The sequence below is a fragment of the Kribbella sp. NPDC050281 genome (assembly GCF_040655855.1).
Classification (GTDB): domain Bacteria; phylum Actinomycetota; class Actinomycetes; order Propionibacteriales; family Kribbellaceae; genus Kribbella.
This window is the reverse complement of the sequence record NZ_JBFAKS010000007.1, coordinates 170,060-226,226: the sequence shown is the minus strand read 5'-3', so window position 1 is coordinate 226,226 and position 56,167 is coordinate 170,060. Positions and strand designations below refer to the sequence as shown.

General features: G+C 68.5%; 55 protein-coding genes and 1 tRNA gene (2 of these 56 cut by a window edge). 23 read left to right on the top strand and 33 right to left on the bottom strand.

From position 1 onward, the window contains the following. From AB0I34_RS10630 to lipB, 6 genes are all read right to left on the bottom strand, one after another. Positions 1–11 carry the start of a CoA transferase subunit B gene (locus AB0I34_RS10630; protein ID WP_131361416.1) on the bottom strand. 619 nt of this gene lie to the left of the window's left edge, so the window shows 11 of its 630 coding nt (coding positions 1–11); its start codon is at positions 9–11; its stop codon lies off the left edge, out of view. A gap of 1 nt (position 12) precedes the next feature. Continuing rightward, positions 13–801 (bottom strand): CoA transferase subunit A, encoded by a 789-nt coding sequence (locus AB0I34_RS10625; protein ID WP_360442788.1) that lies wholly within the window; start codon positions 799–801, stop codon positions 13–15. A gap of 122 nt (positions 802–923) precedes the next feature. Beyond that, positions 924–1,856 (bottom strand): tetratricopeptide repeat protein, encoded by a 933-nt coding sequence (locus tag AB0I34_RS10620; protein ID WP_360442785.1) that lies wholly within the window; start codon positions 1,854–1,856, stop codon positions 924–926. A gap of 43 nt (positions 1,857–1,899) precedes the next feature. Then, on the bottom strand, positions 1,900–2,601 hold the full coding sequence (locus tag AB0I34_RS10615; RefSeq protein ID WP_360442782.1) for a carbohydrate-binding family 9-like protein: 702 nt from the start codon (positions 2,599–2,601) through the stop codon (positions 1,900–1,902). Further along, entirely contained in the window at positions 2,594–3,010 is a 417-nt protein-coding gene (locus AB0I34_RS10610) for a hypothetical protein (RefSeq protein ID WP_360442779.1), read from the bottom strand. Before AB0I34_RS10610 ends, AB0I34_RS10615 begins: the two co-directional genes overlap by 8 nt. An 18-nt stretch (positions 3,011–3,028) precedes the next feature. Beyond that, the gene (lipB, locus tag AB0I34_RS10605) at positions 3,029–3,658 is read right to left on the bottom strand and encodes a lipoyl(octanoyl) transferase LipB (RefSeq protein ID WP_360442776.1); all 630 of its coding nucleotides are present in this window, start codon (positions 3,656–3,658) and stop codon (positions 3,029–3,031) included. A 24-nt stretch (positions 3,659–3,682) separates the two neighbouring features. Here lipB and AB0I34_RS10600 point away from each other — a divergent pair, with 24 nt between their 5' ends. Then, a complete protein-coding gene (locus AB0I34_RS10600) occupies positions 3,683–4,039 on the top strand; it encodes a YciI family protein (RefSeq protein WP_360442773.1) in 357 nt (118 codons plus the stop codon). A 40-nt stretch (positions 4,040–4,079) separates the two neighbouring features. Here the strand turns inward: AB0I34_RS10600 and AB0I34_RS10595 are convergent. Both AB0I34_RS10595 and AB0I34_RS10590 read right to left on the bottom strand, forming a co-directional pair. Next, a tRNA-Pro gene (locus tag AB0I34_RS10595) sits at positions 4,080–4,156 on the bottom strand. Between the two features lie 9 nt (positions 4,157–4,165). Continuing rightward, on the bottom strand, positions 4,166–5,125 hold the full coding sequence (locus tag AB0I34_RS10590; RefSeq protein ID WP_360442770.1) for a metallophosphoesterase: 960 nt from the start codon (positions 5,123–5,125) through the stop codon (positions 4,166–4,168). Positions 5,126–5,151: 26 nt separating this feature from the next. Between AB0I34_RS10590 and AB0I34_RS10585 the strand changes: the two genes are divergently transcribed. Beyond that, positions 5,152–5,619, top strand: a complete 468-nt coding sequence (locus AB0I34_RS10585; protein ID WP_360442767.1) for a GatB/YqeY domain-containing protein — start codon at positions 5,152–5,154, stop codon at positions 5,617–5,619. A 7-nt stretch (positions 5,620–5,626) separates the two neighbouring features. Here AB0I34_RS10585 and AB0I34_RS10580 read toward each other — a convergent pair whose 3' ends face one another. The 3 genes from AB0I34_RS10580 to AB0I34_RS10570 form a co-directional block, all read right to left on the bottom strand. After that, complete coding sequence (locus AB0I34_RS10580) at positions 5,627–8,038, bottom strand: transglycosylase domain-containing protein (protein ID WP_360442764.1); 2,412 nt, start codon at positions 8,036–8,038, stop codon at positions 5,627–5,629. Positions 8,039–8,181: 143 nt separating this feature from the next. Next, entirely contained in the window at positions 8,182–10,533 is a 2,352-nt protein-coding gene (lon, locus tag AB0I34_RS10575) for an endopeptidase La (protein WP_360442761.1), read from the bottom strand. A 137-nt stretch (positions 10,534–10,670) separates the two neighbouring features. Then, complete coding sequence (locus AB0I34_RS10570) at positions 10,671–11,723, bottom strand: S8 family serine peptidase (RefSeq protein WP_360442758.1); 1,053 nt, start codon at positions 11,721–11,723, stop codon at positions 10,671–10,673. A 234-nt stretch (positions 11,724–11,957) separates the two neighbouring features. Here AB0I34_RS10570 and AB0I34_RS10565 point away from each other — a divergent pair, with 234 nt between their 5' ends. Beyond that, positions 11,958–12,080: a hypothetical protein gene (locus tag AB0I34_RS10565; protein WP_360442755.1), complete on the top strand. Its 123-nt coding sequence runs from the start codon at positions 11,958–11,960 to the stop codon at positions 12,078–12,080. Positions 12,081–12,288: 208 nt separating this feature from the next. Here the strand turns inward: AB0I34_RS10565 and AB0I34_RS10560 are convergent, their stop codons facing one another. Together AB0I34_RS10560 and AB0I34_RS10555 are read right to left on the bottom strand one after the other, a co-directional pair. Beyond that, positions 12,289–13,413 carry an ArsA family ATPase gene (locus AB0I34_RS10560; RefSeq protein ID WP_360442752.1) on the bottom strand — a complete coding sequence of 375 codons (1,125 nt, stop codon included), beginning with the start codon at positions 13,411–13,413 and terminating at the stop codon, positions 12,289–12,291. Beyond that, positions 13,410–14,360: an ArsA-related P-loop ATPase gene (locus AB0I34_RS10555; protein ID WP_360442750.1), complete on the bottom strand. Its 951-nt coding sequence runs from the start codon at positions 14,358–14,360 to the stop codon at positions 13,410–13,412. Before AB0I34_RS10555 ends, AB0I34_RS10560 begins: the two co-directional genes overlap by 4 nt. A gap of 62 nt (positions 14,361–14,422) precedes the next feature. Between AB0I34_RS10555 and AB0I34_RS10550 the strand changes: the two genes are divergently transcribed. Genes AB0I34_RS10550 through AB0I34_RS10535 form a run of 4 tightly spaced genes read left to right on the top strand, consistent with a single transcriptional unit; the run spans position 14,423 to position 16,655 of the window. Next, on the top strand, positions 14,423–14,584 hold the full coding sequence (locus tag AB0I34_RS10550; protein WP_165553378.1) for a hypothetical protein: 162 nt from the start codon (positions 14,423–14,425) through the stop codon (positions 14,582–14,584). Beyond that, positions 14,581–15,042, top strand: a complete 462-nt coding sequence (locus tag AB0I34_RS10545) for a RidA family protein (protein WP_360442747.1) — start codon at positions 14,581–14,583, stop codon at positions 15,040–15,042. Before AB0I34_RS10550 ends, AB0I34_RS10545 begins: the two co-directional genes overlap by 4 nt. Positions 15,043–15,051: 9 nt before the next feature. Continuing rightward, the gene (locus AB0I34_RS10540) at positions 15,052–15,882 is read left to right on the top strand and encodes an NUDIX hydrolase (protein WP_360442744.1); all 831 of its coding nucleotides are present in this window, start codon (positions 15,052–15,054) and stop codon (positions 15,880–15,882) included. After that, the gene (locus AB0I34_RS10535; protein WP_360442742.1) at positions 15,879–16,655 is read left to right on the top strand and encodes an MBL fold metallo-hydrolase; all 777 of its coding nucleotides are present in this window, start codon (positions 15,879–15,881) and stop codon (positions 16,653–16,655) included. Before AB0I34_RS10540 ends, AB0I34_RS10535 begins: the two co-directional genes overlap by 4 nt. Here the strand turns inward: AB0I34_RS10535 and AB0I34_RS10530 are convergent. Beyond that, positions 16,652–17,329 carry a Crp/Fnr family transcriptional regulator gene (locus AB0I34_RS10530; RefSeq protein ID WP_131361434.1) on the bottom strand — a complete coding sequence of 226 codons (678 nt, stop codon included), beginning with the start codon at positions 17,327–17,329 and terminating at the stop codon, positions 16,652–16,654. The genes AB0I34_RS10535 and AB0I34_RS10530 overlap by 4 nt on opposite strands. A gap of 134 nt (positions 17,330–17,463) precedes the next feature. Here AB0I34_RS10530 and nth point away from each other — a divergent pair, with 134 nt between their 5' ends. The 6 genes from nth to AB0I34_RS10500 are packed head-to-tail and all read left to right on the top strand — an operon-like array spanning position 17,464 to position 22,005. Continuing rightward, a complete protein-coding gene (gene nth, locus AB0I34_RS10525; RefSeq protein ID WP_360442738.1) occupies positions 17,464–18,240 on the top strand; it encodes an endonuclease III in 777 nt (258 codons plus the stop codon). After that, positions 18,237–18,827 (top strand): TlpA disulfide reductase family protein, encoded by a 591-nt coding sequence (locus AB0I34_RS10520; protein WP_360442735.1) that lies wholly within the window; start codon positions 18,237–18,239, stop codon positions 18,825–18,827. Before nth ends, AB0I34_RS10520 begins: the two co-directional genes overlap by 4 nt. Continuing rightward, entirely contained in the window at positions 18,824–19,594 is a 771-nt protein-coding gene (locus tag AB0I34_RS10515; protein WP_360442732.1) for a CoA pyrophosphatase, read from the top strand. The genes AB0I34_RS10520 and AB0I34_RS10515 overlap by 4 nt, the downstream gene beginning before the upstream one ends. Then, complete coding sequence (locus AB0I34_RS10510; RefSeq protein WP_360442729.1) at positions 19,591–20,763, top strand: MarP family serine protease; 1,173 nt, start codon at positions 19,591–19,593, stop codon at positions 20,761–20,763. Before AB0I34_RS10515 ends, AB0I34_RS10510 begins: the two co-directional genes overlap by 4 nt. 47 nt (positions 20,764–20,810) lie before the next feature. Then, entirely contained in the window at positions 20,811–21,320 is a 510-nt protein-coding gene (locus tag AB0I34_RS10505) for a SigE family RNA polymerase sigma factor (RefSeq protein ID WP_360442726.1), read from the top strand. Between the two features lies 1 nt (position 21,321). After that, positions 21,322–22,005, top strand: coding sequence for a hypothetical protein (locus AB0I34_RS10500; RefSeq protein ID WP_360442723.1), 684 nt, complete (start codon positions 21,322–21,324; stop codon positions 22,003–22,005). Here the strand turns inward: AB0I34_RS10500 and AB0I34_RS10495 are convergent. The 4 genes from AB0I34_RS10495 to AB0I34_RS10480 all read right to left on the bottom strand — a co-directional run bounded on the left by AB0I34_RS10495 (position 21,962) and on the right by AB0I34_RS10480 (position 25,675). Next, positions 21,962–22,813, bottom strand: coding sequence for an alpha/beta hydrolase (locus tag AB0I34_RS10495; protein ID WP_360442720.1), 852 nt, complete (start codon positions 22,811–22,813; stop codon positions 21,962–21,964). The genes AB0I34_RS10500 and AB0I34_RS10495 overlap by 44 nt on opposite strands. 53 nt (positions 22,814–22,866) lie before the next feature. Next, positions 22,867–23,328, bottom strand: coding sequence for a phage holin family protein (locus tag AB0I34_RS10490; RefSeq protein WP_360442717.1), 462 nt, complete (start codon positions 23,326–23,328; stop codon positions 22,867–22,869). 93 nt (positions 23,329–23,421) lie between these two features. Next, positions 23,422–24,636, bottom strand: a complete 1,215-nt coding sequence (gene nhaA, locus AB0I34_RS10485) for a Na+/H+ antiporter NhaA (protein ID WP_360442714.1) — start codon at positions 24,634–24,636, stop codon at positions 23,422–23,424. Positions 24,637–24,727: 91 nt separating this feature from the next. Beyond that, positions 24,728–25,675 carry a glutathione S-transferase C-terminal domain-containing protein gene (locus AB0I34_RS10480; protein ID WP_360442711.1) on the bottom strand — a complete coding sequence of 316 codons (948 nt, stop codon included), beginning with the start codon at positions 25,673–25,675 and terminating at the stop codon, positions 24,728–24,730. A 211-nt stretch (positions 25,676–25,886) separates the two neighbouring features. On the opposite strand from AB0I34_RS10480, the gene AB0I34_RS10475 reads away from it, so the two are divergent. Continuing rightward, the gene (locus AB0I34_RS10475; protein ID WP_360442708.1) at positions 25,887–26,645 is read left to right on the top strand and encodes a GntR family transcriptional regulator; all 759 of its coding nucleotides are present in this window, start codon (positions 25,887–25,889) and stop codon (positions 26,643–26,645) included. On the opposite strand, the gene AB0I34_RS10470 is transcribed toward AB0I34_RS10475, so the two are convergent. Further along, positions 26,630–27,205: an AAA family ATPase gene (locus AB0I34_RS10470; RefSeq protein ID WP_360442705.1), complete on the bottom strand. Its 576-nt coding sequence runs from the start codon at positions 27,203–27,205 to the stop codon at positions 26,630–26,632. The two genes, AB0I34_RS10475 and AB0I34_RS10470, sit on opposite strands and share 16 nt — an antisense overlap. 6 nt (positions 27,206–27,211) lie before the next feature. Next, on the bottom strand, positions 27,212–27,886 hold the full coding sequence (locus AB0I34_RS10465) for an SIS domain-containing protein (protein ID WP_360442702.1): 675 nt from the start codon (positions 27,884–27,886) through the stop codon (positions 27,212–27,214). A gap of 122 nt (positions 27,887–28,008) precedes the next feature. On the opposite strand from AB0I34_RS10465, the gene AB0I34_RS10460 reads away from it, so the two are divergent. From AB0I34_RS10460 to AB0I34_RS10435, 6 genes are all read left to right on the top strand, one after another. Beyond that, positions 28,009–28,446: a MarR family winged helix-turn-helix transcriptional regulator gene (locus AB0I34_RS10460; protein WP_360442699.1), complete on the top strand. Its 438-nt coding sequence runs from the start codon at positions 28,009–28,011 to the stop codon at positions 28,444–28,446. A gap of 232 nt (positions 28,447–28,678) precedes the next feature. Then, on the top strand, positions 28,679–30,613 hold the full coding sequence (gene acs, locus AB0I34_RS10455) for an acetate--CoA ligase (protein WP_360442816.1): 1,935 nt from the start codon (positions 28,679–28,681) through the stop codon (positions 30,611–30,613). Positions 30,614–30,840: 227 nt separating this feature from the next. Continuing rightward, positions 30,841–32,982 carry a DUF222 domain-containing protein gene (locus tag AB0I34_RS10450; RefSeq protein WP_360442697.1) on the top strand — a complete coding sequence of 714 codons (2,142 nt, stop codon included), beginning with the start codon at positions 30,841–30,843 and terminating at the stop codon, positions 32,980–32,982. 741 nt (positions 32,983–33,723) lie between these two features. Next, entirely contained in the window at positions 33,724–34,164 is a 441-nt protein-coding gene (locus AB0I34_RS10445; RefSeq protein WP_360442694.1) for a hypothetical protein, read from the top strand. Positions 34,165–34,218: 54 nt separating this feature from the next. Continuing rightward, positions 34,219–36,090 carry an asparagine synthase (glutamine-hydrolyzing) gene (gene asnB, locus AB0I34_RS10440; RefSeq protein WP_360442691.1) on the top strand — a complete coding sequence of 624 codons (1,872 nt, stop codon included), beginning with the start codon at positions 34,219–34,221 and terminating at the stop codon, positions 36,088–36,090. A 70-nt stretch (positions 36,091–36,160) separates the two neighbouring features. Further along, complete coding sequence (locus tag AB0I34_RS10435) at positions 36,161–36,577, top strand: MarR family transcriptional regulator (protein WP_360442688.1); 417 nt, start codon at positions 36,161–36,163, stop codon at positions 36,575–36,577. A 14-nt stretch (positions 36,578–36,591) separates the two neighbouring features. On the opposite strand, the gene AB0I34_RS10430 is transcribed toward AB0I34_RS10435, so the two are convergent. Both AB0I34_RS10430 and AB0I34_RS10425 read right to left on the bottom strand, forming a co-directional pair. Further along, positions 36,592–40,182, bottom strand: a complete 3,591-nt coding sequence (locus tag AB0I34_RS10430; RefSeq protein WP_360442685.1) for a discoidin domain-containing protein — start codon at positions 40,180–40,182, stop codon at positions 36,592–36,594. A 211-nt stretch (positions 40,183–40,393) separates the two neighbouring features. After that, entirely contained in the window at positions 40,394–40,831 is a 438-nt protein-coding gene (locus AB0I34_RS10425) for a pyridoxamine 5'-phosphate oxidase (RefSeq protein ID WP_360442682.1), read from the bottom strand. A 49-nt stretch (positions 40,832–40,880) separates the two neighbouring features. On the opposite strand from AB0I34_RS10425, the gene AB0I34_RS10420 reads away from it, so the two are divergent. Then, positions 40,881–41,537 carry a helix-turn-helix domain-containing protein gene (locus AB0I34_RS10420; protein ID WP_360442679.1) on the top strand — a complete coding sequence of 219 codons (657 nt, stop codon included), beginning with the start codon at positions 40,881–40,883 and terminating at the stop codon, positions 41,535–41,537. Positions 41,538–41,564: 27 nt separating this feature from the next. Here AB0I34_RS10420 and AB0I34_RS10415 read toward each other — a convergent pair whose 3' ends face one another. The 10 genes from AB0I34_RS10415 to pseB all read right to left on the bottom strand — a co-directional run bounded on the left by AB0I34_RS10415 (position 41,565) and on the right by pseB (position 52,997). Further along, the gene (locus AB0I34_RS10415; RefSeq protein ID WP_360442676.1) at positions 41,565–42,188 is read right to left on the bottom strand and encodes a class I SAM-dependent methyltransferase; all 624 of its coding nucleotides are present in this window, start codon (positions 42,186–42,188) and stop codon (positions 41,565–41,567) included. 63 nt (positions 42,189–42,251) lie between these two features. Beyond that, the gene (locus tag AB0I34_RS10410; RefSeq protein ID WP_360442673.1) at positions 42,252–44,564 is read right to left on the bottom strand and encodes a hypothetical protein; all 2,313 of its coding nucleotides are present in this window, start codon (positions 44,562–44,564) and stop codon (positions 42,252–42,254) included. 277 nt (positions 44,565–44,841) lie between these two features. After that, on the bottom strand, positions 44,842–46,479 hold the full coding sequence (locus AB0I34_RS10405; protein ID WP_360442813.1) for a cation acetate symporter: 1,638 nt from the start codon (positions 46,477–46,479) through the stop codon (positions 44,842–44,844). Between the two features lie 11 nt (positions 46,480–46,490). Continuing rightward, positions 46,491–46,832 carry a DUF485 domain-containing protein gene (locus AB0I34_RS10400; protein WP_360442670.1) on the bottom strand — a complete coding sequence of 114 codons (342 nt, stop codon included), beginning with the start codon at positions 46,830–46,832 and terminating at the stop codon, positions 46,491–46,493. Positions 46,833–46,936: 104 nt separating this feature from the next. Then, entirely contained in the window at positions 46,937–47,776 is an 840-nt protein-coding gene (locus AB0I34_RS10395; protein ID WP_360442668.1) for a class I SAM-dependent methyltransferase, read from the bottom strand. 38 nt (positions 47,777–47,814) lie between these two features. Beyond that, positions 47,815–48,549, bottom strand: a complete 735-nt coding sequence (locus AB0I34_RS10390; protein ID WP_360442665.1) for a glycosyltransferase family protein — start codon at positions 48,547–48,549, stop codon at positions 47,815–47,817. Then, positions 48,540–49,352: a hypothetical protein gene (locus tag AB0I34_RS10385; RefSeq protein WP_360442662.1), complete on the bottom strand. Its 813-nt coding sequence runs from the start codon at positions 49,350–49,352 to the stop codon at positions 48,540–48,542. Before AB0I34_RS10385 ends, AB0I34_RS10390 begins: the two co-directional genes overlap by 10 nt. Continuing rightward, positions 49,352–50,854, bottom strand: coding sequence for a hypothetical protein (locus tag AB0I34_RS10380; RefSeq protein ID WP_360442659.1), 1,503 nt, complete (start codon positions 50,852–50,854; stop codon positions 49,352–49,354). The genes AB0I34_RS10385 and AB0I34_RS10380 overlap by 1 nt, the downstream gene beginning before the upstream one ends. Before the next feature lie 25 nt (positions 50,855–50,879). Then, positions 50,880–52,004 (bottom strand): aminotransferase class V-fold PLP-dependent enzyme, encoded by a 1,125-nt coding sequence (locus tag AB0I34_RS10375; RefSeq protein WP_360442656.1) that lies wholly within the window; start codon positions 52,002–52,004, stop codon positions 50,880–50,882. A 12-nt stretch (positions 52,005–52,016) separates the two neighbouring features. Next, the gene (pseB, locus tag AB0I34_RS10370; RefSeq protein WP_360442653.1) at positions 52,017–52,997 is read right to left on the bottom strand and encodes a UDP-N-acetylglucosamine 4,6-dehydratase (inverting); all 981 of its coding nucleotides are present in this window, start codon (positions 52,995–52,997) and stop codon (positions 52,017–52,019) included. 186 nt (positions 52,998–53,183) lie between these two features. On the opposite strand from pseB, the gene AB0I34_RS10365 reads away from it, so the two are divergent. Beyond that, positions 53,184–54,212, top strand: coding sequence for a spore coat protein (locus AB0I34_RS10365; protein WP_360442650.1), 1,029 nt, complete (start codon positions 53,184–53,186; stop codon positions 54,210–54,212). 71 nt (positions 54,213–54,283) lie between these two features. Here the strand turns inward: AB0I34_RS10365 and AB0I34_RS10360 are convergent, their stop codons facing one another. Beyond that, positions 54,284–55,342, bottom strand: coding sequence for a putative sugar O-methyltransferase (locus tag AB0I34_RS10360; RefSeq protein WP_360442647.1), 1,059 nt, complete (start codon positions 55,340–55,342; stop codon positions 54,284–54,286). Positions 55,343–55,576: 234 nt separating this feature from the next. Between AB0I34_RS10360 and AB0I34_RS10355 the strand changes: the two genes are divergently transcribed. Beyond that, a protein-coding gene (locus AB0I34_RS10355; RefSeq protein WP_360442644.1) for a glycosyltransferase family 2 protein crosses the window boundary here: on the top strand, positions 55,577–56,167 show its 5' portion. It continues 405 nt past the right edge of the window; only the first 591 of its 996 coding nucleotides appear in the window; the start codon lies at positions 55,577–55,579; its stop codon lies off the right edge, out of view.

Genomic DNA, 56,167 nt, shown 5'->3' with positions numbered 1-56,167 from the left:
GTGAGTGGCATCTCAGGCCTCCAGCTTCTCGCGCGCGGCCTCGTACGCCTCGCGGGGTTGGACGGTGCGCTTCTCGATCCGCTTCTCGATGTTCTTGCCGACCGCAACTACCCGCTGGACGTAGACACCGGGCAGATGGATCTCGTCCGGGTCCAGCTCACCAGGCTGGACCAGCTCCTCGACAGAGGCGATGGTGACCCGGCCGGCCATCGCGGCCAGCGGGTTGAAGTTGCGCGCGCTGCGGTCGAAGACGAGGTTGCCGTGGGTGTCGCCCTTCAGCGCGTGCACCAGCCCGAAGTCGGTGGTGATCGAGTCCTCCAGCACGTACGTCGTACCGTCGATCTCGCGGGTCTCCTTCGGCTCCGAGGCCTTCGCGACCGAGCCGTCCGGGTTGTACCTCTGCGGCAGCCCGCCGTCGGCGACCTGGGTGCCGACCCCGGCCAGGGTGAAGAACGCGGCGATCCCGCAGCCACCGGCCCGCAGCTTCTCGGCCAGAGTGCCCTGCGGGGTCAGCTCGACCTCGAGCTCACCGGTCAGGAACTGCCGGGCGAACTCCTTGTTCTCCCCGACGTACGACGATGTCATCTTGGCGATCCGCTTGTCCGCGAGCAGGATGCCCAGGCCCCAGTCGTCCACGCCGCAGTTGTTCGAGACCACGCTGAGCCCGCTCACCCCCTTGTCGTGCAGGGCGGTGATCAGCTCCATCGGGTTGCCGCACAGCCCGAAGCCGCCGACCGCGAGGCTCGCGCCGTCGCCGATGTCGTCGACCGCGGCCTGCGGTGAGTCGTACGTCTTGTCCATCAGGCTGCTCCGTTGCATGTCTGAGCTGGGTCGTTCCCGACTCTAACCAGCAGGGGACGACTCCCGCGATGTGGCCGCGACCACAGATGTGCCGCCGTACCACCCGGACATGTGGTCGGGTGCTATGCGGATGCCTCGGAGGCGTTCAGTACGGCGAGCTCGTGCGCCGCCTCGAAGTGGGCGTCCTCCAACTCCGGGAACACGAGGACGGCCGAGAGGTGGGTTCGGGCGGCCGGGAGGTTGCCGCACAGGCGCTCGGTGCGGGCCAGGCCTATGCGGGCCGCAGCGGCGGTCTCGGGGAGGTCTGCACGCTCACTGACGTCCAGAGCCTGGCTGTAGTCGTCCCGCGCGTCTTCCAGCTTGCCGAGGCGTCGATAGAGGTCACCGCGCTGACACAGCAGTACGCCGACCTCCTCGTCCAGGCCGAGTTGCTCCGCAAGAGCCAGAGACTCCGTGGTCAGGTCCAGAGGCTCGTCCACGGTCTGCCGGAGCGCGCCGACCGCCAGGAACATCCCCCAAGCGTCGTCGAGCATCCGGAACCGCCCCAGCGCCGTTCGCAGCGCTTGAGCCGCCTCATCCGGAGTCTCCGCCGTCAGGCCCGGATACCCGCGGCAGAGCTCGACGGCGGCCCGCGCCCAGGCGTCACCGCCCTCGTTCCGCTCCAGCACCTCTTCGACCAGCTCGGCCGACTCGAATGGTCCGAACACCAGTGACCACAGCAGCACGGTCACGGAGTACCGGAAGGGTCCGGTCGTCGCCGCCACGATCTGCTGGGCCAGCTCCAGCTGCTCCTGCTCGGCCGACGCAGCGCCGTGCAGCACAGCGAGCAGGTACTCCTCGTCCAGCCCGACCGGCACGCTCCGTCCGAGCATGCTGAGCACCCGCTCCGCGGCCGCAGCGGCCTCGTCCTGGAGCCCGCGCGACCACCAGTAGGCCGAGTACCGGGCGACCAGCCGGAGGGCGGTGCGCAGGTCGCTCTCGCAAGCGCGCTCGATCGCGCTGACGACCTGGTCTGCCTCAAGGCTGTGCAGACCGCCTGAGCCCCCTGAGTTCACGTACCTGATTGTCCCTCGCGGGTGGTAACCCGACGTCACCGGGTCAGAAGCGCAGTACTCCCCAGCGCGCCGGGAGGTGCATGTCCTCGACGTACTGCGGTGACCAGACCCAGAACTCCAGATCGGATCCCTTCACGTACGCCCCGTCCACCACCTCGTGCGGCCACTGGCAGCGCATCAGGTTCATCCGCCACTCGTCGCCCGCGTTCGGTGGGGTTGCCCGGCCGGCGTTGTACGACGCCAGGTCGGCCCACGGTACGGCGAGCTCCACCGACCACCCGGTGTCGGTGTCGGACGGGTCGTTGACCGTGCCGTCGACGTGGATCGCGGTGCGCAGACCGGGCAGGTTCGTCGGGTCCACCGGTACGCCGCCGTCGACGTACGGCTTCGGCAGGGTCAGCTCCCAGATCGTGCCGAGCGGGTTGATCTCGAACTCGTAGTAGTTCTGCCCGTCGCCGTCCGGGTCGAGGAACAGCTCGAAGTTGTTCTCGTGGAAGAGCTTGGTGTTCTTCTCCCGCATCGTCGACCACACGTGCGGCTCCTCGAGCAGCCCGCCGACGTACAGGTACTCGTCGTCGTACATCAGCTTGGCCCGGGACTGGTATCGCGGCGCCGGGCCGGATCCGGTGATCGGCACGAAGTCGGTGGTCCACGGCGCGACGTCCCAGGCGGGATCGGTGAGGGTGCCGTCGAGGTTCGGCGCGGCCGGCGTCCGCGGGCAGTCGTAGACGGGCAGGTCAGGCATCAGCACGCTCCAGCAGTCGGGCGACGAGATTGGCGAGCAGGAAGGTGATCGTGGTCAGCGCTGGGACGATCGCCAGTGTCCACGGCGACGACAGGTTCCCGGACAGGAACGCGATCACGAGGATCAGCATGAACGCGACCCCGAGGAAGGCGATCAGCCGGGCATGCGGCAGCGCGAGCCGGCTGAGGGCGAGACCACCGAGGACGATGGTCACCACCACGATCAGCACCAGCAGCGGGAAGCCCAGCGGGCCGCAGTTCGTGGTGTCGCGGAACCGTTCGCAGCCGCGCTCACTCAGCCACACCAGCCCGACCGTCGCGAACCCGCACAGTAGCCCGACGACCGCCACGATCAGCAGCGGCGGCAACGGCGGGGCGTCGTACCGGTCCTCGTCGTCTTCGGAGCTCATTGCGGCAGGTTATCGGGATCAGCCGGCCCCCAGGGAGTGGGCGATCGCATCGCGCACCTCGGCATCCGTCGGCGTGGGTACGCCGCGCTCGGCGGCGAGCTCGGCCAGGGAGACCATCGTGACGTCGTGCAGCCCGCAACTCGTGAATGTGTGAAAGACGTTCATGGCGGGATCCACATTGACCGAGAACCCGTGGCTGGTCACACCCCGGCGGATCCGCATCCCGATCGAACAGAGCTTGCGGTGGTCCTCGGTCCACACGCCGACCAGGCTGCTCGCGCCCTTCGGCGTCTCCCGCCGGACCAGCGGGAACCCGAGCGAGCCGAGCGCCTCGATCAACCCGTTCTCGAGCCAGCGCACGATGTCCACCGGCCCACGCTGTTTGAGGTCGATCACCAGGTACCCGACGAGTTGCCCGGGCCCGTGGTACGTCGCGAAGCCGCCGCGGTCGACAGCCACCGACGGGATCGCGGCCGCCTCCGCGGGCAGGTCGTCCAGCGACGTCCGCGGTCCGTAGGTGATCACCGGCGGATGGCTGAGCAGGAACAGCCGGTCCTCGGCCGTGCCCTCCACCCGCTCCTCGACCCAGTCGCGCATCTCCTTCGCGGCGACCTCGTAGTCCACTTCGCCCAGATCCACTCGCTGCATGTCTTTCAGCGTACGTTTCGACGTATGCGATTCGACCGCTACACCGTGACCCTGCTGACGTTGCGGCCGGACGCGCCGCTGATGACGGACGACGAGGCGGCCGCCCTGCAGGACCGGCACCTCGCGCACGGCGCCGACCTGCAGGAGCGCGGGCTGATCCTGGCCCGCGGACCGCTGACCGACCAGGACGACGAGCGCTACCGCGGCTTCTCGATCTGGTCGGTGGACGCTGCCACCGCCCGCGCGCACGTGGAAGCCGATCCCGCGGTGCTGGCCGGCCGGCTGGCGGTCGACGTCATGACCTGGATGATGCCGGCCGGCAACCTGCAGTTCGTCAAGGTGCGGCCGCCCCGCTCGATCGCCGAGGCATCTGAAGACTGACAACGAAAAAGAGGCCCCTCACCGAGGGACCTCTTCCACGTGGTCGGGCTGACAGGATTTGAACCTGCGACCTCTTCGTCCCGAACGAAGCGCGCTACCAAGCTGCGCCACAGCCCGAAGTCGCCGTTAGCTTACATGCGCCGACCGTGGGGACGAAATCGGGTTTATCCGTGGCACCAGGGTCAGCAGTGTCGCCTCCGGCCGGCACGCGAATCGGATCGGCGCGTACGGCGACGTGCCCAGCCCGGCGGACACGTGCAGGGCCGCCTGGCGGCCGCCGGAGCCCCATGTGGACAGGCCCTTCACCCGCGACGTGTCCAGATCGCAGTTGGTCACCAGCGCGCCGTAGAGCGGCACCGCCAGTTGTCCGCCGTGAGTGTGGCCGGCCAGCACCAGTGGATAGCCGTCGCTGACGAACCCGTTCAGCACGCGCTGGTACGGCGCGTGCGTGACGCCGATGGACAGGTCGGCCGTCGGGTCCACCTCGCCCGCGACCTCGTCGTACCGGTCGCGCTTGATGTGCGGGTCGTCGGTGCCGGCGAAGTCCAGCCGCAGGCCGTTGACCTTGAGCGTCGCCTTCGCATTGTTCAGGTCGGTCCAGCCGGCGCCGGTGAACGCGCGCCGCATCTCCTCGTACGGGAGGTCCGGGCCGTGCGGCTTGTGCCGCTGCTTGTGCGCGGGGAGCAGGTACTTCCCCGGGTTCTTGAAGTGCGGCTTCCAGTAGTCGTTGGAGCCGAACACGAACACCCCGGGTACGTCGAGCAGGTCGCCGTACGCCCGGAGCAGCGGCCGCACCGCGGCCTCGTGGGAGATGTTGTCGCCGGTGTTCACGATCAGGTCGGGCTCGAGCGCGGCCAGGTCGTTGACCCAGTTGATCTTGCGCTCCTGGGCCGGCATCAGGTGCAGGTCGGACAGGTGCAGCACCTTCAGCGGCTCCGAGTCCTCGGGGAGCACCGGGACCGTCACTCTGCGCAGTGTGAACCAGCGCACCTCGACGGCGGCCGCGTACGCGACGCAGGCCGCTCCCACGGCGCCGACAACCGCCGTGGTCTTGAGGGTGGTGGTGGCAAGCCCGCGCAAACTCATTCCACCAGCCTGCCACAATGCTGGTCATGTCCAACTCCGGAATGAAGCAGCGCCTGCACGACGACATGACCGCCGCCCTGAAGGCGCGCGACGAGATCCGCAAGTCGACCCTGCGGATGGCGCTCACGGCGATCACCAAGGCGGAGGTGGCCGGCAAGGAGGCCCGGGAGCTGTCCGACGCCGAGGTCGTCGACGTCCTGAGCTCGGAGGCGAAGAAGCGCCGCGAGTCGGTGGTCGCGTACCGCGAGGCCGGTCGCGCCGAGCTCGCCGACAAGGAACAGGCCGAGGCGGACATCCTGGCCGAGTACCTGCCGGAGCAGCTCAGCCAGGAGGAGATCGTTGCCCTGGTCACCGAGGCTGTCGCCGCCACCGGCGCGGCCGAGCTCGGCCCGCGCGGCATCGGCAAGGTCATGGGTGCCCTGCAGCCCAAGGTCAAGGGCAAGGCCGACGGCGCCGTCGTCTCCGCCGAGGTGAAGCGCCAGCTCGGCGCCTGAGCACGGCCTAGCCGGGACCGCGGCCTCCGCCGCTGCAGTTCGGGTACTTCGGGTTCCACGGCGGGCAGTTGGGGTTGATCGTGATCGGGCCGCCGGGGGGCTTGGTCGTCTTCGGGGGCTTCGGAGTGTTGTCGGGCTCGTTCTTCTGGCTGCCGTTGGAGACGAAGATCGTCACCTTCGAGCCCTCCGGCGCGCCGTCGCGCTGCCGCGGGTCGGTGTAGGCGACGGTGCCCGCGGTCTCCTCGGAGTTGACCGTGCCGGAGGCGATCTCGACATCGAAGCCGGCCTGACGCAGTTTGTTCGCGGCGTCGTCCGGATTCATACCGTTCACGAACGGCAGGTCCTTCACGTTCCCGCGCATGGTCTTGTCCGACGGCTTGGTGAAGTGAGTCGTCGGGAGGCCCTGGAGCGCGCCCTGCAGGGCGGTCTCCCACAGCGGACCCGCGGTCCCCGAGCCGGAGGCCTCTCGGATGTCCGTGCCGTCCAGCGTCTGGCCGACCAGCCGCTTGTACGGCGGCGACGCGTCGGCCACGACGGCGGCGGAGGCGAGCTTGGACGAGTAACCGGCGTACCAGACGGCCTTGGCGTCCTGGATCGTTCCGGTCTTGCCGGCCAGATCGCTCCGGCCGAACTTCAGGTGCTGGCCGGTCCCACCCGGCTCCATCACCATGTGCAGCACCTCGTTGACGCCGTCGGCGACCTCCGGGGCCAGCGCCTGCTTGCAGTCCGCGCCGGGCGTGCTGACCGCCTTGCCGGACGCGTCCTTCGCCGAGGTGACCAGCCACGGCTTGCAGTACATGCCCCGCGCCGCGAAGGCGGCGTACGCGTTCGACAGCTGCAGCGGGGTCACGTAGCCGACGCCCAGTGTCATCGACGGGTACTGGCCGAGCGGGTCGCCCGACTGGGCGTCGTACATGCCGAGCTTCGACGCGATGGTCGCGATCGGGCACAGTCCGACCTGCTGGGACAGCTGCAGGAAGTAGGTGTTGGTCGACCTCTGCGCCGCCTGGATCATGGTCGGATCCGCCACGTTCGTGGTCGAGTTGCCCGGGGTGTACCCCGGCTCGGCGGTGACGTGACCGGTGCAGGTGGTCCACTTCTTGCCGCCCAGCGGGAGGCTGTTGGGCGAGTTGATCTTGTAGGTGAGCGGGAAGCCCTTCTGGATCGCGGCCGCGATCGTGAAGGCCTTCATCGTCGAACCGTTCTGGAAGCCGCCGTACCCGCCGGCGTAGGACTTCTCGACGTTGTAGTTGTACGACGTCTGGCCCTTCTTGTTGCCGTACGGCTTGCTCTGCACCATCGCCTTCACCAGCCCGGTGCCGGGCTCGACGATGGTGATCGCGGCGATCGCCTGGTCACCCTTCTTGGTGTGCTGGTCGATCGACTTCTGCGCGGCCTTCTGCATCTTCGGGTCCAGCGAGGTGCGGATGGTGAGACCGGCGGTCTTCAGGTAGTTCGCCGCGGTGGTCCGGTCCTTGCCGAAGGCCTTGTTGTCCTCGAGCTGGGAGACGACGTACTCGCAGTAGAACGGGTACGGGCCGTTCGCGCAGCCGAGCTTGTTCGGCCGGACCTTGGCCGGATTGATCACCGGGGTCCTCAGCGCCGCGTTCGCCTGGGCGAGCGAGATCACCTTCAGCTCGAGCATCCGGCGCAGTACGACGTCGCGGCGGTCCTTGGCCCGCTTCATGTCGTTCGTCGGGTCGTAGCCGGTCGGGTTCTTCACCAGGCCGGCCAGCAGTGCGGCCTGCGGCAGCGTCAGTTGGGAGGCGTGCACGGAGAAGTAGTGCAGCGAGGCGGCCTCGATGCCCCAGGCACCATCGCCGAAGTTCGCGAGGTTGAGGTACTTCTCCAGGATCTCGTTCTTCGAGTACTGCTTCTCGACCGCGATCGCGTACCGCAGTTCGGCGACCTTGCGCTGGTAGGTGTCGGCCGTGGCGGCCGCGACCTCCGCGGGCGTGTTCGCCTTCTCGACCAGGCTGATCTTCACGTACTGCTGGGTGATGCTGGAACCACCCTGCTGGACCGTGCCCTCGGACTGGTTCTGCAGCAGCGCGCGCAGAGTGCCCTTGGCGTCCAGCGCGCCGTGCTCGTAGAACCGGTCGTCCTCGATCGCGACGATCGCCTTCTGCATGATCGGCGCGACCTTGTCGAGCGAGACCGGCACCCGGTTCTGCTCGGCCAGCGTGGCGATCAGCGAACCGTCGGCGGCCAGGATGGTGCTTTTCTGCTTGAGCGGGACCTCGTCGAACTGCTGCGGCAGGTCCTGCAGGGTCTGTGTGGTCTTCTCGGTGGTGAATCCGGCCAGGCCGGCGAACGGGATGGCGAGACCGGCGGCCAAAGCCCCCGACAGCACGCTCACCCCGAGGAACAGAACCACAGATTGAACGACTCCCCGGTCGCCCTTTTCCCTGACACGCATGGTTATAGAGACTACGGGATCGCCTGGTCGGGTTACCTGGGCGAATGTGAGTTCCATCACGCCCTGCGGGCGTGTCGGAAAGGGTTTCATCCAAAAGGAGGAGGGCCCGAGCGAAGCGCTCGGGCCCTCCTGTCGTACGCCGGTCAGGCGGCGTACTGGTGTGCGTCCACCTGGGCCGGTTCGAGGGCCAGGTCGAGCACCTCGCGGACGTCGCTGACCGGGTGGACGGTCAGCTCCGCGAGCACGGACTCCGGTACGTCTTCCAGGTCCGGCTCGTTCCGCTTCGGGATCAGGATCGTGGTCAGCCCGGCCCGGTGCGCGGCGAGCAGCTTCTGCTTCACCCCACCGATCGGGAGGACCCGTCCGGTCAGTGACACCTCGCCGGTCATCGCGACCTCCGAGCGGACCGGCCGCCCGGACAGCAGCGACGCCAGTGCGGTCGTCATCGTGACACCCGCCGACGGTCCGTCCTTCGGGACGGCACCGGCCGGGACGTGGATGTGGGCGTTCCGCTCGGCCAGGTCGCCGACCGGCAGCCCCAGCTCCGCGCCGTGCGAGCGCAGGTACGACAGGGCGATCTGCGCCGACTCCTTCATCACGTCACCGAGCTGTCCGGTCAGCGTGACTCCGGTCGGGCCGGTCTCCTTGTCGGCCAGCGACGCCTCGACGAAGAGCACGTCACCACCCGCACCGGTCACTGCCAGCCCGGTAGCCACACCCGGAAGCGCCGTACGCTCGACGGACTCCGGAGTGAACTTCGGCGAACCCAGGTAGCTCTTCAGGTCGCCGGCGCCGATGGTCAGCGCACCAGTGTCCTCGCCGAGTGCCATCCGAGCCGTCACCTTACGCAGGACCCGGGAGATCCCACGCTCCAGCTGCCGTACGCCGGCCTCACGGGTGTACTCGCCGGCCAGCAGTCGCAGCGCCGAGTCCTCGATGGTCACCTCGTCCGCCGTCAGGCCCGCCCGCTCCAGCTGACGCGGGAGCAGGTGGTCACGGGCGATGACGACCTTCTCGTCCTCGGTGTACCCGTCCAGCTGCACGAGTTCCATCCGGTCCAGCAGCGGCGCCGGGATGGAGTCCAGCACGTTCGCCGTGGCCAGGAAGACCACGTCGGACAGGTCCAGCTCGACCTCCAGGTAGTGGTCCCGGAAGGTGTGGTTCTGCGCCGGGTCGAGGACCTCCAGCAGAGCGGCCGTCGGGTCACCCCGGTAGTCCGCACCCACCTTGTCGATCTCGTCCAGCAGCACCACCGGGTTCATCGATCCGGCCTCGGTGATGGCCCGGACGATCCGGCCCGGCAGCGCACCGACGTACGTCCGCCGGTGACCGCGGATCTCGGCCTCGTCCCGCACGCCGCCCAGCGCGACCCGGACGAACTTGCGGCCCATCGCCCGCGCCACGGACTCACCCAGCGAGGTCTTACCCACACCAGGCGGACCGACCAGGGCCAGTACGGCGCCACTGCGGCGTCCACCGACCACACCGAGGCCACGGTCCGCACGGCGGCGCCGTACGGCCAGGTACTCGGTGATGCGCTCCTTGACGTCGTCCAGACCGGAGTGGTCCGCGTCCAGCACGGCCCGCGCGTCGCGGATGTCGTAGCTGTCCTCGGTCCGCTCGTTCCACGGCAGTTCGAGAACGGTGTCCAGCCACGTGCGGATCCAGCCGACCTCGGGGGACTGCTCCGCGGTCCGCTCCAGCTTGTCGACCTCGGCGAGCGCGGCCTTGCGCACGTGCTCGGGCAGGTCGGCAGCCTCGACGCGGGCCCGGTAGTCCTCTTCCTCGGACTCGGCCTTGCCGTCCAGCTCGGCCAGTTCCTTGCGGATCGCGGCCATCTGCTGGCGCAGCAGGAACTCCCGCTGCTGCTTCTCCATGCCCTCCTGGACGTCCTTCTGGATCGTCTCGGAGACCTCGAGCTCGGCGAGGTGGTCCTTCACCCAGCCGATCAGCTTCTCCAGCCGCTCGGAGACGTTCGGGTTCTCCACCAGCCAGGACTTCTGCTCGTTGGTCAGGTACGACGCGTAGCCGGCCAGGTCGGACAGCTCCGCGGGATCGTTCACCTGCTTCACGGAGTCGATGACCTGGTAGGCGCCGCGACGCTGCAGCACCGAGGTCATCAGGGTCTTGTACTCGCGGGCGAGCTCGGCCGACCTGGTGTCGGTGATCTCGTGCAGCTCGGTTGCGCCTACCCACAGCGCGGCACCCGGACCGGTGGTCCCGGCGCCGATCAGGACCCGCGAGGTCCCGCGGATCACGGCCGCCTGGGCACCGCCCGGCAGCCGGCCGATCTGCTCGATCTCACCGAGCGTCCCGGCCTTGGCATATTTCCCGTCCAGCCGCGGTACCAGCAGCACCTGGTCCTGGCCAGAGGCCTGCGCGGCGTCGATCGCCGCCCGTGCCTCGGGGTCGGCCAGTCGGACCGGCACGACCATCCCCGGCAGGACCACGACGTCGTCCAGCGGCAGAACAGGAAGATTCAACGTATCGGTCACGCTGTCACACCCTTACGAAAGATTGAGTCTGACAGGCTCAACCATTGCCCCCACCAGGTCATTCCCGGTGGGGGCGGCGTTCGCTCACGGTGAACCAGGCCTGGCGGCCGAACGGGACCGCCAGACCCGGAACGTGATCAGCTGACGACGTTGAGTGCGTTCACCAGCCCGGCGCCGTAGAAGCCGGACCCGGTGGCGCCGCCGTCACAGACGGCCTTGTACGTGCCCTGACCGTCAGGGTCGTCGATCCCACCCGGCGGACACGGCAGCATCTCCGCCGCGCGGACGGCGGCCGTGAAGAGTTGCTGCCCGGACACCTCGGGGTGCTTGCTCTTCACCAGAGCGAGAACGCCCGCGACGTGCGGAGTGGACATCGAGGTGCCCTGCATGTAGCCGTAGCCGTCCAGCACGCTCGACAGCACCCGGCCGTCCGCGTCCGGCGTCTGCGGGATCTGGAAGAGCCGGTCGCCACCCGGGGCGGTGATGTCGGCCTTACCCGTTCCGTAGTTCGAGTTGTAGTAGCGGTCCTTGAACGCTCCCACCGAGCTGACGCCGTTCACGCCAGTGGCCTCGGCCGGGAAGATCTTGCAGTTGCTGTCGGTGACCCGCACTTGCGCAGGGCCGTTGGTCGGGCTGAAGGAGTCGACGACGTTGTGCGCCAGGTCCCAGTTGTCGTTGCCCAGCGAGGCGACCGCGACGACCGACTTGCCGTTCGCATAGCTGATCGCCCGCTGCATCACGGCGGAGACGGCCTTCTGATCGGGATCGGTGGCGCACCACCGCAGCCACGGGTCCACCGCGAACGACGCGGTGGCGACGTCCACGCCGTGGTCCGCGGCCCAGACATATCCGCAGACCGCGAACTCGGGGTAGATGAAGCCGTCCGCGTCGCCGACCTTGATCGACGCGACCCGCACGTTCGGTGCGACCCCGGCCACGCCGATCCCGTTCTTGGCGGCCGCGACGATGCCGGCCACGTGCGTCCCGTGGCCGAAGTCGTCGGTCCACGCGGCCTCGGACGTGTCCGGCACGCCTTCGTTCGCGCAGCCCGCCGAGGCGGCCCGGTCGATGTTCGGCGCGAGGTCCGGGTGGGTTCCTGGATTCCGCTGTCGAGAACGCCGACCAGGACGCTGTGACTGCCCGGGTTGACCTCGTTGGCCTGGTCGGCCTGGATCAGCTTCATGTTCCACTGGTTCGCGGCCAGTGGCTCACCCGCCGACGTCGACCGACCGGCGCGGTTCAGCGGGATCTGAGCAGGTACCCGCTGGAACTGACCGCCGGTGGTCCGTTTGGCGTCGGCGAGGTCGTTGAGCGCGCGGGTCGCGCCGGCGCCGGCGACGCCGGGCGCCTGCCGGACCTTGATCGCGAAGTCGGACTGCGGTGAGCGTGCGAACACCACACCGATCTGCGGCCAGCGTTGACCGATGGTCCCGCCATTGGCGGTGATCGCGGTCTCGGCTGCGGTCAGGGGAGCGCCGGGCGGGACGAGCACGGCGAAGTGCGCGCCGCCGGCAGCCACAGCGCTGGTAGCCGGCGTCGATGGTTGAGCGGCGCCGGCTGTCGTCGTACTCACGATGCTGACGGCTGTCAGCGTCGCGGCGGCCAGGAGCCGTCGCGAGGTTGGGCGAAGTACTGACATGTTCGGGTGAACCTCCACAGGGTCGGGGAATGGCGCCGCGGAGGTCAGGTTAGGGACCGTCCGGTGCCATTGGGGCCGCCTGTGCAGGAGCGTGCAGAAGCTTGACAGCCGCAGCCTCAAACGGCTGTGAGCAGGTCGCCGATGAGGCGCAGGCCGGTGAGGTCGTGGACGTCGTCGGCGAGGGCCGGGACCTCCACCGTCGGGATCGCGCGGTGGCCGCGGCGGAACCGGTCGGCCCGCTTGTGGTCCCCGACGACCTGCTGCATCTTGTCGGCGTGCAACCGCAGTACGGCGGCGGTCAGCGGCGACTTGTCCGCCTCCTCCAGTCGCTCCGCCGCGCCCAGTGACCGCTCGGCCGACAGATCCGGCACGTGGGTGTTGGTCACGCGGTTCAGGACCACGCCGGCCAGCGGCATGCTCTCCTCGCGCAACCGCTCGGTGAAGTACGACGCCTCCCGCAGCGCGTCGTTCTGTGGAGCGGCCACCACCAGGAACGCCGTGTGCGGCTCACGCAGCAGCGCCACGGTCCGCTCGGCCCGCTGCCGAAAGCCGCCGAACAACGTGTCGAACGCCGCAACGAACGTCTGTACGTCGGTCAGCACCTGCGCACCGAGCACCTTGTTCAGCACCGACATGGCCATGTTCACCCCGGCCGACATCAGCCGGAACGGCCCGCGGGCAGGTGCCAGCAGCAACCGCAGGAACCGTCCCTCCAGCAGCGAGGCCAACCGCTCCGGTGCGTCCAGGAAGTCGAGCGCCGACCGCGACGGAGGGGTGTCGACGACGATCAGGTCCCAGTCGCCGGACTGCTCCGCCTGCTTGTGCAACTGGCCGAGCTTCTCCATCGCCATGTATTCCTGCGTCCCCGCGAACGACGACGACAGTGCGACGTAGAAGGGATTCGCGAGGATCTGCTCGGCCTTGTCCGGCGTAGCGTGGGCGATCACGACCTCGTCGAAGGTCCGCTTCATGTCCAGCATCATCGCGTCCAGCCGGCCACCGTTCGCGGGATGGACACCGGCCACCTCGCGGGGGGTGTTGTCCAGTTCGGTCAGCCCGAGCGACTGCGCCAGCCGCCGGGCCGGGTCGATCGTCAGTACGACGACCTTCCGCCCGCGTTCGGCGGCCCGCAACCCGAGCGCCGCGGCCGTGGTCGTCTTGCCGACCCCGCCGGCGCCGCAGGTGACCACGATGCGCGTCCCCGGGTCGTCGATCAAAGCATCCAGATCCAAGTCCGTCACGCGCGGAACTCCTCGGCCAGGTCGATCAGGGTGCCGTTGTCGATTCCCTCCGGCTGCAGTGCCAGTTCGGTCACCTGCTTGCCGAGGGCATCTATCCGGTCGCGGTTCTCGCGTTCCAGTCCGATCCGGACGGCGTGGTCGTGCGCCTCCGCGATCAGGGTGTCCACCAGCCCTTTGCTCACGCCAACACCGGCGGCGCGCAGCCCTCGGGAGATCTCGGCGGCGGGCAGTTTCTCCTTCACCGCAAGGGCGATCGACTCGTCGTCGAGCGGGCTGTTGCGGACCATGTTCACGACGATCGAACCGATCCGTAGGTCCAGCTCCTCCAGGTGCTCGACCGCGTCCAGCGTCTCCTGGACCGGCATCTCCTCCAGCAGCGTGACCAGGTGGATCCGGGTCACGTCCGAGCGCAGCATGCCCATGATCGCGTCCGCCTGGTTGCGGACCGGCCCGACCTTGGCCAGGTCGGCGACCTCGTGGTTCACGTTCAGGAACCGTGCGATCCGCCCGGTCGGCGGTGCGTCCAGTACGACGGCGTCGTACGCGAGCCGCCCGTGCGCCTTCCGCCGGGTCGCTTCGTAGACCTTGCCGGTCAGCAGGACGTCGCGCAGGCCCGGGGCGATCGTGGTGACGAAGTCGATCGCGCCCACCTTGTCGAGCGCCTTCCCGGCCCGGCCCAGGTGGTAGTACATGTCCAGGTACTCCAGCAGCGCGGCCTCGGCGTCGACGGCCAGCGCGAATACCTCGCCGCCGCCCGGACCTTGCGCGATCCGGGTCTCGACGTACGGCAGTGGCGGGATGTCGAAGAGCTGGGCAAGCCCTTGCCTGCCTTCCACCTCGACCAGCAGGATCCGCTTGCCCTGCTCGGCCAGCGCGAGTGCCATGGCAGCCGCAACGGTCGTCTTCCCGGTGCCGCCCTTGCCGGTCACCACGTGCAGCCTCGCCATGGTCTCCAGGGTAGGACGTGGGCCACACCACACTCGCTACGGCGCCCGTTAGAGTCCACCTCATGAAGAAGTTCGAGTACTTCACCGCACCGCTGCTGGTTCACTCGACCAAGGAGATCCTGGACAACTTCGGCCAGGACGGCTGGGAGCTGGTCCAGGTCGTCCCTGGCCTGAACCCGGAGAACCTGGTCGCCTACTTCAAGCGGGAGATCGAGGACAAATGAGCCACCCCGAGGAGAAGCTGACCGAGCTCGGCCTCAAGCTGCCCGACGTGGCCAAGCCGGTGGCGGCGTACGTACCGGCCGTTCGGACCGGCAACCTCGTCTACACGTCCGGCCAGCTGCCGTTGCGCGACGGCACCCTGATCGCCACCGGCAAGGTCGGCGGCGAGGTGAGCGCCGAGGTCGCCAGCGACTGCGCCCAGCAGTGTGCGCTGAACGCGCTGGCCGCGATCAAGGCGCAGATCGGTGACCTGGCCACCGTGGCCCGGGTCGTCAAGGTGGTCGCCTTCATCGCCTCGACGCCCGACTTCACCGGTCAGCCGCAGGTCGCCAACGGCGCGTCCGAGCTCATCGGCCAGGTCTTCGGCGAGGCCGGCCAGCACGCGCGGAGCGCCGTCGGCGTACCGGTGCTGCCGCTGGACGCGCCCGTCGAGGTCGAGCTGATCGTCGAGGTCGCCTGACGGCTCGGCATGGTCCGCGATCTGGATTCCGAACTGCTGTCCGGACGGATGGCGCAGGCCGCCCTCGCCTACGTCCGTGAGGCCCGTACGCCGGTCGACCCGCGGCCGGCGTCGACGGTGATCCTGCTGCGCGACACTGCCGCCGGACCGGAGGTCTACCTCCTCCGGCGGCAGCAGTCGATGGCGTTCGCGGCCGGGATGACCGTGTTCCCCGGCGGGCGGGTCGATCCGACCGACTCGACCGTCGCCGACTCGTGGTCCGGCCCGCCGCCGGCGTGGTTCGCGGCCCGGATGGGGTGCACAGCCGAAGCCGCGGCTGCCTTTGTCGCGGCCGCCGTACGCGAGACGTTCGAGGAGTCCGGCGTACTGCTGGCGGGGCCGTCGAGTGAATCGGTCGTCGACGACACCACCGGCGACGACTGGGAGGCCGACCGGGTCGCCCTGGAGTCGCGCGAGCTGGGGTTCGCCGACTTCCTGCATCGGCGCGGGCTGGTGCTGCGGGCCGATCTGCTCGGCGCGTGGGCGCACTGGATCACCCCCGAGTTCGAACCACGGCGGTACGACACCCGCTTCTTCGTCGCCGCGCTCCCGGCCGGCCAGATCACCCGGGACGTGACGAGCGAGTCCGACCAGGTCGCCTGGATGCGCCCGGCCGACGCCGTCACCGCGGTGCATGCGGGTGAGCTGCTGATGCTGCCCCCGACGTACGTCTGCTGCCGCGACCTCACGCCGTACGACGATGTCGCCGCGGCCCTGGCCGCGGCAGGTGACCGCGAGATCCGGCCGGTGCTGCCCGCCGTACGGGTCGAGGGCGACCAGGCCTATTTGGAGACCACATGACTGTCGAGCAGGTGACGCCGTACGCCGCCCGCGTGCTGGCCGCGAACCCGGGGCCAATGACGCTGGACGGCACCAACACGTGGATCCTGCGAGCGCCTGACGCGGAGCGGTCCGTGGTGGTCGATCCTGGTCCGCTGATGGAGGAGCACCTGCAGGCCGTGCTCGATGCCGCCGGCGACGTGGCCGTCGTACTGCTCACGCACAAGCACCCGGATCACTCAGAGGGCGCGGCTTGGTTCGCGAACCGTGCGAACTGCGCGGTCCGCTCGGTCGACCCGGCGTTCCGCATCCCCACGGACCACGCTCACGGCCTCGCAGAGGGGGACGTGATCACCGCCGGCGACCTCCGCATCGAGGTCCTTCCGACGCCCGGCCACACGCTCGACTCGGTCTGCTTCTGGCTCCCGCAGGACGGCTCACTCCTCAGCGGAGACACCGTCCTGGGCCGCGGCACCTCCGTCGTAGCCCACCCAGACGGTGCCCTGGGCCCCTATCTCGAGTCTCTCGAGCGCCTCCGGGCCTTCGCCAACTCCCCAGCCGGCGTAGACCGCCTACTCCCCGGCCACGGCCCCGTCATCGACGACCCCACCGCCGTCCTGACCTACTACCTGAACCACCGCCACGAACGCCTGGCCCAGGTCCGCGCAGCAAGAGCCGCAGGCCACACCACTCCAGAAGCAGTCGTCGAGCACGTCTACACCGACGTCGACCGCAGCCTGTGGCCCGCGGCCGAGAGATCGGTCCGGGCCCAGCTGGACTACCTGAACGGTTAGCGGGCTCGGCGTTGGAGGCGGTCGACGTCGAGCAGTACGACGGAACGTGGCTCCAGGCGGACCCAGCCTCGGGAGGCGAAGTCGGCGAGGGCCTTGTTGACGGTCTCGCGGGAGGCGCCGACGAGCTGGGCCAGCTCCTCCTGGGTGAGGTCGTGGTGGACGTGGACGCCGTCGTCGGCGGTCCGGCCGAAGCGGCTCGCCAGGTCGAGCAGGGCCTTCGCGACCCGGCCCGGGACGTCGGAGAACACCAGATCGGCGACCACGTCGGAGACCTTGCGCAGCCGGGAAGCCAGCTGGAGCAGCAGGCCGCGGGCCACCTCGGGGCGGCCGGCCAGCCAGCGCAGCAGTTCGTCGTGGGTCAGTGACATCAGTGAGGCGTCAGTGACCGCGGTGACCGTCGCGGAGCGCGGTCCCGGGTCGAACAGGGACAGCTCGCCGAACATCTGACCCGGGCCGAGGACCGCGATCAGGTTCTCCCGGCCGTCGGCCGAGGTCCGGCCCAGCTTGACCTTGCCCTCGACGACCACGAACAGCCGATCACCGGAGTCGCCCTCGTGGAACAGCACCTGGCCGCGGCGCAGCCGGTTCTCGGTCATCGAGGCGGCCAGGGCGTCGGCCGCCTCGTCGTCGAGCTGACTGAACAGCGGTGCCTGTCGGAGCACTGCGGCATCCACTTTGGGCCTCCTAGGACCTTCGACCACGACTTGCGGGCGGGGGTTCGACCCCTCCCGGCACCGGGTCGTGCACACCCGGTTGCCCCAAAACCGTAGCCCCTCGGGTGTCGGACCCGCCACGTAGGCTGTCCTGCATGCCATCCCCGCGTGTCGCGGCTCCGGTCCCAGGGCCGCTGCCGACAGTACCTCTGAAGCTCCCTCGCAAGGCCCCGGTCTTCGTCGACGAGACGCACACCCAGCTCGTCCGCCGGGCCCGGAAGATGCACAAGGTGCTCACCGAGACGTATCCGGACGCTCACTGCGAACTGGACTTCACCACCCCGCTCGAGTTGCTGGTGGCCACCATCCTGTCGGCCCAGACCACCGACGTGCTGGTGAACAAGGTGACCCCGGGCCTGTTCGCGAAGTACCCGAACGCCCAGGCCTACGCGGAGGCGGACCGGGAGGAGCTGGAGGCGATCCTCAAGCCGACCGGCTTCTTCCGGGCCAAGACCAACAGCGTGATGAAGCTCGGCCAGGCCCTGGTCGACGACTACGACGGCGTCGTACCGAACAAGCTGACCGAGCTGGTCAAGCTGCCCGGCACCGGCCGCAAGACGGCGAACGTGGTGCTCGGCAACGCCTTCGGCATCCCCGGGATCACCGTCGACACCCACTTCGGCCGCCTTGTACGCCGGTTCGGCTGGACCACCGAGCAGGACCCGGTCAAGGTCGAGCACATCATCGGCGAGCTGTTCCCGAAGAAGGACTGGACGATGCTCTCGCACCGGCTGATCTTCCACGGCCGCCGTCGCTGCCACGCCAAGAAGCCGGCCTGCGGCGCCTGCCCCGTGGCTCAGTGGTGCCCGTCCTACGGCACCGGCCCGACCAACCCCGAGGCCGCGGCGAAGTTGGTGAAGGTCCCGGCATGAGGGTGCGTACGACGCTGTGGGCGGTCGGGTGGATTGTCGCCGGACTGCTCCTGGCGTCGTGTGGGTCCGACCAGCCCAGCGCGGGCGACACAATCACCCAGTCCTCGGTGGCCGGCGCCGACAAGCTGGCGGCCTGCCCGCCGACCGAGTCGAAACCGCCGGTCAGCAACGGACTTCCGGACGTCAGCCTGCCTTGCCTGGGGAGTGGGCCTGACGTCAGGCTCGCGGACCTCCGTGGCCCACTCGTCATCAACGTCTGGGCCCAGTGGTGCACCCCCTGCCGCGAAGAAGCGCCGTACCTGGCGGATCTGGCGAAGCGGGCGACCGGGAAGGTGCAGCTGCTGGGGATCGACTACGACGATCCGCGGGCCGAGCTGGCGGTGAAGTTCGCCGGCGATCAGCAGTTGAGCTACCCGCACCTGGTGGACACGGACAAGCAGTTGCGCCAGCCGTTCAAGATCGGCGGGCCACCGATCAGCGTGTTCGTCAACTCCGACGGTGCGATCGCCTACGTCCACCACGGGCCGTTCACGTCGCAGCAGCAGCTGGACCAACTGGTGCGGGACAAGCTGGGAGTGGCGTTGTGACGTTCGAGGGTGTGGAGATCCCGGACTGGCTGCAGCGGCTGGCGAAGGCGTCCGAGGAGGTCGACCCGAAGCTGTTGTCCCGCTTCCTGCCGCCGGACGATCCGTCCGTGCGGCAGTCGGCCGTTCTGATCTTGCTTGCTGATGGCAACGACGGGCCGGAGGTGCTGCTGACCGAGCGGGCCTGGACGTTGCGGCGGCACGCCGGGCAGATGGCGTTCCCGGGTGGTGGCGTCGATCCGGAGGACGGCACCGGTGACGACGGTCTGGTGCGGACCGCCTTGCGGGAGGCCGAGGAGGAGACCGGTCTGGACCCGGCCGGCGTCGTACCGTTCGCGATCTGGCCGGCGCTCTGGGTGCCGGTGAGCAACTTCGGGGTGTCGCCGGTGCTGGCCTGGTGGCGGGAGCCGTCGCCGGTCGCAGTGGTCGACCCGGCCGAGGTCGCGTCGGTGCACACCGTGCCCGTCAGCGCGCTGGTCGATCCGGCGAACCGGATCAGCTGCCTGCACCCGTCCGGATTCACCGGGCCGGCGTTCACCGTCGGTGACCTGTACATCTGGGGTTTCACCGCCGGGCTGCTGGACAAATTGCTGGTGCTGGGCGGCTGGGCGCGCGACTGGGACCCCTCGGTCGTCGTACCGTTGCCCGACCGACTGGTCGAGGCGGCCTGGCGGAGCGAGGGGCGACGACCGGAGGACGTGCGGCGGCTGACCGCCATCGAGCACGACCTCGGCCGTCCGGACGGTGACGAGTCGGAAGGTGTGGAGTGAGCAAGCTCGACTACGCGCTGCTGATCATCACCGCGCTGGTGGCGATCTCGGGGTACATCGAGGGGTTCGTCCTCGGTGCCTGCGCCACGATCGGCCTGCTTGCCGGTGCCGCGGTCGGCGTCTGGGGCGTACCGCGGGTGCTGGACAACTTCTCACCGAGCGTCTCGGTCTCGTTCGCCGCGCTGGTGCTGGTCGTGGTGCTCGCGTCGATCGGACGGACCATAGGTGCCGTCCTGGGGTCCAGACTCAGGAACAAGATGACCTGGCGGCCGGTGAAGGCCGTCGATGCGCTCGGTGGTGCCGCGCTGGCGGCGGTGTCGGTGCTGATCGTCTCGTGGGTGCTCGGTGTCGCGGTGAGCGGCGCGCGGATCCCGAGCGTGACGTCCGCCGTCCGCGGCTCACAGGTGCTGGCGAAGGTCGACCAGGTGCTGCCGAGCCGCGCCGACCAGGCCCTGCAGGCGTTCAACGACGTCGTGAACACCGACCTGTTCCCGCGCTTCCTCGACCCGTTCGTGCCGGAGCGGATCCGCGAGACGCAACCGCCCGACTCCGCGATCGCCCGGCAGCCGATGGTCCGGCAGGCCTACACCCGGATCGCCAAGGTCACCGGGGTCGCGAGTTGCTCGCGCGGTCTCGAGGGCAGTGGGTTCGTCTACGCGCCGCAGCGGGTGATGACGAACGCCCACGTCGTCGCCGGGGTCAGCTCGCCACAGGTCGAGGTCAACGGGAAGTCGTACGAGGCGACCGTCGTACTGTTCGACCCCGAGGTCGACGTCGCGGTGCTGTACGTGCCCAAGCTGGACATGGCGCCGCTGAACTTCGACCTGAGCGGCAAGGCGGACGACCCGGCGGTCGTGCTCGGGTACCCGGAGAACGGTCCGTTCGACTCCGAGCCGGCCCGGATCCGGTCCGAGGAGCGGCTCCGCGGTCCGGACATCTACGGCGACCGCACGGTCACCCGGCAGGCGTTCTCGATCTGGGCCTCGGTCCGGCCGGGCAACTCCGGCGGCCCGCTGCTGTCGTCCAAGGGCACCGTGTACGGCGTGGTGTTCGCGGCATCGGTCGAGGACAACCGGACCGGCTACGTCCTGACCGCCGAACAGGTCGCCGACGACGCCCGCGACGGCGCCAACGCCACCCAGGAGGTCTCCACCCAGACCTGCACGTGAGGTCGTGCAGCAGATCGGCGCCGCCGCCGCGTTGAAGGGGTGTGACGGTGACGGTCGATGGGGTGAAACAGGCGTTGTCGTTCGACGAGCTGGTGCAGTCGAGCGAGCGGCGGCTGCTACGGCTCGGTCTGATGCTGACCGGCGGGGTGCACAGTGCCGAGGACCTGGTTCAGACCGTGTTCGCCCGCGCGCACCGCAAGTGGGCCCGGATCAGTGCGTTGGACCATCCCGAGGCGTACCTGCGGACCATGGTGGTCAACGAGTTCCTCAGCTGGCGCCGGCTGAGGAGGTACAGCGAGGTCCCGATCGCCGAGACGGCCGACCAGCCGTCGGGTGAGGACATCAGCGCTCGGCAGGCTCAGCGCGACGCCGCCTGGCGCCTCCTGTCCGGGCTGCCACGCCAGCAACGCGCCGTGCTCGTCCTGCGGTACTACGAAGACCTGCCGGACAACGAGATCGCCGAAGTACTGGGCGTCGCGCCCGGCACGGTCCGGTCCAATGCCTCCCGAGGGCTGGAGACACTGCGGAACAAGCTGCCCGCCGAGGAGGAGCACTGAGATGGCCAGGCTGACAGACGACGAGATCGGCGAGCTGCTCCGGGAGACCTTCACGGAGAAGGAGGAGCTGACCGACCGCTTGCCCGAGGCAACCACAAGGCGGCGGACCGGCCCGATCCTGCTGGCCGTGGCCGCGATCCTGATCGTCGTCGCGGGCGCTCTGGTCGGCATCCGGTGGCTGACCGGCCCGGCTTCGCAGCCGGCCGCCGCGGCGAAGCCCGTCTCCGACACGGACATCTGGGTCGGCGCGATCGAGGCGACCGCTCGGCGCTACCAGCCGAGCGACGGCTGGCGGCAACTGGTGCTGCTGCAGACGCCCGCCTGGAAGATGCCAGGGATGCCTTCACCAGCACAGTTGACGGAGCTGAGCCGGCAGGAGATCAGCCGGCGGGTCTCCGCCACAGTGCCTGCCCGCTGGGGAACCCCCCTGACAGCCAGTACCTCGACGGGATGTTTCACGCGTCGCTTCGCGGAGATCTCAGTCGGCGAACTCCTCGACCGAGGCGATCACAAAGAGGTCTGGCTGACCATCGTCTACGGCTGCGGCAGCATCAACAAGCTCACCTATCGCGTCGAGCCGTCGGGGAGGTTGGCGGTCATCGGGACCTCCGGTACGGGGGAGCGCACGCCCACTGCATGCTCTACCCCCGGACGGACGCCAGCCAATGCAGAAGCTGGGTGTTGAACAGGTCCGGCGCTTCCTCGTGCGGGAAGTGGCCCGACGGGGTGAGCAGTTCGTGGCGGAGCGGTGCCGTGATCAGGCGAGGAGGGGTGACCGCGGTCGGCGACACCGCCGCGTCCTGTGCCCCGTAGATCTGCAGCACGGGTACGGCGATCGGCGTACGCATCCTGGCCGAGTACTTGCGCCCGTCGGGGCGTAGCCGGGACCGGGCGAACCAGCGGTGGTACTCGAGCGCACAGTGCGGTGCCGGCCAGACCTGCAAGGCGGCGCGGTAGCGGCGGGACGCCTCGGCATCGGGGAAGCTGCCGCCAGGCGCCGCCCACGCGCGGAGGAGCTGCTCGATATGCATGCCGTCCTGGGCGAGCAGACGACGCTCGGGCAGGATCGGCAGCTGGAACCACGCGGTGCGCGTCAGCGCCTTCGGCTGACCGGACCGGGCCAGCAGAAGCGGGTGTGGTGCCGAGACCGCGGCCAGCGCCCGGACCTGACGCGGCGCGAGTACGGCGGCCGACCAGCCGATGAAGCCACCCCAGCCGTGGCCGACCACGACGGCGTCCGTGGCACCCAGCGAACGTATGACGCCGGAGACATCGGCGGCAGCGGTGTAGGGGTCGTAACCGCGTGGGGTCTTGTCGCTGGCGCCGTACCCGCGCAGGTCCATCGCGACGGCGCGGTAGCCCGCCGCGGCAACCACCGGCAGCTGGTGACGCCAGGCCCACCAGAACTCGGGAAAGCCGTGCAGGAACAGGACCAGTGGGTCGTCGGCCGCTCCGCATTCGGCGACGTGGAACCGTGCTCCGTTGGCCGCCACCAGTGAGTGCGACCAAGGCCCGTCGACCAGGAGGTCGACGACACCTGCCGGGCTCAGCGCCGTCCGCCGGGCTCAGGAGGGGCGGTGGGCTCAGGTTGGGCGCCGGGGAGGCTCACCTCGTCGCCCTTACCGATCGCCTTGAGTGCGTCGACCGACTCCTTCGAGGTCTTGATCGCGCGCTCCGGACCCTTCGCGCTGCTGAGGGACCGCTTGCCGATCAGCACCAGGACGGCGGCGATCACCAGGTAGATGCCGGCGGTGGCCAGGAAGGCGAGCGCCGGGTGCAGGCCGAGCGCGGTGAACGCGTAGGCCAGAGCGATGGACAGCAGGACGATCGCCAGCAGCGCCAGGAAGGCCGCGCCGGCGAACAGACCCGCGCCGGTGCCGGCCTTGACCGCGGACTTCTTCAGCTCGGTCTTCGCGAGCTCGATCTCGCTGCGGACCAGGTTGGACAGGTCCTTGCTGGCGTTCGCGACGAGCTGGCCGACCGTGGGCTCGTCCCCGTTCTGCCCCATCGACATGGCACTCCTTCCACCGGTCCGTGCCCCGACACTACCGCCGCCGTTACCCAACCCCGTGCATCTGGCCCATGCGTCTGGCGGCCCGGCTCAGTCGGCGTACGCGCGGTTGCGGCGGAACAGCAACGCGGCGGCGATCAGGGCGGACAACAGCGAGGCGACCAGGACTGCGGCCTTGGCCCGTTCGACCTGCGCGATGTCGTCGCCGAACGCCAGCCCGGCGATCAGCAGGGCGACGGTGAATCCGATGCCGGCCAGCACCGACACGGCACCGACATCCCGCCAGGCCAGGTCGGAGTTCAGCTCGGCCCGGGTGAAGCGCGCGGTCACCCACGACCCGCCGAACACACCGATCATCTTGCCGAATACCAGCCCGGCGACCACTCCGATGGCGACCGGGTCGGTGAGCATCTCGCGTAGGGCGTTCCCGCTCAACGTCACCCCGGCGGCGAACAACGCGAACAGCGGTACGGCGACACCCGCCGACCACGGCCGGAGCCGGTGCTCGATCCGCTCGGCGGGCGCGTGCTCCTCACCTGGATCGGGGACGACGCGAGTGGCCAGGCCAAGGGCGACGCCGGCGATCGTTGCGTGGATCCCCGACTCGTACATGAACCACCAGGCCCCGATCGCGATCGGCACGTACAGGAACGGCGTACGGACGCGGCGGCGCTGGAGCACGTACCAGACCGCGATCAGTGCGGCCGAGGCGAGCAGCGACAGCGGGTGGAAACCGTGCGCGAAGAACACGGCGATCACCAGGATGGCGCCGAAGTCGTCCACCACCGCGAGCGTGAGCAGGAAGGCTCGCAGTGCACTCGGCAGTGACGAGCCGACGATCGCGAGCACCGCAAGGGCGAACGCGATATCCGTTGCCGTCGGCACCGCCCAGCCGTGCGGCCGGCCGTGCTCGGCGGTCAGGTTGATCGCGAGGTAGATGATTGCCGGGAGCACCATTCCGGCCACTGCCGCGGCCACCGGCACCACCGCCTCGCTGATCCGCGAGAGCGTGCCGACCACGAACTCACGCTTCAGCTCGACGCCGGCCAGGTAGAAGAACAACGTCAGCGCGCCGTCGGAAGCCCACGCCTCCACGGTGAGCGGACCGACCCGGGCGTCGCTCACCTGGTGGTAGGTGTCCTGCCACGGAGAGTTGGCCCACACCAGCGCGACCACTGCGGCGGCGAGGAGCAGCAGACCACCGGTGGTCTCGGCCCGCAGGGTGTCGGCCAGGAAGGCACGCTCCCGGCCCAGAATGCGGGGGAACGCTCGTTTCTTCTGCCGGATCCTCGGGGGCTCACTCATGCATCGGGCCTTCGCTCGGGGTCACTCGGACGAACGCCGACCAGACTTCCCGGCACACCCGAAGCTGGATTCTACCTCGTGACCCGCCCGGTCAGGTGGTCCAGACGCGGGCGTCGGGGCCCTTGGGGACGATGCCGGTCGGGTTGATGTTGTCGTGGGTGAGGTAGTAGTGGCGTTTGATCTGGTCGAAGTCGACGGTGTCGCCGAAGGCGGGGAGTTGGTACAGGCGCCGGGCGTACGGCCAGAGGTTGGGGAACTCGGTCAGCTTGTTGCGGTTGGCCTTGAAGTGACCGTGATAGACCGCATCGAAGCGGACCAGCGTGGTGAACAGCCGGATGTCGACCTCGCGCAGCGTGTCGCCGAGCAGGTACGGCCGATCCGCCAGCCGCTCCTCGAGTACGTCGAGCCGCGCGAACAGAGCGTCGTACGCCGCCTCGTACGACTCCTGCGTGGTCGCGAAGCCGCAGCGGTACACGCCGTTGTTCACGTCCCGGTAGATGTCCTCGATCAGCTCGTCCATCTCGGCGCGATCCGCCGGGATCAGCTGCGGCGCACCCTCGCGATGGTGATCGGTCCACTCGGTCGACAAGTCGAGCGTGATCTGGGGGTAGTCGTTCGTGACGACCGAACCGGTCACGGTGTCGATGATCGCCGGCACCGTCACGCGACCCTCGTACGTCGGGTCGGTCCGCCGGTACGCGTCGGCCAGGAACTCGATGCCGAGCACCGGATCACGCCCGTCCGGGTCGAGGGTGAACCGCCAGCCGCGCTCGTCCCGGATCGGGTCGACGATCGCCAGGCTGATCGCATCCTCCAGGCCGAGCAGCTTGCGCACGATCACGGATCGGTGCGCCCACGGACACGCCAGGCTGACCACCAGCCGGTACCGGCCAGGCTCGACCGGCCAGCGGTCCTGGTCGTCGGGACCCTCGCCCGGACCGGCGGCAGCATCGCGCGTGATCCGGCCGGTGAATCGGTTGCCCTGGCGTTTCCATTCGCCGGACACTGAGCTTTCCTTCACGAACTGTGCGGGGCTCATAACGGTAAAACTACCCCCGCTGCTGGAATCACCCGGGCGCGGACGCTCGCTGGCCGTGAGCCGGTAACTGACGTTACAGTCTGGCTGACAAGGTCGTCCGGGACAGCGCCGTCTCGGTCGGCCGGAGCAGCTCGAACGATCAGGACCACGACCGCGGCATGCGCCCCCCGGCAACCGGTTTGCCGGGCACATTCCCAGGGATACTGACCTCATGGCTCGCCCACGGAACAACCCCGGCGATCTCGCCGAACTCCCCACGGAGCTTCGGACCGATCGCCCGAAGGGTGACCAGATTCGCGAGATTCTGGAGAAACTCACCCGCTCGCTCGCCGTCGGTACGGTACTGCCGTCCGAGCGCGTGCTGGCGGAGCGGTTCGGCGTGGCCCGGATGACGGTGCGCCAGGAAGTCGACCGGGTGGTGGCCGAAGGACTGGCCGCCCGTCGTCCCGGTGGTGGCACCTTCGTTGCCGAGCCGCGGCCGACCCGGATCCTCGCGTCGTCGTTCAGCCAGGACATGATCGACCGCGGTATCACGCCAGGCGCCAAGGTGCTCGAGCATCGCGTCGGCGCGGCCGGCGAGGAGCTGGCCCGCGAGCTGGAGGAGCCGGTCGGCACCCCGGTGCTGCACCTGGTCCGCCTGCGGACCGCGGACGGCGAGCCGATGGCAGTCGAGCGCACGGCACTGTCGTTGCGGCGATGGCCGGGCCTCGACGAGGTCGACTTCGCCGAGAAGTCCCTGTACGGCGTGCTGTCGTCACGCTGGGGTGTCGCCCTCGGGATGGTGTCCGCGTCGATCGTCGCGGCCCCACCGGACCCGATCGACGCCCAGCTGCTCGAGATCGATTCGACCACCCCGTGCCTGATCATCACCTCGGCCCCCCGGACCGCGAACGACCAGGTGATCGAATTCGGCCGCTCGGTCTACCGCTCGGACCGCTACGACATCACGGTGGCCTACCGCGCCACCTGACCGAGCTCGAGATAGGCCTCGACCTCTTTGAGGATCAGGTCCATCGGCTCCGTCGCGTCCACCTGGAGATACCCCTGCGTGGGCCGCTTCGTCAGGTGCAGCCACCCTCGAAACGCCTGCTCGCCGCCGGCGTCCGTATCGCCGAGATCGACCGGCTGCAGGCCGACGCCTCGACGCTGGCTTCGCATCGGGACTCTGGCTCTGAGTCGACTGTCGATCACCGCGAGATCGTCCGTCCGGGATTCCACGTACTTGTAGGCGACACCGCGCTCATCGGCGATCTCCCGGCCCGTCGCCATGATCTCCTCGTACTGGCAAGGGCTGTCGATCACCACGCTGAACCCCTGATCCAGGAGGCTCCGAGTCAACGCGTACATGACTGGGTAGGCGGCCCTGCCGCTTCCTTCGGCCGGCACGCCACCATCGAGAACGGCGCTCCTGATCACATCGAGATCCACGACCATCGCGCCGTACCGGGCACCGACGTGTCGCGCGATCGTGGATTTGCCGGACCCCGGAACGCCCGACATCTGCAGGAGAAACTGCCTGACATCGCTCATGGCCTGCTAGACGTTCAGACTACGGAGGATGTTCGGGGTCTCGCCGGCGGCGGTGAGCCTGGTGACGATTTCCACCGTCAGCGCCTGCACGAGCAGCGCGCCGACCATCGTCGAGGTGGCGCCGGTCCGTTCCGGGCTGCCGTCGACCTCGATCAGCGCGTCACCCGGCACGCCGCAGTTGTCGATCACCACGTCCGCGGTCTCGAACAGCCGCTGACCACCCGGCGCTCGCGACGTCGTCGCCGTACTGTGGGCCATCGACGTCAGCGCGATCACCAGCGCACCACGCTTCCGCGCTCCGAGCGCGAACTCCACCGGCACGGCGTTCCGCCCCGAGTTCGACGCGATCAGTATGACGTCACCCGCGGCGATCTCGTTGGTCTCCAGCAGTACGTCGGCCAGCCCGGGCAGCCGCTCGAGCAGCGAACTCTTCTGCAACCCCTCGTGCAGCATCAGCCCGGGCTCGAGCACCGCTCGAACGTCGGCCAGCCCGCCAGCCCGCCCGTACAACTCCTCGGCGATCAGGTGGCTGTGCCCGGTCCCGAACACCCAGAACACCCGCCCCGCGAGCGTCGCCTCGACCACCAGACCCGCCGCGACCCGAATCGCCCCGACCTGCGTCTCCGCCGCTCGCCGCGCGACGTCCAACGCCTTCTCCATGTACTCCTCAGCCCCAGCCATGACGCCGAACCTACCGATCCGACGACGGCTCCACCAGGAACTCACCTGGACCTCTTCCGGCACTCTTCCTGCACTCTTCCGGACTGGAATCGTAGGACCGGCCAACGGATAGACTCCGGGCCGTGGACGAGCAGACGCCCAGCGTGTTGTTACAGACGCCCAGTTGGTTGCTGACCCAGAGCGCGGCGCACGCGCAACGGATCGTGACCGAGTCCTTCGCGGCCGCGGGAGCGCGGCAGTACCACTTCCGCCTGCTCGCGACGCTGGTCGAGTTCGGCCCGGCCAGTCAGGCGACGCTCGGTCGGCACACCGGCATCGACCGCAGCGACGTGGTTGCCGCCCTCAACGAACTGGTCGACGAAGGGTACGTCGAGCGTACCCCGGACCCCGCCGACGGACGCCGCAACATCATCACCATCACCGCCTCGGGCCGCCGCCGGCACAAACGCCTCACGACGCTGGTCGCGAAAGCCCAGGACGAGATCTTCGCCGCGCTGTCCCCGACGGACCGAAAACGCCTGACCACCCTGCTCACCCGCGTCCTGTCCCAGCACCAGTGACCCAGCACCGGTGACCCAGCACTCGTGACGGACAACCCGTGACTCACCGTCCGGCCCGGAATTGGTCCTCTTCGGCGCAGATCGGGGACTGCTCGGCGATACACCGGTTCCGCGCCGGGGTCTGCGGTTGGTAGAAAGGTAACCGGGCGCTCCAGCGCGCCGAAGCCAGCGAGGAGGAGTCGTCGACGTGACGAATGCAGAGTCACCCCAGTCCGAGGCACTGTCGAACCTGATGCACGAGGAGCGCAGGTTCGAGCCGCCCGCGGACCTGGCCGCCAACGCGAACGTCAAGGCCGATGCCTACGACCGCGCCGCCGCCGACTTCGAGGGGTTCTGGGCCGAGCAGGCCAAGCGCCTGACCTGGTCGGTGGAGCCGACCGAGACGCTGGACTGGAGCAACGCGCCGTTCGCGAAGTGGTACGCCGACGGCAAGCTGAACGCGGCATACAACTGCGTCGACCGGCACGTGGAGAACGGCCTCGGCGACAAGGTCGCGTACTACTTCGAGGGCGAGCCCGGCGACACCCGGGAGATCACCTACGCCCAGCTCAAGGACGAGGTCAGCAAGGCCGCCAACGCGCTGCTCGAGCTGAACGTCCAGCCCGGTGACATCGTCGCCATCTACATGCCGATGATCCCCGAGACCGTGGTGGCGATGCTCGCCTGCGCCCGGATCGGTGCCCCGCACACGGTCATCTTCGGCGGCTTCTCCGCGGACGCGCTCAAGGGCCGGATCCTGGACTGCGACGCCCGCGTCGTGATCACCTCCGACGGCGGCTACCGCCGGGGCGCGCCGGCGGCGCTGAAGCCCGCGGTGGACGCCGCGCTGGTGGACTGCCCCGACGTACGCAATGTGCTCGTGGTGAAGCGGACCGGCCAGGAGACCGCCATGGTCGAGGACCGCGACCTGTGGTGGGAGGACTTCGTCGGCAAGCAGTCTGCGGACCACACACCCGAGGCTTTCGACGCCGAGCACCCGCTCTACGTGATGTACACGTCCGGCAGCACCGGCAAGCCGAAGGGCATCCTGCACACGACCGGCGGCTACCTGGTCGGTACGTCGTACACCCAGTGGGGCGTCTTCGACCTCAAGCCGGACACCGATGTGTACTGGACCGCGGCCGACATCGGCTGGGTCACCGGCCACAGCTACATCGTGTACGGCGCCCTCGCGAACGCGACCACCTCCGTGCTGTACGAAGGCACCCCGGACACCCCGCACCAGGGCCGCTGGTGGGAGATCGTCCAGAAGTACAAGGTCTCGATCCTGTACTGCGCCCCGACCGCGATCCGCACGTTCATGAAGTGGGGCGCCGAAATCCCGGCGAAGTTCGACCTGTCCACGCTGCGGGTCATCGGGTCGGTCGGCGAGCCGATCAACCCGGAGGCCTACATCTGGTACCGCGAGAACATCGGCGGCAACAAGGCGCCGGTCGTGGACACCTGGTGGCAGACCGAGACCGGCATGCACATGATCTCGCCGCTGCCGGGCGTGACCGCGGGCAAGCCGGGCGCCGCGATGAAGGCGATCCCGGGGGTCAGCGTCGACGTCGTCGACGACGCGGGCAAGTCGGTACCGGACGGCTCCGGCGGCTACCTCGTCATCACCAAGCCGTGGCCGGCCATGCTGCGCACGCTGTGGGGCGACGACGACCGGTTCGTCGAGACCTATTGGTCGCGTTGGCCGGGCGTCTACTTCGCCGGTGACGGTGCGAAGAAGGATGAGGACGGCGACCTGTGGCTGCTCGGCCGGGTCGACGACGTGATGAACGTATCCGGCCACCGCCTGTCCACCACCGAGATCGAGTCCGCCCTGGTCTCACATTCGAAGGTCGCCGAAGCCGCGGTCGTCGGAGCCTCCGACCCGACCACCGGCCAGGCGATCGCCGCCTTCGTCATCCTTCGCTCGGAGGCCGGCGACGGTGGACCGGACGTGGTCCAGGAGCTCCGCAACCACGTCGCCAAGGAGATCGGCCCGATCGCGAAGCCGCGCCAGATCATGGTCGTCGCCGAACTCCCCAAGACCCGCTCCGGCAAGATCATGCGCCGCCTGCTCCGCGACATCGCCGAGAACCGTGAGGTAGGCGACGTCACCACCCTCGCCGACTCCACCGTCATGGACCTCATCAAGTCCAACCTGGAATCCGGCAAATCCGACGAAGACTAAGACTGTTGCTCTGCCTGTGAGCCCTCGGGTCACGCCGAGGGCTCACGCATGTGTGCATCCCCCAGCGTCCACGCAGCCACTCGTCCGTTGCACGCGGCCCCGTCCACTCCAGATAATTGCTATCAGCAACCGATTCACCGGATCGTCAACCCTGTAACGACATTCGCGCCGGCACGCCGCCGGTCAGCGGATTTGATGATGTCGAACACCTGTTCTAATGTAGTCGCATGACAGGGATTGCTCAGGCGGTCGGCAGCGGACAGGTCATCGGCGATGACCTCGACTGGCCGTGCGATGTCGCGGTGCCGGATGACCTCGACATCCCTGCGGATCCTGACGATCCGAATGGACCACGGTTCGTCAGCGAACAGGATGAGTGGGATGCCGAACTCGACGCCCTGCTCGACCGGAACCGGTTCTCCCGCGTCGACACATTCGAATGGGAGCTGTGGGACGGCCACGACCAAGACCAGGCCGAACGGGAACTACTGCGCCGCACCGCCCCGCCCTGGGTGTTGCTGCCGCCCGGCGGTGACCTCGCCACCGCGCTGGAACAGACCCGTCCGGAAGCCATGTCACCGATGGCCCTGATCGAACTGATGAAGGCCGCCGACCGCCTGACCAGCTGGGCCGAAGCGATCAAGGCCACCGCCATGGCCTCCTTCTACCGCCAACGCCAGGCCGAACACCGCGAATCTCCGCGCCCGACCCAACTCGACACGAACGGCCGCCCGATCGACCCCGAGCGTTCCTGGTACGCCGAGATCGCCCTGGCTCTCGGGTTGTCGCCGAATACCGTCGGCCGCCGCGTCGACACCGCCCTGCGGCTCACCTCGACATTGTCGGCCACCCACACCGCACTCCGATGCGGGGCCCTGACCTGGGGCAAAGCCCTGGCGATCTCCGAGGCCACCAGTCAACTGCCCGACCCCGCTGCGCAAGCGGTGCAGGCACACGTCCTGAAACGCGCCCCCGGCCAAACCCACCGGAACCTGCAGCACTCCCTGCGCCGCCAGGTCGCCAAGCACACCAGTCGTGAAATGGCCGAGGCTCACCGCGCTGCCAACGCCGACCGGACCTGCAAGATCGTGCCCCTGTCCAACGGCATGGCCGGCCTGTGGATCGTCCACACCAGCGACAAAATCCAGCAAATCTGGATCGCCATCCAAGCCATGGCCACCCTCGCCAAACGCGGCACCCCCACCACCGCCCCCACCCCCGGCAACCCGAACACCACGGGTGTCGCCGATCCGCTCCACCTCACGCGGCCGGACGGCCCCGCATGCGCGGGAGGCGGTAAGGCGCGGCCAGACGGCACTGTCGGCCGAGGCGTTGACGAGCCACGCCCTGACGAGGGTGCTGCGGGCCGAGGCGATGGTCAGCTGCGCCCTGACGAGGGTGCTGCGGGCGGAGGCGATGCTGAGCTACGCCCTGACGAGGGTGCTGCGGGCGGAGGCGATGCTGAGCCACGCACTCACGAGGGTGCCGCAGGTCGAGGCGATGGTCAGCTGCGCCCTGACGAGGGTGCTGTGGGCCGAGGCGATGCTGAGCTACGCCCTGACGAGGGTGCTGCGGGCCGAGGCGATGCTGAGCCACGCCCTGACGAGGGTGGCGTGAACGGTGATGCGGCACCGAAGGACGCCCGGACTGCCGAGCAGCGCCGCGCCGACGTCGCAGCCGACCTGTTCGAACACATCCTCCACAACGGCCTGGACTGGCTCGGTCGCCGCCTACCCGACCAGCACCGCCGCCGACCCCACATCGAAGTCGTCGTCCCCGCCGCCACCCTGCTCGGCCTCGACAACGACCCGGCCGAACTCACCGGCTACGGCCCCATCCCCGCCGAGATGGCTCGCCGCATCGCCGCGGACGGCACATGGCGACGACTCCTCACCGACCCCACGAACGGCATCGTCCTCGAAGCCTCCACCACCCGCCACGACCCCGGCACCCTCGTCACCGAAACCCTGCTCGCCCGCCACCCCGTCTGCGCCTGGCCCGGCTGCAACCGCACCTCCCGCGACTGCGACCGCGACCACCTCACGCCGTTCGCGCGATCCGGCGCCACCACCCTCAGCGGGCTCGCGCCCTACTGCGAATACCACCACGTCATCAAAGACACCCCCACCTGGGGCTGGACCACCACCAGCCACCCCGACGGGACCATCACCCTCACCACCCCATCCGGCCACCGCCACACCACCGTCCCACCCGCCCGCGGCCCCATCACCCAACCACCAGCCGCCGAGACAAGCCGCGCCGCCGAACCGATCCGCGCCGCCACAGCATTCCGCGCTGCCGAGTTGCCCGGTCCCGCGTCCATGGCGCCGCATCAGCGGGTAGCCAACGCCGATCCGCCGCCGTTCTGACGATCGGGTGGAGTGCATTGTCGTCACCAATCCGTGCCGGCGAACTGACCCGTGCCGGCGAACCGACCCGCGCCGCCACAGCAACCCGCGCCGCCACAGCAGTCCGCGTTGCCGAGTTGCCCGGTCCCGCGTCCTTGGCGCCACGTCAGCGGGCAGCCAACGCCGATCTGCCGCCGTTCTGACGATCGGGTGGAGTGCACTGTCGTCACCAATCCGTGCCGGCGAACCAATCCGTGCTGTCGTCACCGACCTTGCCGGCGAATCAACCGGTGCCGCCGAGTTGTTTGCCCTCGTGCGCGGGCAGCGTCGGCCGCGACCTCATTCGATTCACCGCCGTTCTACCCAGCCGGTCGATCACGTGCGTTTGCCGCTCGCGCCGCTCACCTGAGGCCGCCCGCCCCCGCCCGCGTCGCAGCCGGCACGTGGGCTGAGAGTCGCAGGTGCTGCCGGTCGGTCAGTAGTTGCGGCTCCATTTCGTCGACCAGCACGGGCGCCAGCGACTCCATGCCCTCGACTCCATGCCCTCGACGGCGTGCTCCTTCGGCGAGCTTCTCGAACAGCTCGGCCAGCTCAGGGTTCTCCTTCGTTAGTACGGCGGCCGCTCGGGTGCGAACCTCGTCTCTCCTTTGTCAGTACGGCGGCCCGCTCGGGTGTGAACCTCGTCGGTCGGCGAGGAGTCCGCAGGCCGGGCTCGCGATCTCCAGGCGTCGCTTGCACCGGGATGCGCTTAGGCTGCCGGGCATGACTGCCGTCGTCGCGATCATTCATGCGGGGCTCGCGGCGGCTTGGGTCGGGGGGATGGCTTACTCGTTGTTCGTGGTGCAGCCGAAGCTGAAGCGGTACTTCGGGCCCGATCAGGAGGGGCGGGAGACGCTGACCGCAGTGATTGCCTCGGGCAATCGATGGAAGGTGCTCGGGCTGATCGGGGCGATCGCGGTCACCGGCGTCGTACTGCTGCTGCTCGACAACGACCACTGGTGGATCCATGCGATCAAGGCCGCGCTGCTACTCGGTGCCGGTGGCATCTTCTGGTACGTCTCCTGGCGGCACTGGCCGCAGCGGGTGTTCGCGACCTCCGCGGAACTGCCTGCGCTGCAACGACGGCTCGTCGTCCTCGCGACCACGATGCTCGGGCTCACCGGACTCGCGTTCGCGCTCGGAATACTGGCCGCCCAGGTGTGAGGTCACGGATCCGTCCGTTGTGATCACACATCGTCAGAAATACATTGGCATTGAATGTATCTCCTGGAGAGGAGCGCGACGACGATGTGTGGCATCACCGGATGGGTGGCCTACCGGCACGATCTGGGCACTGAGCACGACGTGATCGACGCGATGACGGAGACGATGTCGTGTCGCGGACCGGACGCACGAGGCACCTGGTACGCCGCGCACGTCGCCCTCGGGCACCGAAGACTGGCCGTCATCGACCTCCCGGGCGGTGAGCAGCCGATGACCACGCACCTCACCGTGGAAGGCCGCCAGGTCACTCTCGGCATGGTCTACAGCGGTGAGGTCTACAACTACACCGAACTGCGCGACGAGCTCCGCCGCCGTGGTCACCCGTTCACCACCGACTCCGACACCGAGGTCGTCCTGCGTGCCTATGTCGAGTGGGGTACGGCGTTCGCCGAGCGGCTGAACGGGATGTACGCGCTGGCCATCTGGGACCCGCGGATCGAGACCCTGTTGATGGTCCGCGACCGGATGGGCATCAAGCCGTTCTTCTACTACCCGACCGCCGACGGTGTGCTGTTCGGCTCGGAGCCGAAGGCGATCCTGGCGAACCCCAACATCACCCCCGCGGTCGAGATCGACGGGCTGCGCGAAGTGCTCACGGTGTCGAAGACTCCTGGCGCCTCACTGTGGGCCGGCATGTCCGAGGTCGAGCCGGGCACTGTAGTCACTGTCGACCGGGCCGGGATCCACGCCAACCACTACTGGCGGCTGCAGACCAAGGCACACACCGACGACCGGGACACGTCCGTCGCGCAGGTGCGTGATCTGCTCGACGACATCACCCGCCGCCAGTTGGTCGCCGACGTACCGCGCTGTGTACTGCTGTCCGGCGGACTCGACTCCAGTGCGATCACCGGGCTCGCGGCCGGTCAGCTGGCCGAGGACGGCCGCAAGGTCCGCAGTTTCGCGGTCGACTTCGTGGGCCACGCGGACAACTTCCGGCCGGACGAGCTCCGGAGTACGCCGGACACGCCGTACGTGCATGACGTCGCGGACCTGGTCAAGTCGCAGCACTCCGACATCGTGCTGGACAACTCCGTGCTGACCGATCCGGAGATCCGGCGGAAGGTGATCAGGGCGAACGACGCGCCGTTCGGCGGGGACATCTTCAACTCGCTGTACCTGCTGTTCAAGGCGATCCGCGAGCAGTCCACGGTCGCGCTGTCCGGCGAGTCGGCCGACGAAGTGTTCGGCGGCTACCTGTGGTTCCACGACCCGGCGGTCCGAGAGATACCGATCTTCCCGTGGATCGCGTACATGATGACGCGGCGCGGCGACGGGCCGGTGAGCGTACTGCGGCCCGAGCTGCGGAAGGCACTCAACCTCGGAGGGCACCTACGCGATCGGTACGCCGAGGCTGTCGCCGAGGTGGAACGGCTCGACGGGGAGTCCGACGACGAGTGGACGATGCGGAAGATCTGCTACCTGCACCTGACCCGGATGGTGCGGATCCTGCTCGACCGCAAGGACCGGATGAGTATGGCGGTCGGGCTGGAGGTGCGGGTGCCGTTCTGCGACCACCGGCTGGTCGAGTACGTGTACAACACCCCGTGGTCGCTGAAGACGTTCGACGGCAAGGAGAAGAGCCTGCTCCGCGCCGCCACCCGCGACGTCCTGCCCGAGTCGGTCGCCGAACGCAAGAAGTCGCCGTACCCGCAGACCCAGGATCCGGCGTACGCCGAGGCGCTGGCGGGTCAGGTGCGCGGTCTGCTGGCGGACAACCACGCTGTGTTCGAGCTGGTCGACCGGAACGCTCTCGAGCCGTTCACGACGGCCGAGGCGGCGGCGCGGGGACGCCGGCATCTCGAGCAAACGTTGTCACTCGCGACCTGGCTGGACCTCTATCAACCTGACCTCCGCCTGACCTGACCCGACCGATCCTTAGGAGATCCTCATCTAGCTGTGCCACGATTGGCGCCTCTCGTCGGAGGTGATCGCAATGGCACAGGAGACCCTGCAGCTGCTGGTGAGCATGCACCGGATCGTGCGGCACCTGCGCCGGAGCAGGACGACGGCAGTCCTGCATCCGACGCAGTTCCTCGCGCTGATGCTGGTCGCCGATGAGCAACCCATCCGGATCGGTGAGATCGCGACCCGGGTGCCGTGCTCGCAGCCGACCGCGACCACCACGGTCGCCTCCCTCGAGGAGGCCGGGCTCGTCCGTCGCGAGCCCGACCCCGTCGACGGTCGCGCCACCGCCGTCGTCCTGACCGAAGCCGGCGCAGCCACCGTCGAAGCGTCCGGCCAGCAGGCGGCTGCCGAACTCGGCAACCTGCTTCGCCGGCTGAACGAAGAAGACCAGGCGCTGGTCCTCAAAGCCGGCGAAGCCCTCGCTCGAATAGCCGACGACCTCTGACCCAACTCTTCGGGTCAGTTGCGGTTGAGGGTGAAGGTTGACGTGGTGTTGCGGATGTCCACTGCGTTGTCGGTGAGGGTCAGATTGGTGAAGGTCGCGGCTCCTCGGGCCGGGCCCTCGCCGGGTTCGGGGAGTTCGTTGGCCCAGATGCCGAAGCCGGACTTGGCGTCGAAGGCATCGCCGGACTTGTGGGCGCCGGACACCGTGGTGTTGGTGAAGACCGTGTCCGCGACCGGGAACAACGGCGACCCGCCGACGTAGTCGGTCTGGAACATGATCCCGGAGTACGTCGGATCAGCCACGTCCAGATCATTGACCCGGATTCCCTGGAAGATCTTCGTCGCCGAGTAGATCCACACCGCCGGGAACGTCTGGTTGCCCCAGAAATGCCCGCCGGACCGTACGACGCTGGCGTTCTCGAACCGCGTCGGCGGCGTCGCACCGAACCCGTTCATCGGGATGCCGAAGTCGAGCGAGCTGATCGTGATCCCCGGGTAGGTGAGCATGTCCGCCGCGTACAGGTTGCGGAAGACGTTGTTCGTCCCGCCGTACACCGCGAACCCGGCGGCCCGCCAGGTCAGTGACGCGGACAGGTTCTCGAAGACGTTGTCCCGGACCTCGCCACCACCGCTGTCGGTGGCGTTGAAGAGCGCGAAACTGTCGTCCCCGGTGGACCGGGCGTCGTTGTTGCTGACGGTGTTGCCCGCCGACCCGTTGGTCATGTTGATGCCGTCGGCAAAGGAATCCCGGATGCGCGAGTTCTTGATCACCGAGTTGTCGGTGTTCGCGCCCCAGTACAGGCACATCTGGTGTTCCGCCCAGATGTTGTCGATGGTCATGTTCGACGTACCGGCGAAGTTGAACACCTTGCCCGGTCCGTCGTTGCGGCTGTCGTAGTTCCCGAAGTACGAGAATCCGCTGAACGTCGACCCGTTCGCCGACGACTGCGCGTCGAAGCCGACGTCGGTGTTCGCCTGGCTCTGCGGCGCAACGAAGCGGGTGTACCAAGGACCGGCGCCGGTAACGCGAACAGCCTTGCCGTACACGGTGAACTTCGACGATGTCTGGTACTCACCCGGCGGCAGGTAGACACCCTGCAGCGCGCTGTCCTGCCGCACCCGGTCGAGCGCGTTCTGCACGTCCTGCTGGGTGAACCCGTTCGGCGTCACGAACCCGGCGCCCGGGTTCGCCAGCGGTGCCACGGCCTCGGTGTCGACGAAGTCGATCGAGTACGTCGTACTGTTCGCCGGGTCCTTCTGCAACCGGATCTTCGTCCCGGCCGGAAACGTCGAGTCCAGCATGACGTTCGCCTCGTCGTAGATGTGCCGCGCAGGACCCGAGCCTGGTGAGTTGTTCGGCGAGGCCTCGGCGCCGTACAGCCAGGAGTACTTCGAGGTCAGCGGCAATGTCTTGTGGAAGCTGCCGTTCACGTACACGTTGATCGACGAGGTGATGCCGCCACCGCCGGCCGAGTCCGGGATGGAGAACCGGGTGACGAGTGTGTTCGTGCTGGCCCGGGTGGTGAACTCGACGTACGAACCGTTCGAGTTCAGCGTCACCGCGCGTCGCCCGGACGCCTCGCCGGCCAGGTCGCCGATGGTGCGGTTCGGCCCGATCACGGTGGCGCCGCCGCCGACCGAGGCATCCTCGGCCTCGAGGTGGTCGTACGGCATGTTCGCGCCGCGACCGACGAAGAACGGACGCTCGCTGGTGTTGTTGGTCCGCTTCACCGGCAGTTCGTTGGCATCGTCGGCGAGTATGACGCGCACGGTGTATCGCCCGTTCGCGGCCGTCCAGTTGCCTAGAGCAACAGCGGCAGTGGTCGCACCGGGAGCGATCGAGCCGTTGTAGCTGCCCGTCAGAGTGGCGACGACTGTGCTTCCGTTGTGCACGGTCAGCGTGATCCCGTGAGCGCCGGACGCGGAGGCGACGCTGCCCTGGTTCTTCAGCGCGACCGAGAAGGCGATGCTGTTGCCTGCCGAGGGGTTACTTGGCGTCCAGTTCACCGCGGACGCGATCAGGTCCGAGCTGGCGACCGGAGTAACCACCAGCGGGCCGGAGGCGTTCGCGGTGTTGTTCCCGTCGTTCTGCTCGATGATCGCGTTCGACTCGTCGACCTTTGCGCTCAGTGCGTAGCTGCCGGCGTCGCGCGTCCCGATCGATGCGCTGACCGTTGTCGACGCTCCTGCTGCGAGTGCTCCTACAGCCGCCGTTCCCACCTTGCCGGAGCCGAGGTAGAAGTTCACGTCAGTCGCCGTGGAGCCCGCCGTACCCGTGTTGTTGACCGTCGCGCGGACAGTGATCGCATCGGTCTCGACCGGTGAGGTCGGCGTCCACGACACGTTCGACAGGGTGAGATCCGGATTCGGCGCAGGTACGCCCATCACCTGCAGCTCGGCGACCTGGCCGGCCGGGGCGCCGGTGTTCGCGGTGAAGTTCAGCCGTACGTCGGCCACTCGTGCACTGACTGGGATCGTCACGCTGTTCCCGCTCGCCGGACTGAAGTTGTACGACGCGCTCGGCACGATCGTGGTGAACCCGGACGCGCTCTGCTCCCGCCCCAGGATCGAGAACGTCTGCGTCCGCGGTCCCCACGCCGAGTCGGGGTTGAGCCGGATCACGATCGAACTGAGGTCGGCGCTCGACCCGAGTTCCGTGGTCAGCGTGGCCGGGTTGGCGTTGCCCTCCCAGTACGTCGTCACGTCGTCGTCGTTGGCGTTGGCCGGGACAAAGATGTGCACGTACCCCGAGGCGGTGATCGGCTTGCCGGCCGCGAGGTTGCTGCCCGGGCCGGAGCTGCCGTTCCGGGTCACCGTGTTGCTGTCCGGTGATTGGTTGCCTGCGGCATCTTTTGCCCGGACGAAGTAGGAGATCGTCGTACTGGCGGGCTGGTTGTCGGTGTACGTGAGCACAGTGCCGGCCACGCTGGTGCGCAGTTGGCCGTTGGCGTAGACGTCGTACCCGGTGACCCCGACGTTGTCGGTGGAGGCGTTCCAGCTGAGCCGGATCTGGCCGGCGCCGGGTTCGGTGAGGGCCAGGTTGCCCGGGGCGGTGGGAGCCTGGGTGTCACCGGTCGCCGGGCCGTAGACCTCGAGCTCGGACAGCTGCCCGGCCGGCCAGCCGGTGTTCGCGGTGAGCCGGATGCGGACGAAGCGGGTGGTCGCGGTGCCGTAGTCGATGGTCACCGTGTTGCTGGGCGGAGTGAACGCGCGGACGGCCGACGCCGACAGGTCGCTGAAGTTCTGCCCGTCGGTGCTGCCTTGGACCGCGAGGGTCTGGTTGCGGGCGTCCCAGCCCGACGTCGGCAGCTTGAGCGTGACCTGGTTGGTGGCGACGGACGAGCCGAGGTCGACCTGGACCCACTGCGGGAACGCGTTGTTCGCGCTCTCCCAGTAGGTGCCCTGGTTGCCGTCGGTCACGTTCGGCGCGCCGTACGTCTGGGTGTTGCTGCTGGCCGACGCGGCCTTGCCGGCGGCGAGGTTGGGTCCGGCGAGTACGGCGGCAGCCGCGGTACCGGCCGGGGTCGGGTGGACAAGTGGGGCGGCCGCGAGCGCGACACTCGCGGCGAGCAAGGCGGTTGGCAGCCGCCACTTCGGGATTCGCATGGCCTCTCCTGGTGGGCGGGTGGTGAGGACGCAGGGGAGTAGCCGCGACGCAAAGTCGGAAAGTTGCTCTAATTTTGCTCGTTTCTTGCGCAGCGTTGGCCCATTGTTACGGCATGGCTAGCCGAGCGTCAACGGTTCGTGACGCCTGGTGGATCGTCGTGCCGAGGATCCGCCGCCGCGCCTGCGTGGCGGAGCGCTATCCCAGCGCAGGTCAGGCCGAGTTGTCGGCGGAGAACCAGCGGGATGGGGTGAAGGTGAAGAGCGTGATCGTGCTGCCGGGGTTGTCGACCTCGCTGTGGGCGAACTGCTGCGCGGCTTCCTCCGGCATGTAGCGGCGGAGGATGGTGAGCATCTGGTCCACAGTCGGCCGGGTGACGGAGTCCAGCGTCGCCTCGACCGTGACGTACTTGGTCGGCCAGGTCTCCTCCTGCACCAGGAACGTGATCACGCCGGCGGCTTTGATCGCGTCGATCCGGGCAGGGGTCCGGCCCTGGGTCGCGGTGAACATGGTGAGTGCTCCGCCGGGTTCGTAGGCGTAGAAGGTCGGCACGGTGGTCGGCGGCCGGCCGTCGGTGCGCCCGACGCTCACCGCCCCGATGTGCTGCCCGGCCAGGAACTCCTCGCGCTGCTGCCTGTTCATGATCGCCATGCAGCAAGCTTGCAAAAAGCAAGTAGACTCTGTCAAGTAGACTGAAGCCATGACGACGAAGACCTACGGGCAGTACTGCGGGGTGGCTCGGGCGCTCGAGCTCGTCGGGGAGCGCTGGGCGCTGCTGATCGTCCGGGACCTGCTGGTCGGCCCGAAGCGGTACACGGACCTGCGGGCGGGGCTGCCGAAGATCCCGACGAACGTGCTCGCCACCCGGCTGAAGGAGCTGGAGAGCGCGGGCCTGGTCGAGCGCCGGGTGCAGCCGCGGCCGTCGGGCGCGATCGTCTACGAGTTGACGCCGTACGGGCTGGAGTTGGACACGGTCGTACTGGCGCTCGGCCGGTGGGGAGCGCGATCGCTAGGCGAGCTGCGGCCAGGTGAGATTGCCACCGCGGACTCGCTGGTGATGGCGCTGCGATCGACGTACCACCCGTTGAAGCGGGGGATGGGCAAGCTCGCCTATGAACTGCGGTTCGGCGAGATCGTCATTCATGCAACATGTTCGGGCTCGACGCTGACAGCGGAGCCCGGTCCCTTCCCCGAGCCCGTGCCGTCCAACCTGGTCGTGGTCGAGGCCATGGCGCCGCTGACTCCGGTGCTGACTGGAGCGATCGACGGCGTCAAGGCGCTTGCCGAGGGGATCGTCGGCAAGCAGGCAACCGCCGCGGAGCTGGACGCCTTCGCGGCGACCTTCAGGATCGAATGAGAGGCCGGCTCCTGGGGAGCCGGCCCGCTATTCGGCCCACGGTCGGTTCGGCGCAGTCATCCTCATCATCCAGTAGCTCGCTGGAACATGGGTGGCATCATCGATGACCTTGCCCTCGACCTGGCCGAAGGACTGCAGGGCGAGCTTCTCGAACGCCGGTGGCTCCCGGACGTATTCGCCGCGGTCGTTTTCCGACATCCACCGCGAGATCCGGCCCTGGGTCGGCTCGAAGCAGGTGTCGAGGCTGATCACCCGGCCGCCGGGTCCCAGCACGCTCGCGGCCAGGTTGAGCAGATGTGTGCACTGCTCGTCCGACAGGTGGTGCAGCAGCCCGAGCAGCAGCACCACATCGATCGGCGGCAGCGATCGGGCAGCGGCTTCGTCGAAGTTGCCGCAATGGAAGCTGGCGTTCTCACCGCCGAAGTGCTCCTTGGCCCAGTCGATGTACGGCGCATCTGTGTCGAACCCGTGGTAGTTCAGCGGCTGGGGCAGACGCGGGAAGTAGTACGCGGGACCGCAGCCGATGTCCAGGACGGTTTCACCCGGCTGGATCTCCTCGATGCAGCGATATCGCAAGCGGTCGGCGCCGACGATGCGCTGCAGCAGGACGTAGGCGCGCACATGCTTGAGAAGGCCTTTCAGACCGTCCATGGGTATCTCCTCCTGAGGATTGATCATGCTTCAGCATCTCGACGTGTAAATCAACGAACTTGTTCAGTCCCTCAGTTCGTAGACGATGACTTGCCCTTGGGTAAACCTCCGGTCGGCGAGCTGGTCGAGAGTGCGCTCGGCGACCCTGCCCTTTCGCGTGTCCGCGAAGATCCAGCGGACGCCGTAATCGCGGCGCAGGGTCTCCAGCAGCTCAGGCGTTGGCTCCGTGAGTGCCTTCGTCGTCAGTTCCACCCGGTCGGGCCAGGGCGATGGCTGCAGGCTGTAGCCGACGTTCCGTTCGCCTTGGTTGGCCAGCGACTGCTGGGTGTAGGCCCAGCCCTCCATCAGCGTTCGGTGACCGCCGACACCGCTGACCAGGAAGCCACGCGCGTCGCACACCGGACCAGGTCGTTGTCGCGACTGGCAGGCGGTGTTCGTCACGACCACGTCGTTGCGTCCAGCATTGCGCTCCAGCCACAGCGCGGCTTGGATCTCGTCCGTGGTGTACAACGGAGCCGCCGGGACCGGGATCTGCCCGCCCTCTCCGGTGATCCCGTCCGCCGCGTCGCGCCATTCCGACCAGGGCCGGCTGGGCAGGGCGAGGCCGATGGCGAAGCACATCAGCAGCGCCAGGCCGAGGCCACGGACCTGCGGACGGACGGCGCGGAGGACAAGCCAGCCGACCAGCCCTGCCACGAGTACCGCCGCAAGCCACAGCATCGGCTCGCTCACCGCCCGCGTGATCTGCGCCGGGGAGACAGGCGGGGAGTCGATGTTGCCGAACGCCCGGATTGCCAGAGCGAGCGCCGCACCGGCCAGCAGGCCACCGGCGATGATCACCCGGCGGGCCACGCGGGGGCGTCCGGTGACCGCGCCGTGGACCACGTATCCCGCGGCGACGCCGGCGAAGGGCAGCGCGCCGCCGAGGAAGTAGAACTCACCAAAACTCGGATGGTCGACGACCACGAATCCGAGCAGCGAGGCGATGAGCGCGCCGACCAGCCACCACTGCACCGGATCGGTACGGGTCCGGCGCTGTACGAGACCAAGGAATGCCACGGCCACCACCGCCCTGCTCACCACCACGGCCACAAGGATCGCGATCGCCCAGGTCACCGTCTGCTGGTCGGCGTCACGAAGCCCTTCGATGAGCCATCCCCCCGGCGCCGGAGCGCCGGTGAGACCGGTCAGAGCGGTGTATCCCGGGAAAGCCCGCAAGGCCCCGAACAAGCGCAGCGGAGTACCTGCGGTGCTACCCGCGACAGTCAGTATCGACGCCACCATCACACCCACCAGTGCGACGCCGAAGCCGACGGTCGGCCAGGGGATGCGCCTGTTCCGCACCAGCAGGAACAACGCCGCCAAACCGGTCCCGCCGAGCAGTAGCGGCATAGCGGTGGGCTTGGAGCCGGCGGCTACGCAGACGACCAGCATCACGATCACCCAGGACCGTCTCGGGGCACCGCGGTACAAGGCGCCGAGCAGCAGCGCCGCGGCTCCGACGCTGACCGCTGTCCCGAAGGACTGCGACGGACTCAGGAAAACGAGAGGTGGGGACCCCACGCCGCCGACGTACTTCCAGATTGCGACCCGCGGGACGACCGTCGTCAGCGCGACCGCGAACGGGGCGGTCCACCAGACACCGCTGACCTGGCGCGCGAGTGCGGCCACCGCGAGGATGAGCCCGATGATGATCGGGGCGAACCATAGCCTGAACAGCACGAGCCGGGGGTCGATTCCGGAGATCTGTGCGGCCGACGCCAGGTGTGCGTCGGCGAACCAGTGGTACTGCATCGTCTCGCCCGCCACCTGCGGGATCTGCGGCGGGACGGAGCGGCCCAGCTCGTGCACGATCCCTAGGTGCCAGAGGATGTCCTGGTAGTAGTCGCCGCCGTTCTCGGGGACCGGCGTGGCGCTGACCGTAGTGCCGTAGTACACCAGCAAGGTCGCCGAGAGGAGCAGCGCCAGCGTGGCGCCCCAGGCGAGCGGCAGCCGCGGCGCGTCCTGCGCCCGCCAGCAGCGCCGCAACCGCGGTACCGCGGCGAAGACCACCAGCACCGCCGCGGGCCAGACCACCAACCACTGCTGTATCCCAGCGGCCGTGAACAACGCCCACCCCAGCAGCTCGTAGGAGAGCCCCACGACGATGCCGAGGCCCACGTCCTCCGGCCAGGTCCGCCGACTCGGCGTGAAAGCTCGCAGCAGCAACACTCCCGGAAGCACCACACAGCCCGAGAAGTAGGCCGCGTAGCGGAGGATGTCGCTGTCGCTCACGCCTGTGCCTGCAAGTACCCAGTACGCGGTCACCGCGGGGAGGAGCCAGACGAGTGCACCCAGGAACGGCGGCCAGGTAGACCTGCCAGACCGGACCGTCATCAAGACGGTCCCCTGGTGACAGGAATCAGGTCAGACATAGTAGTGGAGCCTAACCGTTGCTGAAAACTTTCGTCGCTGAATAGATCACAGGACGGGGAATGTCTGGTTGCCCCAGAAATGTCCACCGCGGCGGACGAGTCTGCCATTCCGGTTGAGCCGGTTGCTGCCCGGACCCGAGTTGCCCTTTCGGGCAGCAGAACGGCGGCGGCCGCGGGCATCAGCCCGAGGAACCGCCGCCGACTCCGCATGCACGAACGCCGGACCCGCCAGGGGGCGACTAGTGCTTGGCCGGACCCTCCGCGCCGGCGCCGGTGAGGGAGCGGACGGAGAGCTCGTTGTAGCGGGCTTCGCTGGACCTGTCCTTGCCGAGGTAGGTGCCGAGTACGCCGAACAGGAAGCCGAGCGGGATCGACACGATGCCGGGGTTCGACAACGGGAACCAGGAGAAGTCGGAGCCGGTGATCATCGAGGTCGGCGTACCGGACACGACCGGCGAGAAGATCACCAGGACGACCGCGGAGATCAGGCCGCCGTAGATGCTCCAGGCGGCGCCGGAGGTGTTGAACCGCTTCCAGAACAGGTTGAACAGCAGCGCCGGCAGGTTCGCCGATGCGGCGACGGCGAACGCCAGCGCGACCAGGAACGCGATGTTCAGTTTCTGCGCCGGGATGGCGAGCGCGATCGAGACCGCGCCGATCCCGACTGCCGCGAACCGGGCGACCCGCAGCTCGTCCTTCTCGCTGGGTTTGGTCTTGGCGATCACGTTCGCGTACAGGTCGTGCGCGAACGACGATGCCGAGGTCAGGGTGAGCCCCGCGACCACCGCCAGGATGGTGGCGAACGCGACCGCCGCGATCAGCGCCAGCAGGATCGAGCCGCCGATCGAGCCGGCGCCACCTCCGACGGATTCGGCCAGCAGCGGCGAGGCCACGTTGCCCTTCGACTCCGCGACCGCGGAACCCTTGCCGGTGTCGAGCAGCGCGGCTGCACCGAAGCCGAGCGCCAGCGTCATCAGGTAGAACGCGCCGATCAGGCCGATCGCCCACTGCACCGACCGGCGTGCGGTCTGCGAGTCAGGCACGGTGTAGAAGCGGATCAGGATGTGCGGCAGACCCGCCGTACCGAGGACGAGCGCCAGGCCGAGGGACAGGAAGTCGACCTGTCCGACCAGGTCCTTGCCGTAGAGCAGCCCGGGCTGCAGGAACGCCTCGCCCTTACCGGAATTGTCCGCGGCCGCGCCGAGCAGGTCGGAGAGGTTGAAGTGGAACTTCACCAGCACCAGGAAGGTGATGACCACCGTGCCGGCCATCAGCAGCACGGCCTTGACGATCTGCACCCAGGTGGTGCCCCGCATGCCGCCGATGGTCACGTAGATGATCATCAGCGCGCCGACCAGGATGATCACGGCCGCCTTCACGCCGTCACCCTTCACGCCGAGCAGCAGCCCGACGAGCGAACCGGCGCCGACCATCTGGGCCAGCAGGTAGAAGATCGACACCACGATCGTCGAGGTCGCGGCCGCGGTCCGGACCGGCTTCTGCTTCATCCGGAACGCAAGCTGATCGGCCATCGTGAACCGCCCCGAGTTCCGCAGCAGTTCGGCGACGAGCAACAGCGCGACCAGCCAGGCGACGAGGAACCCGATCGAGTAGAGGAAGCCGTCGTACCCGAACAGGGCGATCTGGCCGGAGATGCCGAGGAACGACGCCGCGGACATGTAGTCGCCGGAGACGGCGAGACCGTTCTGCGCACCGCTGAACGAGCGGCCGCCGGCGTAGTAGTCGGCGGCGGTCTTGTTCTGCCGGGACGCCCACCAGGTGATGTACAGCGTCACGGCGACGACCGCGGAGAACAGCGAGATGGTCAGAGCCCGGTTGCCCGGCTCGGCGTCGGCCAGCGGGATCAGGACCGGGATGCTGAGGACATTCACCGGCGGCGCTCCCTCTTGTACTTGGCGTTCAGCCCATGGGCCAGCGGGTCGAGCTTGCGGTTCGCGAACCGGCCGTACAGCGCGGCGATCACGAAGGTGGACACGAACTGCAGCAGGCCGAAGATCAGCGCCACATTGATGTGCCCCACCACCTGGTGGTCCATGAAGCCGCGGGCCCAGTTGCAGCAGGCGACGTACGCCAGGTACCAGGCCATGAACGCGATGGTCCACGGCACCACGAAATTCTTGTAGCGCGTTTTCAGCTTGGTGAAGTCGGCCGCCTCGTGCACCGCCTCATAGGCGCGGGCATCCCGCTCGCGCACCATCTCGTTGTCCATGAGTTTCCCTGTTCTCCAATGGCACAGCGCTGAACCCGAACACGTGCACGTTAGCCCCATGTCGCGGATTTGTGACCCACCGCAACCAAAACGTTTCGGGAAGGCTAGAGATGGGGGGCAACCGGGGCGTCGAGAGTACGGCGGTAGTTCGCCAGGTCGCTGGGCCGAGCCCGGTAGCAGTCGGTGAAGTACGGCATCCGGAGCGGCTCCGGCGGTCGCGCAGTGTTGTCGTAGATGGCGTCGACCTGGTCCAGTACGGCGTCGCGCCGGGACTCGGTCAGCACAGCGATCCGCGAGTGCGACAGGGTCAGTTGCCGAAGGCCCGTACGGTCCAGGTCCTGCCAGTGCCGGAACCGGGCCGTCTCCACCAGGGCGAACAGGTCCGACTGCAGCAGGATCGGCATCGGGTCGAACTGGTCGCCGCCGAAGTCGTCGCCCCTGATCGCGCGGTCGAACCGGCGCACCCAGGGAACCACCCGGTCGGCGTCGTTCCACAGCAGGCCGAGGACGCCGTTGGGCCGCAGCACCCGGGCGATCTCGGGCAGCGCCCGGGCGTGGTCGAACCAGTGGAACGCCTGGCCGACGACCACCGCGTCGACCGAGCCGTGGGCCAGCGGGATCGACTCGGCCGCGCCGACCATCGTGTCGATCCCAGGGCGCCGACGGCACACCGACAGCATCTCCTCGGACGGATCGACCGCGACCACGTCGTGCCCCAGCCCGGCCGCGACCGCGGCCAGCTTCCCGGTGCCGGCGCCGAGGTCGAGGACCTGCAGCCGGCCCGGGCCGAGGATCCAGGTCAGTGCCTCGGCGGGGAACGTCGGTCGGCCGGCCTCGTACGCGGCCGCGACGGCGCCGAAGGACTTGGCGCGGGCCGCGTTCGCGCCGGTGTCGGGCGCGTCATGGCCGGGCCCGGGCTCCGGTGCTGGATCATCGGTGGTCATCACCGCAAATCATGCCGTAGCGGCAGGCTGCCGTGCGGTTACTCGCCGAGCTTCTTCTGCTCGATGTGCGCGTTGAGCGCGGCCAGCTCCGGATGCGCGTCCAGCACCGCGACCAGTTCGGCGCAGCTCAGCTGGTCCGCGCCGTATTCCTCGATCAGGATCTCGAGCAGCTTCTGGTCGTCCGGGGTGTCCAGCGTCAGCCGGTACTGCGAACCTCCGCCGGACCAGGGCAGGTTCCGCAGCCGGATGTCGCCCGGCCGGTTCTGGTGCAGGTACGGCGTCACGTGCTCGCGGTCGGCCGGCAGCGTCGCCTGCTCGTCCGCGTCGAGCAGCCGCGCGGCGGAGAACACCTCGTAGTCCATTCCGCGCGGATGGGTCCTCTCCAGGCAGTTGGACAGGTAGAGGTTCTCGTCCTTCTCGGACCGCCAGCTGTCGACGCCCTCGGCAACGACCTGCGGATCGATCAGCGGGCAGTCGGAGGTCACCCGGACGATGCCGTCCAGCTGGTGCGCACGGGTCGCCCCGGCGAACCGGCTCAGCACATCCTCCTCGCTACCCCGGAACACGGGGATGCCGGTCTGCTCGGCCAGGTGTACGACGGGATCGTCGTCGGGGTTCGTGGTCGTTGCCACGATCACCGGAAGCCCGGTCAGGCCGAGCCGGTCGAGGTGGTGCTGCAGGTAGGTCCGGCCGCCGGCGGTCCGCAGGACCTTCGCGGGGAGCCGGGTACTGGTCGCCCGCACCTGGGTGATGATGCCGATCTTCAGTTCCACCGGAACAACTCCCTGATCTCGGCGGGGCAGGCGAGGTGGTCGACGCCCAGCTCGGTATCGGTGAACTCACGTGCGACGTCGAGCGGCACGAACGGCTGATCCATCTCCGGCCACAGCCGTTTGATCCTGGCCTGCCCGCCGAACGAGGGGTGCTCGTGCTCCAGCACCATCGGATCACCGTACACCCCTGGCTGCATGCCGATCGAAGCGCCGTACAGGACCGCGGAGCTGAGCCGGTTGGAGGCGACCCGCCGGTGCTTGCGCAGCTCGGTCAGCTGCTTCACCAGGAAGTCGGCGTCGGTCTTCCGCCAGTGCAGGCCGCGATATCCGTGCGTGATCACCCGGAAGCCGGCGCTCTTGTAGACGTTGCGGATCGCGGGGTTCTCGTACTCGTTCCAGTACAGGCAGACCGTCACCGGCCCGGTCTCGTGCTCCTTGATCGAGGCAACGATACGGCCGTGGTCACCGAGCACGTTCTGGCCTTCCCAGCCGTGGAAAGGGTAGAAGATGGTGCCTTCGGCATCTTCCGCCGGAGTGGCCAGCTCGGGATGCACCTGCAGCAGATACAGCCAGACGGAGCCGATCACCGCGTAGTTCCGCAGTCCCATCGACCAACCGCGCCGGCGGACGCTGTCCGACCAGACGTACAGCGGCATCCCCGGCGCGAACGTCGTGCCGTGGGCGAATCCGTCCAGGATGTTCCAGCCGTGCTGAAGGTATCCCCAGATGTACGGCGGTTTCTGGTATCCGGCGTACGACGCCATGACGTTCGCGTGCCCGTAGAAGTGATTCGCGTGGTGCATCAGCGTCCCCGGAGCTTCCGCGGCAGTCGCTGAACCCTCCGCACCGTCCGCCTCACGTGCCGGCGGACCACCCGCAGTGGGCCGGTCACGGTGTGGCCTACGCGGTACGGCTTCGATTGGCGGATCCCGACGATCTGGCCATGGAACAGGTGCCCCCGTGCGCTGGCGGCGGCCAGCTCCTCCGAGAGGCGCGCGACGGTCACCAACTGCTCGGCACTACCGAGTGGCCTGACCATCTCGCTGGGTGGCGAAAGCCACTTCGTCACCGTGATTCCGACCATCGAGGCGAGCCGTGCCGTCAGCCCGTCGGGGTAGCCACCCGCAGACCACGGCTGCCTCGATCCGCCCTCCATCGAACGACGGACGAAGCGTGCCAGGTGCGCGACGACCAGTGCGTCGCCACGGACAGGCACGGGCTCACCGTCTTCGTCGACCTGAAAGACTCCGATGCCGGACTCGGAGAACAACCGGAACGACATGCCGTCGATAATCACGTTGTCCGGAGCGGCGATCTTCGCGGTGTCGTAGTGCTGTGCACGCAACCACGACACGTAATCGGGAACAACACGCCGCACCGCCGCCTGATCGTCGACCCGGAGAGCGGAGAGCAGGTACTCCTCCAGCAGGACACCCGAGCCACCCGGGACCGCATCGGCGGGGAGCACACCGGGCAGGTCCTCGGCGGCGGTGACGACGTACCAAGCCGGGGCCAGTTCGACGCTCAGGCCGGCCCGGACCGTGTCCTGCACGAAGCGATACGGGTCCATCAGGGCCGGACCGGCGTACCGGTCGGCCATGGCGCGGGCGGCCACCGCAGCCGGCAGCGGTCCACTGACGTCCGTGAGCGCGACCTCGGCGTCGACCAGTGACGGAAACACTGCGTACGTTTCCGCGATCTCGAGGCCGGCCTCCTTGAGGGCAGTGCGGAGCGGATTCAGGCCGACGGGTGTGGCGTCGGTGAGATCGCGCCCCCAGTCCTCGTCTCGTGGCAGCGCGGCGGCGATGTCGGGCTGAAGCAAGCGCTCGACGCCGAACTGGTTCTCGGCCCCGAGCAGCAGACGGCCTGAGGAAGCGAGCCGATCCTGGAGAGCGGCCAGAGCGTCCGCCCAGCTGAGCTTCGACGTGTCCGGACCGACGAGTCGGCCCAACCCGTCGAGCGCGACCACCGCGTCGTACCCGGACGAGTTGCCGTACGCCGGGGTAAAGCGGTCCAGGGCGCCGCAGAAGACCTTGTTGTCGGCGAGCGGCCGGTCGATGACCGCGGCGATCTCCTCGGCGTCCGGGGCGGAACGCACGAGGACATCCACCGAGGCGACGCGTGCGGCGACGTCGGCGATCAGGTCCAAGGAGTGCGGACCGGCGAGCAGGACGGTGTCGCTGGGCTGAAGGGCGGCGGCGAAGAGTGCTACGGCGGCTGGTCCGGTGGCGGACGGGCGTGCGTCGACCGGGTGGAGGTCGGACCAGTTCAGCATCTCGGCGCCGATCAAAATCGATCGGATCACAGGGGTACCTTAAGCGTCATGGACGCTAGTCAACCAGCTTCGTGATCGTCTCGATCACCTGGTCGACCTCGGCGTCGGTGAGGTCCGGGAACAGTGGGAGGGAAAGTTCCTCGGCGTAGAACCGCTCGGCGTTCGGGCAGAGGCCGCGGCGGTAGCCCTGGTTCGCGAAGACCGGGTGCCAGTAGACGGGGATGTAGTTGACTTGTACGCCGATACCGGCCGCGCGCATGCCCTCGAAGACCTCGCGCCGGCGCCCGCCGAGGACGCGGACCGGGTAAAGGTGCCACATCGGGTCGACGCCGGCTCGCTGGACCGGGATCCGCAGTCCGTCGACGTCGCGAAGGGCCTCGTTGTAGCGGGCGGTGATCTCGGTCCGGCGACGCTTGAACTTCGCGAGCCGCTTGAGCTGGGACAACCCCAGGGCGCTGCCGATGTCGGTGAGCCGGTAGTTCACGCCGTACTCGTGGACTTCCTGGTGCCAGGGGCCCTCGCCGGTGATCTCGAAGCGGTCCGGATCGCGGACGAGACCGATGAAGTGGAACTCGTGGGCCCGCCGGCCGATCGACGGGTCCTTGCAGATCACCGCGCCGCCTTCGCCGGTGGTCAGGTTCTTGGTGGGGAAGAAGGACAGCGTGGTCACATCGGCCAGGTCGCCGACCGGACGGCCGTCGGCGGTGCCGCCGATCGAGTGCGCCGCGTCCGCGAGGGTGCGGGCGCCGACGCGATCGGCCAGCGGCTGCAGGGACGCGTAGTCCGCGGCCTGGCCGGCGTAGTCGACCCCGGCGATGACCTTGGTCCGTTCACTGACCACTGACGAGACGGCGGCCGGATCGATCAGCGCGGTGTCCTCGTCGATGTCCGCGAACACCACCGTGGCGCCGAGCATCGCGGCACATGACGCGGTCGCGACGAACGTCATCGGCGTGGTGACGACCTCGTCACCCGGCCCCACCCCCAGGGCTGCGTACGCGATGTGCAGCGCCGCCGTGCCGGAGGTGCAGCTGACCGCGCGGTGCCCACCGGTCAGCTCCGAGACAGCCTGCTCGAAAGCAGCGACCGCCGGCCCTGTTGTCAGCCAGTCACCACGCAGTACGGCGGTGACCGCCTCGATGTCCTCGTCCGAGATGGACTGACGTCCGTATGGCAGCATTCAGCACCCCCTCTAGTCGCTCTCGAGGATCTTGCGGATCTCGTCGATCGTGTACCACTGGGTGTTGGTGTCCGAGGTGTAGTGGAAGCCGTCGGCCACCGGGATGCTGTCGGTGGGTGCCTGGTAACCCCACGTGGCGAGGTCTGGCTGCAGGACGTAGCGGTCACCGAACGCGAGGGCGCGGCGGCCTTCTTCCGGGCTGATCATCTCTTCGTGCAGTTTCTCGCCCGGACGCAGGCCGACGTCGTGCATCTTCGCGCCGGGCGCTATCGCTTCGGCCAGGTCGGTGACCTTCATCGACGGGATCCGCGGTACGTACAGCTCGCCGCCTTGCATCAGGTCGAAGGAATCGACCACGAAGTCGACCGCCTGCGGCAGCGTGATCAGGAACCGCGTGCAGCGCAGGTCGGTGATCGGCAGCGACTGGCCGGCGGCGTGCAGTGCCTTGAACTTCGGGATGATCGAGCCTCGGCTGCCCATCACGTTGCCGTAGCGGACCACGCTGAACCGGCTGTCGTACGCCGCCGCGTAGTGGTTGCCGCTGATGAACAGCTTGTCCGCGGTCAGCTTGGTCGCGCCGTACAGGTTGATCGGGCTGGACGCCTTGTCGGTCGACAGTGCGACGACCTTCTTGACGCCGTTGTCGATGCTGGCCTCGATCACGTTCTGTGAGCCGACCACGTTGGTCTGAACGAACTCCCACGGGTTGTACTCGCCGCTGTCGACCTGCTTCAGCGCGGCGGCGTGCACGACGTAGTCGACCTTGTGCATGGCCCGGTGCAACCGGGACCGGTCCCGGATGTCGCCGATGAAGAACCGCAGCCGGGGGTCGTCGGCGAACAGTTGCCGGACCTCCCACTGTTTCAGCTCGTCCCGGCTGAACACGATGATCCGGCGTGGGTTCAGCCGGCTGAGTGCGTGCCGCACGAAGGCCTTGCCAAATGACCCGGTGCCACCGGTGACGAGGATGTCGGAGCCGGTCAGGATGGACACGTCGAAGGGACCCTTCTGCGGAGACAGTTCCGGACACTGCGCGGGGTAGTGCAGTCCGAACAATAGCTGCCCCGGCCGCGGCAGCTTCAATCCAGATCGCAGTCCGGGGCGATCAGAGGGTTCCACAAGTGCGAAGAATCACCCACCGGCCACCGGTGGAAACGGGTGAACAGATACGGTCGGGGCGTGAAGCGGGTCGGGATTCGGTGTGATGTGGGCCCGGAGCGCGGGGTCGGGCACGTGATGCGGTGCCTGGCGCTGGCGGAGGAGTTGCGGCGGCGCCAGGTCGACGTGGTGTTCGCCTGTGACGCGCACACCGTGCCGTGGGCGGCGGCGCAGATCGCGGCCCGTGGCATCGCGGTGCAGCCGGCCGTGTGGACGGCCGCCGAGCACGTGGACCTGTTCGCGCGGCTGGAGCTGGACGCGGTGATCTTCGACTCCTACGACCTCGCCGGGCCGGTCTATCAGGCAGTGCGGGCGACCGGGATGCCGGCGCTCGCCCTCGTCGACGGTGAGTTCCGTGGTGCCGAGGCGGAGGTGCTGGTGGACCAGAACCTCGCGGCCGAGCTGGACCACCCGGAGCTGCCCCACGGTACGGTGCGGCTGGCCGGGCTGGACTACGTGCTGATCCGCGACGAGATCCTCGAGCAGCGCCCGGCCGCGGTGCCGACGGTCCGGCCGGCGGCGAACGCCGTACCGAAGGTGTTCGCGTTCTTCGGCGGCACAGACGCGTTCGGGGCCGGGCCGCACGTTGTCCGAGCACTCGCGGCGACCGGCGTACCGTTCCAGGCGACCGTGGTCGCGCCGGGTGGGGAGCTGGCCGCAAGGATCGCGGCGGTTCAGCTGGCACAGTGGCAGCGGGTCGACGTGATCGGGCCGACGGACCGGCTGGCGGCGGAGGTGTGTGCGGCCGACCTGACGATCAGTGCATCGGGTACGTCGATCTGGGAACTGCTGTGTCTCGGGGCGACGGCCGGGTTGGTGTGTGTCGTCGACAACCAGGTGGTGGGCTACGAGCGGGCGATCGGCACGGGTACGGCGGCCGGCATCGGCGTGCTGTCCGAGCTCGAACGCGACCCTGGCGCCGCGGCAACGGTGCTGAAACGGCTCCTCACCGACGCCGACGAACGCGCTCGCCTGGCAGCCGCCGGCTGGCGGCTGATCGACGGTCAGGGCCGCCGGCGGGTCGCCGACGCTCTGCTCGCCCTCACGTGAACTCGTAGATCGTCACGTCCAGGGCCTCGGAGTACAGGTCTGGCCGACCCGCACTCCGAGAGCCGGTTGCGTCAGTTTCTCTTCAGGACGTTGAGTTGGCGGCCGCCGTGGACGAGCGGGTCGCCGTACTGGCCGATCAGGGTGTAGCCGCGCTTCTCGAAACCGTTGAGGATGTCCGCCGACGTGACAGGTTGGAGCGAGCCCCACTCGCCGGCCTTCTGAGCCTTGACGGTGCCCAGCTTGGAGTTCAGCGAGACGGCGTACTTGACGCCCTTGGCGCACACCTTGTCGATGTAGTTGTCGACCACCTCGGGTTCCATCTCCTGGAACGAGAACGAGTTGACGAACACGTCGAAGTCGCTCTGGACGTCCTCGAGCCGCCAGCTCGGGATCACCGCGGATCCCTTCACCTCGATCGGCCCGCTCCCGGCGATCGAGCCGTCGTACACCTGAACCCGGTCGCGGCCGAACAGTTCGGTCAGGTAGTACGACGAGACCGTGACCAGGGGCGGGATGTCGATGTCGACGTACCTGGCCTCGGGGTCGCGGGACATCACGATCTCGCCGAGGACGCCGAAACCGCCGCCGATCTCCAGGAAGCTCTTCGGCGGCGTGTCGACGTGGTTCGACAGGGCCGCCATCACGATCAGGTAGTTGAGGTACGGCCGCCCGAACCGCACGCCTTCGGTCAGGCTCAGCCCGTACGCTTGCGGCGGAGTACCGACCGGGCTCTCGCCGAAGTCGTTGAGGTTCGCCGGCCAGCGGTCCTGGTTCCAGCGGATGCCGGCGACGTCGTAGTCGCGGCGGGCCTCGAAGGCGCCGTTCAGCGCCGAGGTGACCCAGTTCTTGTTCGCTCTCGGGTTGGCCTGCAGCGCCGCCTCGTAGGCCACGCCGATCGAGGCGTTGCTGAAGCCGTTGCCGTAGCGCGGATAGAACCACGCCCCGGAGGTCGGCCACGACTTGAACTTCTCCAGTCCCAGCGTGTCCATGTCATGCAGGATCTTGTCGAGTCCGAAATCCCAGAAATTGGTCGGCCGGTAGGTCGATGCACAGGTCTTGACTTCCGCGAGGGTCCGCTCGGTCAGCGCGGACCAATCCGTCGACTGCGCCGTACTGCGTCCATCCGTCATGGCCAGACGCTACCCGATATGCACCCTGCCTGTCGGCCATCGAGAACCCCCGACCACTCCTGGGCCACACTTCGCCGATGTGTTGAGCACCCTGCGCGCCGTAACCTCGGCCTCAATGTGAAGCCTGTCGTGTCACCAACGCGGAGTGTGTCACCGGAGCGCCCTGGCACGGTGATCCGCTGGTCTGGGGCAGGGGAGCGGTCTTCGAGTAATCTCCCGAACCGGAGGTCTGTTATGCGATCCGATCAGCCGGTGCTTTCCGTCGTCGTGCCGATGTACGACGAGGAGGATGTGCTGCCGATGTTCTTCGAGCGGATGCATCCGCTGCTGGATGGGCTGGGGGTTCCCTACGAGCTGGTCGTGGTGGATGACGGCAGCCGGGACGCGACTGCGGCCCTGTTGCTGGAGGCGGCGAAGGACTGGCCGCAGTTACGAGTGGTACGGCTGCTGCGCAACAGCGGTCACCAGGCCGCGCAGTCGGCGGGGTTCCGGCGGGCGCGGGGTGAGTTCGTCGTCACGATTGACGCCGATCTGCAGGATCCGCCGGAGGTGATCGTGGAGTTCCTGGCGGCGGTGCGGGAGCAGGACGTCGATGTGGTGTACGGAGTGCGGTCGGACCGGTCGAGTGATTCGTGGGCGAAACGGACCACGGCCCGGATGTACTACCGGTTGATGTGCCGGCTGGTCGGCAAGGAGATCCCGTTCGATGCGGGCGATTTCCGGCTGGTGTCGCGGCGGGTGGTGGATGCGGTGAACGCGTTGCCGGAGGACGGCCGGGTGTTCCGGCTGGTGATTCCGTGGCTGGGGTTTCCGAGCGCTGAGGTG

Bases quoted from the DNA above. Each gene is read 5' to 3' on its own strand.
- AB0I34_RS10545 (WP_360442747.1), top strand. From the start codon at position 14,581: ATGAGCCACCCCGAGGAGAAGCTGACCGAGCTCGGCCTCAAGCTGCCC.
- AB0I34_RS10600 (WP_360442773.1), top strand. From the start codon at position 3,683: ATGCGATTCGACCGCTACACCGTGACCCTGCTGACGTTGCGGCCGGAC.
- AB0I34_RS10625 (WP_360442788.1), bottom strand. From the start codon at position 801: ATGGACAAGACGTACGACTCACCGCAGGCCGCGGTCGACGACATCGGC.
- AB0I34_RS10435 (WP_360442688.1), top strand. From the start codon at position 36,161: ATGGCACAGGAGACCCTGCAGCTGCTGGTGAGCATGCACCGGATCGTG.
- asnB (WP_360442691.1), top strand. From the start codon at position 34,219: ATGTATCTCCTGGAGAGGAGCGCGACGACGATGTGTGGCATCACCGGA.
- AB0I34_RS10415 (WP_360442676.1), bottom strand. From the start codon at position 42,188: ATGGACGGTCTGAAAGGCCTTCTCAAGCATGTGCGCGCCTACGTCCTG.
- AB0I34_RS10475 (WP_360442708.1), top strand. From the start codon at position 25,887: ATGGCTCGCCCACGGAACAACCCCGGCGATCTCGCCGAACTCCCCACG.
- AB0I34_RS10565 (WP_360442755.1), top strand. From the start codon at position 11,958: ATGGTCCCGCCATTGGCGGTGATCGCGGTCTCGGCTGCGGTCAGGGGA.
- AB0I34_RS10465 (WP_360442702.1), bottom strand. From the start codon at position 27,886: ATGGCTGGGGCTGAGGAGTACATGGAGAAGGCGTTGGACGTCGCGCGG.
- nhaA (WP_360442714.1), bottom strand. From the start codon at position 24,636: ATGAGTGAGCCCCCGAGGATCCGGCAGAAGAAACGAGCGTTCCCCCGC.
- AB0I34_RS10470 (WP_360442705.1), bottom strand. From the start codon at position 27,205: ATGAGCGATGTCAGGCAGTTTCTCCTGCAGATGTCGGGCGTTCCGGGG.
- AB0I34_RS10490 (WP_360442717.1), bottom strand. From the start codon at position 23,328: ATGGGGCAGAACGGGGACGAGCCCACGGTCGGCCAGCTCGTCGCGAAC.
- AB0I34_RS10445 (WP_360442694.1), top strand. From the start codon at position 33,724: ATGACTGCCGTCGTCGCGATCATTCATGCGGGGCTCGCGGCGGCTTGG.
- AB0I34_RS10450 (WP_360442697.1), top strand. From the start codon at position 30,841: ATGACAGGGATTGCTCAGGCGGTCGGCAGCGGACAGGTCATCGGCGAT.
- AB0I34_RS10585 (WP_360442767.1), top strand. From the start codon at position 5,152: ATGTCCAACTCCGGAATGAAGCAGCGCCTGCACGACGACATGACCGCC.
- nth (WP_360442738.1), top strand. From the start codon at position 17,464: ATGCCATCCCCGCGTGTCGCGGCTCCGGTCCCAGGGCCGCTGCCGACA.
- AB0I34_RS10425 (WP_360442682.1), bottom strand. From the start codon at position 40,831: ATGGCGATCATGAACAGGCAGCAGCGCGAGGAGTTCCTGGCCGGGCAG.
- AB0I34_RS10520 (WP_360442735.1), top strand. From the start codon at position 18,237: ATGAGGGTGCGTACGACGCTGTGGGCGGTCGGGTGGATTGTCGCCGGA.
- AB0I34_RS10590 (WP_360442770.1), bottom strand. From the start codon at position 5,125: ATGAGTTTGCGCGGGCTTGCCACCACCACCCTCAAGACCACGGCGGTT.
- AB0I34_RS10430 (WP_360442685.1), bottom strand. From the start codon at position 40,182: ATGCGAATCCCGAAGTGGCGGCTGCCAACCGCCTTGCTCGCCGCGAGT.
- AB0I34_RS10555 (WP_360442750.1), bottom strand. From the start codon at position 14,360: ATGGCGAGGCTGCACGTGGTGACCGGCAAGGGCGGCACCGGGAAGACG.
- AB0I34_RS10540 (WP_360442744.1), top strand. From the start codon at position 15,052: ATGGTCCGCGATCTGGATTCCGAACTGCTGTCCGGACGGATGGCGCAG.
- AB0I34_RS10615 (WP_360442782.1), bottom strand. From the start codon at position 2,601: ATGCCTGACCTGCCCGTCTACGACTGCCCGCGGACGCCGGCCGCGCCG.
- AB0I34_RS10410 (WP_360442673.1), bottom strand. From the start codon at position 44,564: ATGACGGTCCGGTCTGGCAGGTCTACCTGGCCGCCGTTCCTGGGTGCA.
- AB0I34_RS10500 (WP_360442723.1), top strand. From the start codon at position 21,322: ATGGCCAGGCTGACAGACGACGAGATCGGCGAGCTGCTCCGGGAGACC.
- AB0I34_RS10375 (WP_360442656.1), bottom strand. From the start codon at position 52,004: ATGCTGCCATACGGACGTCAGTCCATCTCGGACGAGGACATCGAGGCG.
- AB0I34_RS10535 (WP_360442742.1), top strand. From the start codon at position 15,879: ATGACTGTCGAGCAGGTGACGCCGTACGCCGCCCGCGTGCTGGCCGCG.
- lipB (WP_360442776.1), bottom strand. From the start codon at position 3,658: ATGCAGCGAGTGGATCTGGGCGAAGTGGACTACGAGGTCGCCGCGAAG.
- AB0I34_RS10610 (WP_360442779.1), bottom strand. From the start codon at position 3,010: ATGAGCTCCGAAGACGACGAGGACCGGTACGACGCCCCGCCGTTGCCG.
- acs (WP_360442816.1), top strand. From the start codon at position 28,679: ATGCACGAGGAGCGCAGGTTCGAGCCGCCCGCGGACCTGGCCGCCAAC.
- AB0I34_RS10580 (WP_360442764.1), bottom strand. From the start codon at position 8,038: ATGCGTGTCAGGGAAAAGGGCGACCGGGGAGTCGTTCAATCTGTGGTT.
- AB0I34_RS10360 (WP_360442647.1), bottom strand. From the start codon at position 55,342: ATGACGGATGGACGCAGTACGGCGCAGTCGACGGATTGGTCCGCGCTG.
- AB0I34_RS10480 (WP_360442711.1), bottom strand. From the start codon at position 25,675: ATGAGCCCCGCACAGTTCGTGAAGGAAAGCTCAGTGTCCGGCGAATGG.
- AB0I34_RS10400 (WP_360442670.1), bottom strand. From the start codon at position 46,832: ATGGACAACGAGATGGTGCGCGAGCGGGATGCCCGCGCCTATGAGGCG.
- AB0I34_RS10420 (WP_360442679.1), top strand. From the start codon at position 40,881: ATGACGACGAAGACCTACGGGCAGTACTGCGGGGTGGCTCGGGCGCTC.
- AB0I34_RS10550 (WP_165553378.1), top strand. From the start codon at position 14,423: ATGAAGAAGTTCGAGTACTTCACCGCACCGCTGCTGGTTCACTCGACC.
- AB0I34_RS10395 (WP_360442668.1), bottom strand. From the start codon at position 47,776: ATGACCACCGATGATCCAGCACCGGAGCCCGGGCCCGGCCATGACGCG.
- AB0I34_RS10385 (WP_360442662.1), bottom strand. From the start codon at position 49,352: ATGCACCACGCGAATCACTTCTACGGGCACGCGAACGTCATGGCGTCG.